The following is a 56,599-nucleotide window of genomic DNA, read 5'->3' on the forward strand; positions in this document are numbered from 1 at the left end:
TGATGACCGGCGTCAGCGCCTGGATGGCGGCATCGTCGTCCGCGGCGGAAAGCGAGTAGATCGTCGCCAGTGAGGACACCGCGACCTCGCGCGCGCCCATGCCCGGGATCAGCGCGATACAGATCTGCCAGTTGAAGCCCAGCGGCGCGAAGAACACCGCCATGGCGTGGCCGATGCGTCCGGCAAAACTGTAGTCGATGGCCGGTCCTACGGCATCAGCAGGCGCCGCCGGGAACGTCAGCAAGACCCACAGCAGGATCGTCAGCGCCAGGATGATGCCGCCGACGCGCTTGAGGAAGATCATGGCGCGCTCGTACAGCCCGATCAGCAGATCGCGCGGGTGCGGGATGCGATAGGACGGCAACTCCAGCAGCAGCGCATGCTCGCTCTTGTCGCGCCGCCACTTCTTCATCACCCAGGAGACCACCAGCGCACTGAAGATGCCCGCGGCGTACAGCCCGAACATCACCAGGCCCTGCTGATTGAAGATGCCCACCTTCTCGGCTGGGATGAACGCGGCAATCAGCAGCGTATAGACCGGCAGGCGCGCGGAGCACGTCATCAGTGGCGCGACCAGGATCGTGGCGATGCGGTCGCGCGGGTCCTGGATGCTGCGCGTCGCCATGATGCCGGGCACAGCGCAGGCGAAGCTCGACAGCAAGGGAATGAACGAGCGGCCCGACAGCCCCGCCCCACGCATCAGGCGATCCAGCAGGAAGGCGGCGCGCGGCAGGTATCCGCTCTCTTCCAGCGCCAGGATGAAGGCAAACAGGATCAGGATCTGCGGCAGGAACACGACCACCCCGCCCAAGCCCGCGATGATGCCATCCACCATCAGGCTGTTGAGCGGCCCTTCCGGCATCAGCCCTCCCACGACCTCGCCCAGCCACGCGGTGCCCGCTTCGATGGCATCCGCGAACGGCGTCGCCCACGCGAACACGGCCTGGAAGATCAGGAACATCACGACGATCAGGACGGCGAAGCCGAACACGGGCTGCAGCAGCCAGCGGTCCAGCGCATCATCGATCTTCGCCGTGCGTTCCGGCATGGTGACCGCGAGGGACAACAGGCGACGTGTTTCCGCATGCAGGTCGGCACCGTCGCCCAGACGCGTACGCGGCTCGTGCGGCTGTGCCGCCATGCGATCGATCTGCTCGACCAGCGCGCGCGCACCGCCATGCCGGACTGCGACGGTCTCGACCACCGGCACACCGAGTTCGCGCTCCAGCGCGGCGAGATCGATGGCGATGCCGCGACGCTGCGCGGCATCCATCATGTTGACCGCCAGGATCATCGGCTTGCCGAGTTCGCGCACTTCCAGCGCGAACCGCAGGTGCAGGCGCAGGTTGGTGGCGTCCACCACGCAGACCAGCACGTCGGGCGCCGCCTCGCCGGGATAGAAGCCGCGGCAGACGTCACGGGTGACGGCTTCGTCCAGACTTGCGGCGTGCAGGCTGTACGCCCCTGGCAGGTCCAGCACGGCGTAGCTGCGACCGGAGTCGCTCGAATGCAGTCGCCCTTCCTTGCGCTCGACGGTGACGCCGGCGTAGTTGGCGACCTTCTGCCGGCTGCCGGTCAGCTGGTTGAACAACGCGGTCTTGCCGCAGTTGGGATTGCCGACCAGCGCCAGCCGCAGCGTCGATGCGTCGGAAGCGCTCATGCCGCCGCTCCGGTGCGCAATCGCACGCGGGCTGCTTCCGAGCGGCGCAGCGCGAAGCGGGTGAAACCAACCTGCACCAGCAGCGGTTCGGCGCCCAGCGGACCCTTCGCCACGATTTCGACGTCCTCGCCGTTGACGAAGCCCAGTTCGCGCAGGCGACGGGCGATGTTGTCCTGCGGACCATGGTCCTCGACGGATTCGACGATGGCGGGCGTACGCCGGGGAAGGTCGGTCAGGATCACGCAGCAGCCTCAAATGCGAACTGTTCTCATTGTAGCATCGCCGCACTGCACGACGGCCGCAACGGACTGTGCCGCTATCATTCGGCGACTTTGCAGGGAATGGCACGCATGGCGGCATCACCGCAGGAACACCCCCTCGTACTGACCCGCGCCGGCGCCGTGGCGCGCATCCGGCTGGAGCGCCCCGCCCTGCACAACGCCTTCGATGCAGCCCTGATCGCGGCGCTGACGGAGACGCTGGTCCAGGCGGGTGCCGACCCCGCTGTCCGGGCCGTGGTACTGGAGGGCAGCGGCGCCTCGTTCTCCGCCGGTGCCGATCTGAACTGGATGCGCGGCATGGCGGCGGCCAGCGAAGGCGCGAACCGCGAGGACGCCCTCGCCCTCGCCCGCCTGATGCGCACGCTGGACGAACTGCCGAAGCCCACGATCGCCCGGGTCCATGGCGCGGCATTCGGCGGCGGCGTCGGCCTGGTCGCGTGCTGCGACATCGCCATCGGCGTCCCGGAGGCGAAGTTCGGCCTGACCGAAAGCAAGCTGGGCCTGCTGCCCGCGGTGATCTCGCCGTACGTCATCGCCGCCATCGGGCCACGCGAGGCGCGCCGCTGGTTCGCCACTGCGGAAATCTTCGACGCCGCCACCGCGCTTCGGATCGGGCTGTTGCACGACGTGGTCGCCACCGACGCACTGGACGCCGCCATCGAACGCCAGCTTGCGCTGCTGTTGAAGGCGGGCCCGCATGCCGCTGCGGGTGCGAAGCGTCTCGTCGCCCGCGTGGCGGATTGCTCCGACCGCGACCGGCTCGACACTGACAACGCCGACCTCATCGCCGGACTTCGCGTGTCGGCGGAGGGCCAGGAGGGGTTGTCTGCCTTCCTCGACAAGCGCGCGCCGGCGTGGACCCTCAGGGAGTGACCGCATGATCGATCACCTGGGCATCGAAGTCGCCGACTACGCACGCAGCCGTGCCTTCTACCAGGATGTGCTGGCCACGCTCGGCCATGGCGTCGTGATGGAGGTGACGCGCGAGATGACGGGCGGTTACGAAGGCTGCGGCTTCGGTCCGCCGGGCCGCCCGCATTTCTGGGTCGGCAAGGACAGCGGCGAGCCTGGCCGGGGCGCCCACATCGCGTTCACCGCACAGAACCGTGCACAGGTGGACGCCTTCCACGCTGCCGCACTCGCGGCCGGCGCGCGCGACAACGGCGCGCCCGGCCTGCGTCCGCACTACCACGCGAACTATTACGGCGCCTTCGCCATCGATCCTGACGGTCACAACATCGAAGCCGTCTGCCACCTGCCTGCGGAAGCACAGTCCTGATGTTCTCCAAGATCCTGATCGCCAACCGCGGCGAAATCGCCTGCCGCGTCATCCGCACCTGCCGCCGGCTCGGTATCCGCACCGTCGCCGTGTACTCCGAGGCCGACGCCGACGCCCAGCACGTGCGCCAGGCCGACGAAGCCCACCTCATCGGCGGCCCCCGCCCGGCGGACAGCTACCTGCGTGGCGACGCGATCATCGAGGTCGCGAAGAAAACCGGCGCGCAGGCCATCCATCCGGGCTACGGCTTCCTGTCCGAGAACGCGGACTTCGCCGATGCCGTTGCGGCCGCCGGTATGGTGTTCATCGGTCCGTCCGGCGCGTCCATGCGCAAGATGGGCAGCAAGGCCGGCGCCAAGGAGCTGATGGCGGCGGCCGGCGTACCGGTCGTCCCCGGCTACACAGGCGAGGACCAGTCGCCGAACACCCTGTCGCGCGAAGCGGCGCGCATCGGTTTCCCCCTGATGATCAAGGCCGCGCACGGCGGTGGCGGCAAGGGCATGCGCGTGGTGCACCGGCTGGAGGAGTTCATCGCCCAGCTGGAAAGCTGCCAGCGCGAAGCCGCGAATGCGTTCGGCCGCGACCGCGTGCTGCTGGAACGCTACGTACAGTCGCCACGCCATATCGAGATCCAGGTATTCGCCGACATGCATGGCCACACCCTGCATCTCAACGAGCGCGAATGCTCCGCCCAGCGCCGTTACCAGAAGGTGCTGGAAGAGTCGCCCTCGCCGTTCCTGACGCCCGCGTTGCGCACCGCGATGGGCGATGCGGCGGTGAAAGCCGCGCAGGCCATCGATTACGCCAACGCCGGCACGGTGGAATTCATCGTCGATCCCGACGGCCAGTTCTACTTCATGGAGATCAATACCCGCCTGCAGGTGGAGCATCCGGTCACCGAGATGGTCACCGGCCTGGACCTGGTGGAATGGCAGCTGCGCGTGGCCGCGGGCGAACCGCTGCCGCTGGTGCAGGACGCCATCGTGCAGCGCGGGCATGCCATCGAGGTTCGCCTGTACGCCGAAGATCCGGAGGCCGGCTTCCTGCCGGGATCCGGACGGCTGGAGTCGCTGGTCCTGCCCGCACCCTCGGCCCAGGTGCGCCTGGATGCCGGCGTCATCGAAGGCGACACGGTGACCATCTTCTACGACCCGATGATCGCCAAGCTGATCGTCTGGGGCGAGGATCGGCCCACCGCGCTGGCGCGGCTGCGCGCCGCGCTGGCCGAGTGCGACATCGTCGGACCCAAGTCGAACATCGGCTTCCTCGAGCAGCTCGCCCGGCATCCTGCCGTGGTGGAGGGGCGCATCGATACCGGGTATCTGGACCGGCACCTGGGCGAGTTCATGCCCGCACCGACACTGACGACCGACCTGCAGGTGGCCGCCGCCGTCGCCGTTCTGCTGGAACAGGAAGCGACCGCCCGCAGCGACGCCGCCGTGTCGGGCGATCCGGGCTCCCCATGGGCCATCGCCGATGGCTGGCGCCTAGGTCACGCCGGCCGCCGGCCACTGGCCCTCCAGCACCGCGACCAGCGCTGGGACGCGCTCGCACACGGCCATGGCGGTCGCTATGCCGTCGAGGTGGATGGCGCGACGCATCCGGTCGCCGGTGCCAGGCTGACCGCTGGGCTGCTCGAGTTGCGTATCCATGATCAGGCACGACGCTTCCGCGTCCACCGCCATGGCGCCCGCCTCACCCTGCACGACGGGGAACGGCGCGCCACGCTGGAGACGCTGCCGGCGTACCAGCGGACGGCAGGCGGGGACAGCGGCGGGGACGGCCGCATCATCGCGCCGATGCCGGGCCGGGTGGTGGTGGTCAAGGCGCAGGTCGGGGACAGCGTGGACGCAGGACAGGAGCTGCTGGTGATGGAAGCGATGAAGATGGAGCTGGCCGTCAAGGCACCGCGCGCCGGCGTGGTGGCGGAACTGCGCGCGGCGGCTGGCGATTTCGTCGACGCCGATACTGTGCTGGTGACGCTGGAGTGAGGTCCGTCCCGCCGTCATCGTGGCGCACGGCCGTCGCCCTGCTGGCGGCCTGCCTGCTGGGCGGCTGCGTGATGTTCGAGCAGCCGCCGGCACCGCTGGCCTGCGATCCGGCTCTCGTCGGCCGCTGGATTCCCTTGCCCGACAGCCCGCAGGACCGCGTCCCGCTGGGCAAGGACGATTACGCGGAGGTGGACGCCACCTGCCGCGTACGTCTGCACGATGCCGCGCGCGCCGATGCGCCGCAGTTCGACGCGCTCGGATTCGAACTCGACGGCGAACGCTACCTCGCCCTGGGCTTCAAGGAACTGGAAGGCCTGTTCGGCACCGGCAAGGCGGCCACGCCACCGATCCCGAAGGGCATGCCGGCCGGCGCGGTCACACTGCTGAAGTACCGCATCCGCAACGATACGCTGCAGATCGCGATGCTCGACACGGTGGACATCATGCAACGCGTGCAGCAGGGTTCGCTGAAGGCGCGCGAGGCCGACGCCAGCACCTACGTGTTCGAAGGCGGACCCGAGCAACTGCGCAGGTTGCTGCAGTCCGAGCCCACACTGTTCGACGCCTTCGACGGTCGCGACAAGACGCTGCGCATGCGCCGTGCCAAGGACGGGAAGCGCTCATGAGTGCCCTGCCCTCCAGCAGCGATTTCGTCCGCATCGTCGAGGTCGGCCCCCGCGATGGCCTGCAGAACGAGAAGACCCTGGTCGCCACCGTCGACAAGGTCGAACTGATCGACCGGCTGTCGCGCACCGGCCTGCTCAGCATCGAGGCCACCAGCTTCGTCAGCCCCAAATGGGTGCCGCAGCTGGCCGATGCCGCCGAGGTGTTCGCCGCCATCCAGCGGCGTCCCGGCACGGCCTATCCCGTGCTGGTCCCGAACGAGACCGGTTACGACCGCGCACGCGCCGTCGGCGTCGAGGAGGTGGCGGTCTTCACCGCGGCGTCCGAGGCGTTCAACCGCAAGAACATCAACGCTTCCATCGACGAATCCATCGAACGGTTCCGCCCGGTGCTCGAGCGCGCCGCCGCCGATGGCGTGAAGGTACGCGGCTACGTGTCCACCGTCCTCGGCTGTCCCTACCAGGGCGACGTACCGCTGGCCGATGTGGTGCGCGTGGCGCGCCAGTTGCATGCGATGGGCTGCTACGAAATCTCGCTGGGCGACACCATCGGCGTCGGCACGCCGCGCAAGGCGGCCGACATGCTGTCGGCGGTCGCCGCGGAGGTGCCGATGTCCGCTTTGGCCGTACATTTCCACGACACCTACGGGCAGGCGCTGGCGAACATCCTCGCGTGTCTCGACGTCGGCGTCCGCGTGGTCGACTCGGCCGTCTCCGGCGCAGGCGGTTGCCCTTACGCCAAGGGCGCCAGCGGCAACGTCGCCAGCGAGGACGTGGTCTACCTGCTGCATGGCCTCGGATTGCGCACCGGCGTGGACCTGGACCTGCTGGCGGACACCGGCCGCTGGCTGTCGGCCCGGCTGGGTCGCGAGACCGGCAGCCGCGTCGGCAAGGCCCTGGCGGCCGCATGAACCAAGGCCCGGCCAGCGACGTCGACGTGATGGCGCTGGCCGCCGCGCTCGAACGCGCGGTCGCGGCAGAGACCAACCCGTCCACTGCCCGCCTGCTCCAGGACGCGCGCGAGGCGCTGCTCGCCAAGCAGCACGAAGCGGATACCGAGCGCTCGCGTTACCGCAATCTGTTCGACGCGGTCCCCGACCCGGTCAGCATCATCGCCGAGGACGGCACCATCCTGGACCTCAACCAGGCAGGGACGACGGCATACAAGCGTCCGCGCGACGGGATCGTCGGGCGCAACATCAACGTGCTCAATCCCGACCTGCCGCGCGACCATCTGGTACCGGTGTGGGAAACGCTGAACCGCGGCGAGACCTACGTCATCGAAGTCACCAACATGCGCGGCGACGGCACCCGGTTCCCCGTCGAAGTGCACTCGGCCAACATCAACTTCGACGGCCGCAAGAGCATCGTCGCGGTCGCCCGCGACATCAGCAGCCGTCGGCTGGCGGAACTGCGCTACCGCGAGCTGATGGAGACCATCGACAAGGGCATCGTGGTGCACAACCGCGACCTGGAAGTGCAGTACTGCAACGGTGCCGCGATGCGCATCTTCGGCATCCGCGAGGACCAGCGCGCCGATCAGGAACTGGCGCTCGGTCGCTGGCACATCGTCGACGAGCACGGCCGCGAGATGGCGCGCCATGAGCTCCCTGCCCAGCGTGCGCTCGACACCGGCCAGATGGTCGAGAGCGTACTGCTCGGCCTGTATCACCGCGAAAAGAAGCAGTTGCTCTGGCTCACCGCCACCTCGGTGCCGCAGTTCGCGCCCGGCGCGAGCGTGCCCTCCCAGGTCAGCACGCTGTTCAGCGACGTCACCGAACTCAAGCGCGACAGCGCGCTGTTCGACCGCGCGCAATCGCTCGCCCACATCGGCGGTTGGGAATGGGATCTCGGTCGCGACCGCATGTACCTGACCGACGAGGCCCAGCGCATCCTCGGCGCGGCACGCCCGCTGGTCACGCTCAACGACATGCTGTCGTGTCTGCGCGAAACCGACCGTCGTCGCCTGCGCGGTGCGCTGGACCTGATCACCGCCGGTGGCCAGGGTTTCGACCTGGAACTGCAGGGCACCCAGGCCGATGGACACCCGTTCTGGATCCGCGTGATCGGCGATGCCGAACCGGGCGATCCCGGCGCCTCGCGCATCACCGGCACCATGCAGGACATCTCGCAGGACAAGCAGGCCGAGGAGATGCTGCGCATCCAGGCGCGCACCGATCCGCTGACCGGCCTGATGAACCGCGACGCCGTGCTGACCGAGCTTGGCGCGCGCCTCGCCGATCCCGAGCGCGCGCGCGTCGCGGTGCTCTACATCGACCTCGACCGGTTCAAGATGGTCAACGACGTGCTGGGCCACAACGCAGGCGACGAGCTGCTGGTGCAGGCATCGGACCGCATCCGCGGCGCGGTCGGCACCGAGGGGATGATCGCGCGCTTCGGCGGCGACGAGTTCCTGGTGATCTGCGACGCCGGTGAAGACCCCCACCAGCCGGAAGCGATGGCGCATGCGGTGCTGGGCGCGTTCGCCGATGCGTTCCGCTTCGGCAAGGACGAGTTCGCCATCACCGCCAGTATTGGTCTGGCGGTGGCACCGGGCGACGGCCTGCGGCCGCAGCAGCTGATCCAGAACGCCGACATCGCGATGTACGACAGCAAACATCGCGCGCGCAACGGCTGGCAGAGCTTCACCCAGGAACTGGCCCAGCGGCAGCAGGATCGCCTGCAGATCGAGACGCAGTTGCGCCGCGCGGTCGACAACGAGGAGTTCCGCCTCGTCTACCAGCCGCAGGTCGACCTGCGCAACGGCCGCATCATCGCCGGCGAAGCGCTGATCCGCTGGCAGAACCACCAGTTGGGCGAGTTGCGGCCTGACGTCTTCATCAGCCATGCCGAGACCACCGGCGACATCGTGCGCATCGGCAGCTGGGTGCTGCGCGAAGCCTGCCGGCAGGTGGCCGCCTGGCGCGACATGGGCCTGGGCATCGTGCGCGTGGCGGTCAACGTGTCGTACCGCCAGTTCGCTGGCGACGACCTGGCCGATCGCGTGCGCGCCATCCTGGCCGAGTTCGACCTGCCCGGCAGCGCACTGGAGCTGGAGTTCACCGAGCGCGTACTGATCGAGGACGCCCCTGCCACGCTGCGCACCTTCGCCGACCTGCGCCAATTGGGCGTGCTGCTGACCATCGACGATTTCGGCGAGGGCTACAGCGCACTGAACTACCTGCGCCGCCTGCCGATCCACGGCCTGAAGCTGAGTCCGCTGTTCACCGAGGGCGTACCGAACAACCGCTCCGACGTCGCGGTCTGCCAGGCCGTCTCCGCCATCGCACGCAGCCTGGGGCTGGGGCTGGTGGCCGAAGGGGTGGAATCCGAAGCCCAGCGCCAGTTCCTGCTGAACCTCGGCGTCCCGGTCGGCCAGGGCTTCCTGTTCGCTCCCGGCCTGTCCCCGGACGAGTTCGCGCGCCGTCTCGCCGACGCCCCGCTGGAGCGGGCGCTGCACGCCTGAGCGCCTCGTCGGGAGAGATTGGTGTGGGAGCGACGTCAGTCGCGATGAAGCTCTACAGGGAGGGCCTTATCGCGACTGACGCCGCTCCCACAGGCGTTACCCGGTCATGGGCTCCCCGCCCCTCCCCCGCCATCGCGTAAAATGCGGCCCTTTCCGCAGCAGGTTCACCGCATGCAGCTTTCCGATACCCGTGCCGTCATCACCGGCGGTGTCTCCGGCCTCGGCCTGTCCGTGGCCCGCCACCTGGTCGCCCACGGCGGCAAGGCGGCGCTGTTCGACGTCAACGACGACAAGGGCGCGGCCGCCGTCGCCGAACTCGGCGAAGCCAATGTCCGTTACTTCCGTACCGACGTGACCGATGAAGCCGGCGTGGCCGCGAACGTCGCTACGGCGAAGGACTTCCTCGGCGGCCTGAATGCGGCGATCAACTGCGCCGGCATCCTCGGCGCGGGCCGCGTGCTGGGCAAGGAAGCGCCCATGCCGCTGTCGACCTTCCAGGCCACCGTGATGGTCAACCTGGTCGGCAGCTTCAACGTGGCGAAGGCGGCCGCGGACCTGATGCAGCACAACACCCCGAACGCCGACGGCGAGCGCGGCATCATCGTCAACACCGCCAGCGTGGCGGCGTACGAAGGCCAGATCGGCCAGGCCGCCTACTCGGCCTCCAAGGGCGGTGTGGTCGGCATGACCCTGCCGATGGCCCGCGAACTCTCGCGCTTCGGCATCCGTGTGATGACCGTCGCCCCCGGCATCTTCTGGACGCCGATGGTCGATGGCATGCCGGAGGCCGTGCAGCAGTCGCTCAGCGCGTCGATCCCGTTCCCGTCGCGCCTCGGCAAGCCGGAGGAATTCGCCGACCTGGTCGCCTACATCCTCGGCAACCCCTACCTCAACGGCGAGACCATCCGCCTCGACGGCGCGGTACGCCTGGCGCCGAAGTAAGCGGGCCAGTGCCCTCCACTTTCCCATTCCCCAGATACGGTTGATCCATGAAGGCTTTCGACATCAAAAAGGGCAACGTCGTCGAACACAACGGCGGCGTGTACCAGATCCGCGACATCGAGCGCAGCTCGCCGCAGGGCCGCGGCGGCAACGTGCGCTTCCGTTTCATCATGTACAGCGTGCCGGGCGGCAACAAGCTGGATGCCAGCTTCGACGCCGACGACAACCTGAGCGAAGTGGAGCTGCTGCGCCGCCAGGCGACGTATTCCTACAAGGACGGCGACGCGTTCGTCTTCCTCGACGACGAGGACTACACGCCCTACACGCTGGACGCCAATGTCATCGGCGATGACGCCGGCTACATCACCGATGGCCTCGCGGGTTGCTACGTGCAGGTCATCGACGAGCTGCCGGTCGCGCTGCAGCTGCCGCAGCACGTGACGCTGGAAGTGGTCGAGACGCCGCCGGAGCTGAAGGGCGGCACCGCCACCAAGCGTCCGAAGCCGGCCAGGCTGAGCACCGGCATCGAGATCATGGTGCCGGAGTACATCACCAACGGTGAGCGCATCCTGGTCAACACGACCACGGGCGAGTTCGGCGGCCGCGCCGACTGAGGTCGGGTTACGACGCGCCTGCCGCATCCCCTGCGCGCAGGCGCGCGCCGATCGTCTCGAGGTTCGCCTCGATGCCCCGCAGCACCTCGCGCTGGTCGGCAGGCAGCCATCGCTCCAGTTCGGCGCGCAGCGCGCCATCCTGCTCGCGCAGGCGCGCCACGCGGATCCTCGCCTCCTCCGCCACGCGCGCGCGCTCATCGGCCTGCGGCAGCCCGTAGCCTTCGGGCACCAGTTCAGAAGGCCGACTGACGAAGCCGGTGTCGCCGAGCCACGCGCGCAACGCATCCAGTGCCCGTGCGATGTCGTCCGACGCGTCGCGCCCCAGGTACCGCCGCTTCAGTGCGTCGCGCAGCAGCAGTTGCTGGCGACGCTGCGCCGCGTTCTCCAGCACAAACAACGCCGCACTGGTGCGCAGGTCGGCCTGCGGCAACCAGACGGCACGCTCGCCCGGTGACAACGCCAGCCAGGCCTGCGCATCGCGCTGCGGCAGCGACAGTGCGTCGCGGGCGACCGCGAACAGCGCGTCGTACCGCGCGCTCATCGGCTCGAAGTAGTAGCCGAGCCGGCGTGCTTCGTCGGCATTTTCCAGCACATCGATATCCGCGATGCCACGACGCTCCAGCTTCCTGAGCAGCCCGGTCGGCGTGATGCTCGCCAGCGGCTCGTTGGCCAGACGTGGCACGCCGTCGTGCAACAGCTTCCAGGTCTCGACCGCGCAGTTGTTGCTGATGAAGTAGTAGCGCCCGTCGTAACTCCAGTGCAACTGGGCGGCGCGTTCCAGCAACGAGCCGATTTCGCTTGGGCCCAGTCGCAACGGAATGGACTGCAGGCCACGCAGCTCGACCCGGGTGTACTCCTCGATCACCTGGTCCAGCGGCAGAAGGAACAGCCGCGACGGGTACGAGCCGGTCAGGCCACGCCAGCCGGAGATCTGCACGTCGCCGACGAAGGCACGGAACGACAGCACGCGATGATGCGAGAGGTCGAAGCGGCAGTCGGGGCCGGGAGTGCGACCGGGCGCGCAGATCACCAGCCGCAACATGCTGTGGCCCCAGCGGCTCATCGCCTGGGTGTTGCCCTCGGCGAGCAGATAGTCGATCGCGTACACGCGTGCCGGGTCGAGGGACAACAACGAGGCATCGCCCGCTTCGGCGTCCGCATCGAGGAACGGCAGATCCGGCGTACAGGCACCCGTCGCCGCAGCCACGTTGAAGTGCGCCGCGAAATGGCGATGCAACGCCGGACGCCGGCATGCGTACGCCGGATCGAGGATGAAGCGCTCCAGGTTCACCGCCACGAATTCGGACGGGCGCTCCCGTTCGTAGGGGTCCGGCGTCCGCGCGACGAAGTCGTTGCGCGAACGGCGCCCTGCGAACGGGAACACGCTGCGCTGCCACCCGGCCAGATCGCGCAGGCGCGGATCACCAGACAGGACGTTGCGCTGCGCGCGGTCGTAACTGTGGGCCAGTTCGTGCACGAGCGCCTCGCGGACGGCACGCACGGAAGCATCGTCCGCCGACACCGTGTCGCGCACTTGCCATGCATCGAGCAGTTGGCGCGACAACAACACGCGACCGCCCACCCGTCGTCCCGCGACATGGTCTGGAAAATCATCGCGCCACTGCAGGACGAGGCCGGCAGGCAGGCCATTGCGCCATGTCCCGGGCAGGCGCGGCAGGACATCGTCGATGAGCGACTGCGTCGCGGTGACGTCGTCGGGTGTCAGCCCCGCGGAATCGATCTTGAGCGTAGTCGCCGCAGCGGCCGGCCCCAGCCATGCTCCCAGCAGGAGCACGGCGATGCGCCGGCCCCGGGGCCGACGCGGATGCATCAGCGGGCCAGGATCGCCTGCGCCAGCTGCATGTCGCTGGCCTTGCGCGCGGCTTCGTCCTTCTCGCGCAGGTGGCGCAGTGCGGCTTCGAGCTGGGCGCCGCGGATGCGGCCATCGCTGGCGACGAAACTGGCAGCGTCTTCGCGCGCCTGCACGACGATCTTGTCGTCGCCCGACGAGCTGTCGGACGACGCCGACGAACCGGCCGAGGAGGCACCCGCGGAAGAACCGGCGAAGCTGCCGGCGAGCGTCGGAACGGAGAACGCCAGCAGCACGCCGGCCAGGATCAATCGGGACATGGAATTTCCAAACGGGGGAACGCCGTGGCCGGCGCGGTGCGCAAAGACTACCCGCAATCGATGTGGCGAGGATGAATCCGCGACTATTGTCAGCTGTCGAAGAGCTTGCCCGGGTTCATCAGCCCATTCGGATCCAGCACCCGCTTGATGCCGCGCATCACTGCGATCTCTTCGGCACTGCGCGTGCTTTCCAGATAGCCTTTCTTTACCAGCCCGATGCCGTGCTCCGCCGAAATGCTGCCGTGGTGGCGTTTCAGCGACGCGGCCAGCAGCTTCGTCACCTGCTCGCACTGGGTGACGAAGTGCGCGTTCTCCATGCCATCGGGCTTCAGCACGTTGATGTGCAGATTGCCATCACCGATATGGCCGAACCACACCACGTCGAACTGCGGATAGGCCTCGCCCAGCAGCGACTGCGTTTCGGCCAGGAAGGCCGGCATCGCCGAGATACGCACCGATACGTCGTTCTTGTAGGGCACGTAGCGCGCCAGGGCTTCGGTGATGCCTTCGCGCAGGCGCCACAACTGGGCCGCCTGTGCGTCGGACTGGCTGATCACGCCGTCGCTGACCCAGCCCTGCTCCATGCAGGCTTCGAAGGCCGCCATGGCAGCCGCTTCCTTTGCCTCGTCGCCGATCGCGAATTCGGTGACCACGTAGTAAGGATGCACTTCATCGAAGGGCTTCTGCGCGCCATGAGCCAGCACGTGCTGCAGCGCGCGGTCGGTGAAGAACTCGAACGCTTCCAGTTGCAGCCGCTCGCGGAACGCGGCGAACACCTGCATCAGCACCTCGAACGACGGCAGCGCCAGCAGCATGACGTTGGTCGGCGGCGGCGGATCGGTCAGCCGCACCGTGGCCTCGACCACGATACCGAGCGTGCCTTCCGATCCGATCCACAAATGGCGCAGGTCGTAGCCGCTGGAGTTCTTGATCAGCGCCTTGTTGAGCTCCAGCACCTCGCCGGCGCCGGTGACCACCTTCAGGCCGGCGATCCATTCGCGGGTGTTGCCGTAGCGGATCACGCGGATGCCGCCGGCGTTGGTGGCGATGTTGCCGCCGATCGCGCAGGAACCGCGTGCGGCGAAATCCACCGGATAGACCAGGCCATGGTCGCGCGCCGCGTTGTGCACGGCTTCCAGCGGCATGCCGGCCTGCACGGTCAGCGTGCGGTCCACGGCATTGAAGTCCAGCGCCTGGTTCATACGCTCAAGGCTCAGCACAAGTTCGCCGTTCGCCGCCACAGCGCCACCCGACAGACCGGTGCGACCGCCCGACGGTACGATGGCAACGCGATGCTCGTTGGCCCAGCGCACCACGGCCTGCACCTCCTCGACCGTGGCCGGCAGCGCGATCGCCAGCGGCGTCGGCGTCCAGCGGCGGGTCCAGTCGCGACCGTAGTGTTCCAGGTCGGCAGGCTCGGTCTTCAGTCGCAGCGCCGGGACGGCATGCTGCAGGGCTTCCAGGCGCGGATCGCTCATTGCGGGGGCAGGACTTTCGGGGGCGCCCAGCGTGCCAGCGATGCCGTGTGGCGTCCAGCCGATACCACCCTTGGTTTCAGGGGCAACCAAGCGAAGAAACAACAACCGAGCTTTCCATGGCGCGCCGCACCATCGGCGTCTTCCATCTGGCATAGTGACGGCCCTTTCCCCTCAGCTGCGACCTTTCCGGCAATGTCGATCAAGAAGACCTCGTACCCGAAGCAGGACATCCGCGTGCTGTTGCTGGAAGGGGTCAGTCAGACGGCCGTCGAGACGTTCCGCGCGGCCGGCTATTCGCATATCGAATTCCACGAGAAGTCGCTGCCGGAAGACGAACTGAAGCGTCGCATCGCCGAGGCGCACATCGTCGGCATCCGTTCGCGCACCCATCTGAGCGAAGACGTACTGGCGCAGGCTCGCCGCCTGATCGCAGTGGGCTGCTTCTGCATCGGCACCAACCAGGTGGATCTGGACACGGCGGAACTGGCGGGCATCCCGGTCTTCAACGCGCCCTATTCCAATACCCGCAGCGTGGCCGAGCTGGTGATCGCGCAGGCCATCCTGCTGATGCGCGGCATTCCGCAGAAGAACGCCGAATGCCATCGCGGCGGCTGGAGCAAGTCGGCCGCCGGCAGCCACGAGGTACGCGGCAAGACGCTGGGCATCATCGGCTACGGCCATATCGGCACCCAGGTCGGCGTACTGGCCGAAGCCCTGGGCATGCAGGTGCTCTTCCACGACATCGAGACCAAGCTGTCGCTCGGCAATGCCCGCTCGGCCGTGAGCCTGGACGACCTGCTGGCGCAGAGCGACGTGGTGACGCTGCACGTGCCGGAGACGGCGGCGACCAAGGACATGTTCGGCACCGCACAGATCGCCAAGCTCAAGCACGGCGCGCACGTGATCAACGCCTCGCGCGGGACCGTCGTCGACATCGACGCGCTGGCCGATGCGCTGAAGTCGGGCAAAATCGGCGGTGCGGCGGTCGACGTGTTCCCGCTGGAGCCCAAGGGCAACGCGGAACTGTTCGAGTCGCCGCTGCGCGGCCTCGACAACGTCATCCTTACCCCGCACGTCGGCGGCAGCACGCTGGAGGCGCAGGACAACATCGGCATCGAGGTGGCGGCCAAGCTGGTGCGCTACAGCGACAACGGCAGCACGCTGTCGTCGGTGAACTTCCCCGAAGTCACCCTGCCCGGCCACGACGGCAGCCGCCGCATCCTGCACATCCACCGCAACGTGCCGGGTGTGCTGTCGCAGATCAACGACATCTTCCGCGACCGCGGCATCAACATCGATGGCCAGTTCCTGCGCACCGATCCCAAGGTCGGCTATGTCGTCATCGATGTCACCGCCGACGAGGAGCAGACCGCCAGCCTGCGCGATGCGATGGCGGCGATCGACGGCACGCTGAGGGTGCGCGTGCTGTACTGACGCACGGAGGACGGCGGGCCTGGGCCCGCCCTACGCGTCCCGCGCCAGCCATTTGCGGGCCATGCGGCTGATCGACACATCGGCATCGTCGATCATGGACGCGATGTCGCGCCAGGCCAGGTCCAGCGACTCCTCGCTGACCGCATAGTTCTCGCTGCCGGTGGCGCGGACCACGTAGCGCACGTCGTAGTGCCAGTGTCCGGGGACGTCCTTGCGCTCGGGAATCCAGTGGCGGTCCAAGTCGAAGATCGCGCCCTCGACGCAGAGATCGGCCAGGCCGGACTCCTCCTCCGCCTCCTTCAGGGCCACGCGCGCCATGTCGGTGTCGCCATCGGCGTGCCCGCCCAGTTGCAGCCAGCGGTCCAGCTTGCGGTGGTGGGTCATCAGGATGCGCCGGCCATCACCGCTGACCAGCCACACGCCGCCGGTCAGGTGCCCCTCCAGCCGCTCACGCACGAACGGATTGGCCGGATCGTCCAGCAGCGCCAGGAACTGCCCAGCCACCTCACGTTCGGCCGGCCAACGGCGGGCGTAATCGATGATATGACCCCGGAGATCGCTGTAAGCGGCTGACATGGCAGAGTTTTCTTCTGGTTCGACCGAACGTGACCCGGCATTATCGCTCGCGATGTTGCAGTCGCGCTTGTGAACAAGAGGCCGGTTTGGCAAGGTACGGCGGATCAATCCCCTGCCGCCAGGCAGGGCACAGCCGTTCAGACATGGGGACCACACGATGCTCTTTTGGCGCGTCAAGCCGCTCGACAAAATTCTTGAAACGGCTGAAAAGAAGGCGCTAAAACGCCAGCTGGGCGGCTTCCAACTGACGATGCTGGGCATCGGCGCCATCATCGGCACCGGCATTTTCGTCCTCACCGCCGAAGCGGGCCAGAAGGCCGGCCCCGGCATGATGATCGCGTTCGTGATCGCCGCCGTGGTCTGCGGCCTCGCGGCACTGGCCTACTCCGAACTGGCCTCGATGGTGCCGGTCTCCGGCTCGGCCTACACCTATACCTACGGCGTTCTGGGCGAAGCGATCGCCTGGACGGTCGGCTGGGCACTCGTCCTGGAGTATGCCGTCGCGGCCGGCGCGGTCTCGGTGGGCTGGTCAGGCTACGTCAACGGCCTGCTGAACAGCGCGGGGTGGGAGCTTCCACGGGCACTGCAGAGCGGCCCTATGGACGGCGGCAGCTTCAACCTGCTGGCTTTCTGCATCGCGCTCGCCGTGACCGGCCTGCTGGTGATCGGCACGTCGAAGTCGGCCAAGGTCAACGCCATCCTGGTGCTGATCAAGGTCGCTGCCTTGACCGTCTTCATCGCGATCGCGGTTCCCGCAGCGCAGGACACCAACTTCGAACCGTTCTTCCCGACCGGCTGGGGCAGCCCCATGGGCGGCATCGGCGTGCTGGGCGCGGCAGCCTCCATCTTCTTCGCCTACGTCGGCTTCGATGCGGTCTCCACCGCCGCCGAGGAAACCAAGAATCCGAACCGCAACATCCCGATCGGCCTGATCGGGTCGCTGGCGGTATGCACCGTGTTCTACATGCTGGTCAGCTACGGCGCGGTCGGTGCCAACGGCGCGCAGCCGATGTTCGATGCCAACGGCGTGGCCTTCCACCCGGGCACGCCCGAAATGGCCGCGGCCTGCGTCGGCAGCGACGCGCTGGTCTGCAGCAAGGAACCGCTGGCCCACGTGCTGAAGGTGATGGGCTTCGCCGGCATCGGCAACGCGATCGGCATGGCTGCCGCGCTGGCCCTGCCGTCGGTCATCCTGATGATGCTGTACGGCCAGACCCGCATCTTCTTCACCATGTCGCGCGACGGCCTGCTGCCGCCGGTCCTGTCGAAGGTGCACCCGAAGTTCCACACCCCGCACGTGGTGACGCTGATCACCGGCGCGTTCGTCGCGCTGTTCGCGGCGCTCTTCCCGGTCGGCATCCTGGCCGACATCTCCAACTCGGGCACGCTGTTCGCGTTCATGGCCGTGGCGGCTGCGGTGCTGATCCTGCGCAAGCGCGATCCGAAGCGCCACCGTCCGTTCCGCACGCCGATGGTGTGGCTGATCTGCCCGCTGGCGATCGCCGGCTGCCTGCTGCTGTTCCTGAACCTGTCGATGTACACCATCGGCCTGTTCTTCGGCTGGGCGATCCTGGGCCTGATCATCTACTGGGCGTACGGTTACCGCCACAGCGACCTGGGTCGCGGCGACAAGGGCCCCGATGGCGGCCCGCGCATCGATCCCGAGCCCCCGTTCCACGAAGGCCCCCAGGCCTGACCAAGGCTGAGGCACTCCCGGATGGCGCGGAAACGCGCCATCCTTCGTTTGGGCGTGGGGAAACCCGTTCCCGCCGTCCCCGTCTTCGACGACACCTGCATGTCCGACACCCAACCCCGCAAGATCGGCCCGGTCCTGGCGACCTTCTCGGTCGCCAACAACATGATCGGCTCCGGCTTCTTCCTGCTGCCCGCCACGCTGGCACGGTCCGGCGGCGTGACCGCGCTGAGCTGGCTGCTGGCCACCGTGCTGGCGGTGCTGTTGGGGGCCACGTTCGCACGCCTGGTGCGCGACTACCCGAAGCTGGACTGCCCGGACGACTACGTGCGCCCGGCGCTGGGCCGCGACATGGGCTTCCTGGCGGCCACGCTGTACTGGATCTCGTCGTGGATCGGCAACAACGCCATCGCGGTGGCCGCGTTCGGTTACCTCGCGCTGCTGCTGCCGGTCGGCGACGGCACGCTGACACGCGTGCTGGGCCAGATCGCACTGATCTGGCTGATGTTCGCGCTGAACCTGTTCGGCCCGCGTGCCATCGCGCGCTTCCAGTCGTTGTGCGTGGTGCTGGGCCTGCTGCCGGTCGCCGCGATCCTGATCTGGGGCTGGGGCAGCTTCGATGCCGGGATCTACCAGGCGGCTTGGAATGTCTCCGGCGAATCGGATGCGCACGTGGTGTTCGGCTCGCTGGCACCGATCTTCTGGGCTTTCGTCGGCCTGGAAACCGGTGCGATGGTGGCCGGCGTGGTGCGTGACGCGGCCCGCAACGTGCCCATCGCCACGATGGGCGGCATCGTCATCGCCGGCCTGGTCTACCTGGCATCGTCGGTGCTGATGATGGGCATCGTGCCCGCCGCCGAACTGGCCGATTCGGGCGCTCCGTTCGCGCTCGTGGCCGGGCGCATGTTCGGCGAATGGGCCATCCCGGTGATCGCCGCCGCGGCCGCCCTGAAGGCCACCGGCACGCTGGGCGGCTGGATGCTGGTAACGGGCGAATCCGGCGCACGCGCCGCGCAACGCGGCTTCCTGCCCGCCATCTTCGGTCGCCTGCGCGCGAACGGATCGGCGGGCTGGGGGCTGCTGATCATCACGCTGTCGATGACCGCGCTGGCGGTGTTGACGCTGTCGCCCACCGTCTCCGGCCAGTTCGAAACCATCATCAACATGGTGGTGACGCTGGTGGTGATGGCCTATGTCGCCGCCGCGCTCAGCCTGATGCTGGGCACGTCGGCACGCCCCGCGTCGCGTGGCGACCGCCTCGTCGGCATGGGCGCGCTGCTGGCCTGCGGCCTGCTGGTGTACTCGACACCGGTCAAGACGCTGGTCGGCGGCATCGTCATTGCCCTGCTGGCGCTGGCCGCATACCGGGGATTCGCACGACGTCCGGCGTCGCCGGGACCATGAGCCGGCGCAGGCGGTAAACTGGCGGGCATGAACGCCCTGCCCTACGACGCCGACCAGTTGCGCGACCGCGCGCAGTCCATCATCTCCAACGTGCGCGAACTGGCGCAACTGGGCTGGACGCCGGCCACGAGCAGCAATTTCTCGCAGCGGCTGGACGAGCAGCACGCGGCCATCACTGTCTCCGGCCGCGACAAGGGCCGGCTGGTGGAAGCGGACATCATGGTGGTGGACTTCGACGGCCTGGCGGTCGGCAGCGACCATCGTCCGTCGGCGGAAACGCTGCTGCATACGCAGCTGTACCGTCGCTACCCCGAGATCGGCTGCGTGCTGCACACCCATTCGCTGGTGCAGACCGTGGCGTCCCGCCTGTTTGCCGGCGCCGGCCATGTCCGCCTGGAAGGCTTCGAACTGCTGAAGGCCTTCCACGGCAACAGCACGCACGAGATGGCCATCGACGTACCCGTGTTCGCCAATACCCAGGACATGCCGACGCTGGCCGCCCAGGTGGACGCCCTGCTCGACCGCCAGCCGCTGTGGGGCTACCTGATCGACGGCCACGGCCTGTATGCGTGGGGCCGGACCATGGCCGAGGCACGCCGCCATCTGGAAGCGTTCGAGTTCCTGTTCGCCGCCGAACTGGAGCTGCGCAAGCTCGGCTGCCGGCGCTGATAACCGACGGTTATCGCTGCGTTCCGATTCTGCAACAGGACGCGGGGAGCGGGTTTGCTACCCTAACGTCCCCCTCGCCGCCTCACGCCATCGCCATGAGCCGCCTGCGCATCTTCAAGGAATCCGACCCGGCCACGCCGGAGTTCGCCAGTTACGACCCCGACTTCATCGCCACCGAACTGAAGAAGCTCGGCGTGACCTTCGAACGCTGGAAAGCGACCAAGGCGATCGCGCCCGGTGCGCCGGCGGAAGACGTGATCGATGCGTATCGTGCCGATATCGACCGGCTGGTCGCCGAGCGCGGCTTCAAGACCGTCGATGTGGTCAGTATCGCGCCGGACAATCCGCAGCGCGAGGCGATGCGCGCGAAATTCCTCGACGAACACTTCCACAAGGAGGACGAAGTGCGCTTCTTCGTCGCCGGATCGGGGCTGTTCACGCTGCACGTGGGCGACAAGGTCTACGAAGTCGAATGCGTGCAGGACGACCTGATCGGCGTGCCCGACAGCACGCTGCACTGGTTCGACATGGGGCCGGAACCGAGCTTCGTAGCCATCCGTTTCTTCACCGAGCCGGACGGCTGGGTGGGCCATTTCACCGGCACCACGCTGGCTCAGGAGTTCCCGCGCTACGAAGGCCTCACCGACGGGCACTGAGCCCGCGCACTCCTCCCCGAAGAATCCCGCGCAATGCCCGTTTCCGCCATCCTCACCGATATCGAAGGCACCACCAGCAGCATCTCGTTCGTGAAGGACGTGCTGTTTCCCTATGCACGCCGCGCCCTGCCCGGCTTCGTGCGCGAGCACGGCCAGGAGCCGGACGTGCGGCGCTGGCTGGATGCCGTCGCTACCGAGCACGGCAGCATCTGCAGCGACGATGTCATCGTCGAGACGCTGCAGGGCTGGATCGACCAGGACCGCAAGCACACCGCGCTGAAGGCGTTACAGGGCCTGATCTGGGAAGCCGGCTACCGCGACGCCGACTTCACCGCGCATATCTACCCCGATGCCGCGCCCGCGCTGCGCGAGTGGCATGCACAGGGCTACCCGCTCTACGTGTATTCGTCCGGCTCCGTGCCGGCGCAGAAGCTGTTCTTCGGCCACAGCGATGCGGGCGACTTGACACCGCTGTTCTCCGGCTGGTTCGACACCGAGATCGGCGGCAAGCGCGAAGCCGGCAGCTACCGCGCGATTGCGGACCGCATCGGCATCGCGCCGGAGGGCATCCTGTTCCTGTCCGACGTGGTCGAGGAACTGGACGCGGCGCGTGACGCGGGATTGCAGACCCGGCTGGTAGACAGGCTGGACGACTATGCGCAGCCGCGTACCGGCGACGCCGCGAGCGGCCATGTGCGGGTCGAGTCGTTCGCCGACATCACGCTGCCCGCCGCGTGAGCGATGCCGGCGCGCTGCGTCGTGCCACGCTGATCGGACTGGTCGCGATCCTGTTGTGGGCATCGCTGGCCCTGCTCACGACCGCCACCGGCAACCTGCCGCCGTTCCAGGTGCTGGCGATCGGCTTCGGTATCGCGGCCTTGCTGGGCCTGGTTCGCGCAACGTTGCGCGGTGCCGCGGGCTGGCGCGAACTCCGCCAACCGCTGCCGGCCCTCTCGCTGTCGACGCTCGCGCTGTTCGGCTACCACGCGCTGTACTTCATCGCGCTGAAGCGTGCGCCGGCGGTGGAAGCCAACCTGCTGAACTACATGTGGCCGCTGCTGATCGTCGTCTTCGCCGGCCTGTTCGGTGGCGTATCGGTGCGTCCCGGCCAGTGGCTAGGCACCGCGCTCGGATTGGTCGCTGCGGTCCTGCTGGTCACCCGTGGCCGCGGCCTGCAGGTCGAACCCGCACATGTTCCTGGCTATCTGGCGGCACTGGGCGCGGCGTTGATCTGGTCGCTGTATTCGGTGCTCAACCGGCGCTATGCCGACGTGCCCACTGCGGCCATCACCGTGGGCTGTGCGGGCGTCGCCGTGCTGGGCACGATCGCGCACCTGCTCAGCGAACAGACTGTCGTGCCGACCGCAGGCCAGTGGGTCGTACTGCTGCTGATGGGCATCGGGCCGGTGGGCGCGGCGTTCTGGCTGTGGGACCACGGCACCAAGCGCGGCGATATCGCGTTGCTGGGCAGCCTCTCCTACCTCGCCCCCCTGCTGTCCACCCTGCTGCTGGTGGCATCGGGCCGCGCGGAAGCGCATTGGATACAGGCGGTCGCAGTCGCCCTGCTGCTGGCCGGCGCGTGGCTGAGCGTCCGCGCCAGCCGCGCCCCTCGATGAGAGCGATTCGCGTTTCTACATGGCGCCGCGCGATTGCCTAGACTGCGCGCCACGTCGCAAGCCAGCCCTCCGCAAGCCAGCCACGTGAACCTCGCCCGCCAGCCTTCGCGCGCCCGCCAGGTCCCAGGACGCCTCCCATCGGGAGGCGTTTCCGTTTCTGCGGTTCAGTCGTGGATCTTCTCGCCCTTGGCGAGCATGGCGACCAGCTTTTCGACCCGTGCGTGCTTCGTTTCCGGCTTCACCGCGGTCTGCACGCGCCAGCACACTGCGTAGCGGTTGGTCTTGTCCAGCGTGTCGAAGAAGGCCTTCGCCTTGCGATGCTTGGCGAGCGCCAGCGCCTTCGCCAGTTCCGGTGGCACCTCCATCGACTTGGCGCCGTCATAGGCCGCGTCCCAGCGGCCGTCCGCCTTCGCCGCTTCGACTTCGCGCAGTCCCGCAGGGCGCATGCGCCCTGCCGCGACCAAGACATCGATCTTCGCCACGTTGATCTTCGACCAGGTGCTACGCGCACGCCGCGGGGTGAAGCGCTGCAGGAAGAACTGGGCGTCAAAGCCCTTCTTCTGTCCGTCGATCCAGCCATGGCACAGCGCGACGTCCAGTGCCTCGGCATAGCTCACCGAGGCGATGCCGGCCTCCTTCTTGGCGATCTTCAGCCATAGGCCAGCCGAAGTCGCATGGCGCTCCAGCCAACGTTCCCAGGCGGCGGCATCGGCAAAGTGTTCGATCGGAAGCTCGGGCGTGGCCATGCTCAGGGTTCCGCAGTCTGCAAACGATAGGCGGTGTGCGCCGCGACCTCACCGCGCCAACGATCAAAGGCCCGGACCTCCACCCGGTGCTCGCCTTCCGCAAGATCGGTGGGCAGCGCGGCGCGCCACAGGTGGTGGGAGGGTTCGGCCTCCGGCGAACGGTCGTAGCCCCGCAATGCATCGGCCACATCGTCGCGCATGTTCTCGACCAGCAGCGCGGGATCCGGCTGCTCGACACGCTTCATCGGCTTCCACTCGCCATCATCGACGCGGAACTCGACCCGGGTATCCGCCTCACCCATGTAGACGTTGGCGTAGACGCCCCAAGCGGGATAGGCGCCTTTTCGCAGGACCTTCGGAGCATGCAGGCCGATGCCGTTGTCGTCCTTGGCGCGCGCCGGGTGCCAGGACAGCGCGTACTCGCCGCCGGCCTGGACGCGCAGCCGCGCATAGCCGTTGGGCGTACCGTCGGCCATTGTCGAAGCGGGAATCCCCTGCGCATCCTTGACGCCCGACCAGTAGGCGCCACAAGCCGCACCGACGTTGTACTCGTGCAGCGGCCGCAGGCCATGCCAGCCGGTGGAATCGTCGTGATACCAGTGCCGTTGCGTGTGGGTATGTCCGCTCAGCAGCAGCACATGCGGAAAATCCTTCAGCAGTGCGAACAGGCGTTCCCGATCCGCGACACGGAACCCACGGGCACCTTCCTCGAAGAGCGGGATATGCACCCCGATCACCAGCAACCGGTCCTTGCGGACCATCGGCAGGTAGCCCTGCAGGAAGGCGAACTGGTCCTCGCGCAGGCCGCCGAAGTACGACGGCGACTTGCCCGGCTGATAGATCACGTCGTCCAGTCCGATGAAGGTGACCGCCTCTTCTTCCCACGCGAACGTGTCCGGGCCGAGGTGATGGCGGAACGTGCGTAACGAATCCGCGTCATTCGCAGCGTCAAAATCCAGGTCGTGATTGCCCGGGATGAACAGCCAGGGCACCTGCAGACTCATCGTCGTGCGCAGCATCTCCGGATACAGCGCGAGATCGTCGTTGACGACGTCGCCCAGCGTCAGGCCCAGCGAAGCCACGTGCTTGCCGACCAGTGGCTGCACGATATCGCGCCAGTAGTAGTCCACGTCCTGCACCGAAGCAGTCTGGCTGTCGGCGAACAGCAATGCCTCGAACGCACCGTCGCCCGCGGGTGCGTCGCGCGGACGCAGCGCGAAGTGCCTGCAACCGGGCTGGCGTTGCGGAACGCCGCCGTACTTCAGCGCCGGTCCCTTGTGGTACTGCCGGTTGTGCCAGAAATCCGGCATCCCGTCCGGCCGTACCGCCAGGTCGTAACCGGCGGGCTTGATGACGAACAGCGTGCGTCCGTCTTCGTAGGGGACGTCGTACTCGCCCATCGTTCCGGTGGTGGCGAGCTGCACGCCGTCGGACACCTTGACGCCCGGAATGCCGGGCTCACCGGCATCGCGCACACCGTTCCCGTTGCGATCCTCGAAGACGACGCCGCTGCTGCAGGGCGGCGGCAACGCATGGGCAGGAACGGCCAGACAGGCCAGCAACAGAGCGGTCAGCGAGGCGCGCACGGGAACTCCAGCGGGGACGACCGGCGGATTATGGCGCAGCCGCGCTTCCTCTGTAGGAGCGACGCAAGTCGCGACCGTTACCCGGGCTCAAACGTGGATGCCCATCGCGCGCTGAGCGTACTCGCGGCATCTCAGTCGTGCGGTCGCAACTTACGTCGCTCCTACAGCAACCAAGGCTGCGTCACGGAGATGCGTGGCGCGCGCGCAGGACCTCGATGGCATCGGCCAACGACAACCCGCGCGCTCGCAGCAGCACGGTCAGGTGATACAGCAGGTCGGCGCTCTCACCGAGCAGTGCGGCCTCGTCCTGCGCCACGGCTGCCAGGGCGGCTTCCACGCCCTCCTCGCCGACTTTCTGCGCGATACGACGGACACCGGACTCGAACAGGCGCGTGGTGTAGCTGTCGGCGGGCCGCTCGCGCTCGCGCTGTGCGACCAGCGCGTCCAAGTCGGTCAGGAACGCCGAAGGCGCAGACGGGAAACAACTGGCGCGCTGCAGATGGCAGGTTGGTCCTTGCGGGTGCGCGAGCACAAGCAGCGTGTCGCTATCGCAGTCGACATCGACCGACACCAGTTCCAGCACATGGCCCGAGCTTTCGCCCTTGGTCCACAGGCGCTGCTTGCTGCGGCTGAAGAAGGTCACACGGCGGCTCGCCAGCGTGGCGTCCAGCGCCTCGCGATCCATATAGCCCAGCATCAGCACACGCAGGTTCGACGCGTCCTGCACGACCACCGGCAGCAGACCATCACCCTTGGTCCAGTCGAGCGTCGCCGGATCGACCTCTCCTTGCACGTCCTCAGTTGCCACGTCGCACCTCGATGCCTTGTCCGGCCAATACATCCTTCAACGCAGGGATCGCGATATGGCCACTGTGGAAAACGCTGGCGGCCAATGCACCGTCGACATCGGCCTGTTCGAACACGTCGATGAAATGCGCCACGTCGCCTGCGCCGCCGGACGCGATCAAGGGTACGTCGCACACAGCACGCACTTCCGCGAGCTGCACCAGATCGTATCCGCGTCGCACGCCGTCCTGATCCATGCAGTTCAGCACGATCTCGCCGGCACCCAATCGCTGCGCCTGCACCACCCAGTCCAGGGTGCGAAGGCCCGCACCCTGCATCTTCGTCGGGTCACCGGTATAGCGGCGAACCCGCCACTCGCCGTCCGTCTCGAGGATCGAGTCCACGCCTACGACCACGCATTGCACACCGAAGGCCTCGGCCAGCTCGCCGATGAGCGCGGGGCGTTCCAGCGCCGGCGTGTTGACCGACACCTTGTCGGCGCCGCTGTAGAGCACGCGCCGGGCGGTCTCGACATCGCGGATGCCACCGGCCACGCAGAACGGGATGTCGAGCAGGCGCGACACCCGTTCGATCCATGCGTAGTCGACCGACCGGCCCTCCGGGCTGGCGCTGATGTCGTAGAACACCAGCTCGTCGGCGCCCTGGTCGCGGTAGCGCAGCGCCAGGTCGGCGATGTCGCCCATGTCGACATGGTCCCGGAACTTCACGCCCTTCACGACGCGGCCTTCGCGCACGTCCAGGCATGGAATGATGCGCCGGCTCAGCACGCCAGGGCCTCCGGCAGCGTGAAGCGGCCTTCCAGCAACGCACGCCCGAGCACGATCCCCATGCAGCCCGCGTCGCGTGCTCCATTGACATCGGCGAGCGCACTGACGCCGCCCGATGCTTGCACGGCAAGCGTCGGGACGGTTGCCCGCAGGTGGGCGTACAGATCCAGATTGGGACCGGTCAGCATCCCGTCGCGCGCGATGTCCGTGCACAGCAGGTGGCGCAGGCCGGCGGCGGCGTAGCGTGTCGCGAGCTCGTCGAGCGTTTCGGACGCCGTCTCGGTCCAGCCATGCACCGGCAGGCGCCAGACCCCCGCGTCGTCGCGGCGCGTGTCCAGCGCAACGGTGATGCGATCACTACCGAACTCGGCCAGCCACTCCAGTACGGTCTCGGGCTCACGCACGGACAGCGAGCCAATGACCACGCGATCCGCACCGGCATCGAAAATACGCGCCACATCATCACGCTTCCGCACGCCGCCACCGGTCTGCACTTTCAGCGGCGTGTGGTGCGCGATGTCAGCCAACAGCGCTGCCAGTGTGTAGCCACCGGCGCGTGCGGCATCCAGATCGACGAGGTGAAGCCATTCGGCGCCCTGCACGGCGTAACGCAGTGCCACGTCCAACGGCTCGCCCTCGTAGCGCGTTTCGCGGGCATAGTCGCCCTGCGCCAGGCGAACGACGCGGCCTTCGCGCACGTCGATGGCGGGATAAACGGTGAAACCGGTCATTGCAATCCGTACTCGATGAAATTCTTCAGCAGGCGCGCGCCCACGGCGCCAGAGCGCTCGGGATGGAACTGCGCACCCGCGACATTGCCCCGCTGCACGACGGCGGCGAAGCGCTGGCCATGTTCACTGCTGCACAGGCAGTCGTCGTCGACCGGCGCCGCGTAGCTGTGGACGAAGTAGGCATGGTCGCCATCCGCGATGCCTTCCAGCAACGACGCCTCGCGGCGGCGGCGCAGCGTGTTCCAGCCCATGTGCGGCACGCGGATACCGGGCGCTGTGGCCAGCTTGCGGACGCGCCCGGGGAGCAGACCGAGGCATGCGGTATCGTCCTCTTCGGAATGAGCGAACAGCAGTTGAACGCCGACACACACGCCGAGCAGCGGCTTGTCCAGGGTACGCAGCACCTCGACGAGGTCGAGATCCTTCAACCGTGCCATGCAGACCGCCGCGGCACCCACGCCGGGCAGGATGACCCTGTCCGCCGCACGGATGGTGTCGGCGTCACCGGTCAGTTCCGCCTCGACGCCCAGGCGCTGCAGCGCATAGCGCACCGATCCGATGTTGGAACCACCGGCGTCGACCAGGACCACCCTCATCACAACGCGCCCTTGGTCGACGGCAGTTCCGCACCTTCGCGCTTCACGGCTTGGCGCAATGCGCGTGCCAGCGCCTTGAAGCTGGCCTCGACCTTGTGGTGGTCGTTGTCGCCTTCGACCTTCAGGTTGAGGTTCAGGCCTGACGCATCGCAGAGGGATCGGAAGAAGTGCGGCACCAGTTCGGTCGGCAGGTCACCGACGCGCTCGCGCTTGAACTCGCCATTGAAGACGAAGTAAGGCCGCCCGCTGAAGTCGAGTGCCGCGCTGGCCAGCGTCTCGTCCATCGGCAGGGTGAAGCCATAACGACCGATGCCGCGCTTGTCGCCCAGCGCTTCCTTCAGCGCCTGGCCCAGCGCGAGGCCGGTATCCTCGACGGTATGGTGTTCATCGATGTGCAGGTCGCCGTCGGCGCGCACGTCCAGTGCGAAACCGCCGTGCTTGCCGATCTGTTCGAGCATGTGATCGAAGAACGGCAGGCCCGTCTTCGCGACCGGTTCGGCAACGCGATCGAGGTCCACTTCGACGCGGATCTTCGTTTCCTTGGTGTTGCGCTGGACGATGGCGCGACGCGGCGCATCCGCCAATTCATGCGCGATGCCGGCCCAGTCCCATTCGCCACCGAATTGCGCGGTCCTCAGCTGGAAACCGCGGATCTTCAGGTTGTCGGCGAACTGGATATCGGTCGGACGGTCGCCGACCATGCCCGAACGCGCCCAGTCGATGCTGCGGTCCTGCAGGTACGGCACCATCAGGCCGATGCCGGGCTTACGCGTGGGCTTGTTCTCGTGCGGCCAGCTTTCGTCGATCAGCACGTCGCGGAAGCGGATGCCCTGGCTTTCGAACACTTGCATCATCAGCGCCTGCGGCCCGTCGAAGCTGGCGCGCGGGTACTGCTCGCTGCCCAGGCCGTCCTGGTTGCTGACGATGACGAACTGGTAGCCGGCATCGCGCAACTTGAGCAGCGCCGGGATCACACCGGCCACAAAGCGCACCTTCTCGTACGCATCGATCTGGAAGTCCTCGGGCTCCTCGATCAGGGTGCCGTCACGGTCGATGAAGAGGATGGGCGTCACGCGGCCTGCTCCTGGGCGTTGAGGGCCGCGATGACGCGGTCGTTCTGGGCCGGCGACCCGATGGTGATACGCAGGGCATCGCCCAGCTGCGGCGCGGCGCGCTGGTCGCGCACTACCACACCTGCCGCCAAAAGTGCGCGGAAAGCGCCTTCGGCATCATCGAAGCGCGCCAGTAAGTAGTTGCCCTGCGAGGCGTAAACACGCCGGACACCGGCGGCCGTCTCGAGTGCGATGCGCAGGCGCTCGCGCTCGCTACGCACCAGCGCGACGCGCTCGCTGGTCAGCGCCAGTGCGACATCCGACAGCCCCTCCAACGCGAGGTCGGCGCACGGGGTCGGCACCGGATACGGTGCCTGGCAGCGTTGCAGCACCGCGATCAGATCGGCGTCGCCGATCACGACGCCGATACGCGCAGCTGCCAGAGCATGCGCCTTGGACAGCGTGCGCAGCACCGCAACATTGGCATGCATTGCCAGCAGCGTGGTCGCGGAGGCACTGTCGGCGAACTCGGCATAAGCCTCGTCCACGACGACCAGCGCCTCGCCTTCCAGCGCCTGGGCCAGCGCAGCGATGGCGTCGAGCGGAATCGCGGAGCCGGCAGGGTTGGACGGCGAGCACAGGAACACCAGCTTCGCGCCCTGCCCCAGTGCCGCTTCGCGGATGGCATCGAGGTCAGCGACCAGGCCCGTGTCGCCGTCCAGCAGCGGCACTTCGATGATCGGCGCTCCCTGCAGGCGCGCGCAGACCGCATACATGCCGAACACCGGCGGCGTGACCACGATGGCGTCCTGCCCCGGCACGCACAACGCACGTACCAGCAGGTCGATTGCTTCGTCGCTGCCGCGGCCGACCAGCAGCTGCTCCGGCGAAACGCCATAGATCTGCGCCAGCCGCGCACGCAACGCCGGCGGCTGCGGATCGGGATAGCGACGGCTACGGCCCTGCCCGTCCGCAGGATTCGCCCACGCAGACTCGTTGGCGTTCAACCAGACATCGCCCCGCAGCGCCTCGCTGCGCGCGGACTTGTAACCGGCGAAGCCGCGCAGGTCAGGACGGACCAGAGACAGTACATCGCTCATGCGGCCGCCTTGCGCAGGCGCAGCGCAACCGCGTTGGCGTGCGCGTCCAAGCCTTCGGCACGCGCCAGCGTCAGTGCGCAGTCGCCGATGGCCGTGATGCCTGCACGGCTGGCCGACTGTACGCTGACGAAATTCTGGAAACTGGCCACGCTGACTCCGCTGTAGGCACGCGCCGCGCCGCTGGTGGGCAGCACGTGATTGGTGCCACTGCAGTAATCACCCAATGCTTCCGGCGTGTAGTCGCCGAGGAAGACCGAACCGGCCGCTTCCACCTTGTCGAGCCAGGCACGCGGCTCGCGCAGCGCCACGATCAGGTGCTCCGGCGCATAGCGGTTGCTGATGGCGAAGGCGTCATCCAGCGAAGCGACCTTGACCAGCCGCGACGCCGACAGCGCCTGTCGCGCGATCTCCGCACGGTCCAGCGTGGCGAGTTGCTTGATGAGTTCGGCCTGCACCCGTTCGATCAGGCCGGCGTCGTCGGACAGCAGCAACACCTGCGAATCCGGACCGTGTTCGGCCTGCGACAGCAGGTCTGCGGCAACGAACGCCGCATCCGCGCCGGCATCGGCGATCACCAGCACTTCGGAAGGACCGGCAGGCATGTCGATGGCCGCCGCGCCTGCCTGCGCGACCTGCTGCTTGGCTTCGGTCACGTAGCTGTTGCCTGGGCCGAACAGCTTGTCGCAGGCCGGCACGCTGTCGGTGCCGAAGGCCATCGCGGCGATCGCCTGCGCACCGCCCAGCTTGAACACGCGGCGCACACCCGTCAGCTGCGCGGCGACCAGTACCGCCGGATCCGCCGTGCCGTCTTTGCGTGGCGGCGTGCATAGCACGACCTCGCGGCAACCCGCCAGGCGCGACGGAACACCCAGCATCAGCGCGGTCGACGGCAACGGTGCGCTGCCGGCTGGGACGTACAGGCCCACGCGGGGAATCGGCCGGATCATCCGCTCGCAGATCACGCCAGGCGCCGTTTCCACGACATACGGTTGCGCCATGCCGGCACGGTGGAACGCTTCGATGCGGTCCGCGGCCTCTTGCATCGCCTGGCGCAGCTCGGCGGGCACGGCGGTGTGTGCGGCAGCGAACTCTTCTTCGCTGACTTCGAACGTGGCGAGCTCCACGCCATCGAAGCGCGCGGTGACCTCGCGCAACGCCGCATCGCCGCGTGCCTGCACATCGGCCAGCAGGCCTGCCACGGCCTCGCGCGTGCGCTGCGCCACGGTCTGCACCGGGCGCGCCAGCAGCGCCGTACGTGCCGCGTCGTCCAGCGCATTCCAGTCGTAGACGGGCGCGGGAGAAACGCTCATGCCAGCGACCTCTCGACCGATAGCACCATCAGGCCCTGGGCACCGGCGCGCTGCAGTTCCTCCAGCCGTTGCCAGGTGACCGTGCCGTGGCACATCGCCTGCAGCGACAGCGGACCTTCGTCGCCGCCCGGCAGGGTAATCAGGCCGTCGCTGTCGCCCAGCAGGCGCGACAGCGCTGGCACGGTGTCGCGCTCGGCGCGGAACATCAGCAGCTTGCTGTCCTTCAACTTCAACACGCCGTCCAGGCGACGCAGCAGCATGTCGGCCAAGCCGGCACGGGCATCGTCGAATTCGCGCGCCGGTCCGGCCAGCACGGCTTCACTGTCCAGCAGCGTCTCCACCGGCTTCAGCTGGTTGGCGGCCAGCGTGGCGCCGCTGGAGACCAGATCGCAGATGAGGTCCGCGGTACCCAGCTTCGGCGCGATCTCCACCGAGCCGGACAGTTCGACCACCGCGGCGTCGATACCGCGCGCCTGCAGCCACTGGCGCAGGATCGACGGATAGCTGGTGGCGATGCGCAGGCCCTGCAGTTGCTGCGGGCCCGTCCACTCCCAGCTGTCGGGCACCGCCAGCATCAGCCGGCAGCTGCCGAAGCCCAGTGGACGCAGTTCGCGGTAGGCCTGCGGCAGACCGTTGAGGGCGCGCTCGCCCGCCTGCTCGTCCAGCTCGTTGCGGCCGACGATGCCGAAGTCGCAGACGCCGTCGGCAATCAGGCCGGGGATGTCGTCGTCGCGGACCAGCAGCAGGTCCACGGGCAGGGATTCGCCGTAGCAGAACAACTTGTCGCGGCTTTCGCGCCAGCTCAGGCCGCAGGCGGCCAACAGCGTGCGCGCCGGCTCGGCCAGCCGCCCACTCTTCTGGATGGCGATACGCAGGCGCTCGCGCGTCGCGGGGGTCGGGGAGGGACTCATGGGAGAACTCAGTGGGAAGCGGAGGCTGTCGCGGCCTGCTGGCGCTGGACGGCGGCGGCATAGCCACCGGCCCCCCGCTCCAGCGTGCGGGCGACGCGGCCGATGGTGGTCACGCTGACCTGGGTCAGGTCGTGGATCTCGCGGTAGGGCACGCCCTTCAGCAGCAGAGGCACCACCCGCCAGCGGTCGGACATGGCTTCCAGTTCGGCCGGCGTACACAGGTCTTCCAGGAAGGCCCGCACCTCGCCCGCCTGCTCCAGCGCGGCCAGCGCCTCGGCCAGCGCCTGCAGCGGGCCGGAGGCGGACGCGATGTCTTCGTTGGCGGAACGGCGTTTCATGGACCGGGGGCTCGTTTCAATGTATTAATGCGCTAGTACATTAATTGGATTGTTGCAGAGCGTCAACCCGCCTGTTGTCTGGATACACGCGTCGATTGCGTTGTCTTGGGCAGGACAGGACGGGGACCCGCGATGGACTGGAGCGGACACGGACGATGAGTACACTGCCAAGGACGCCTGAACGCCGGACCGGGAATACCGACCGCCTGCCGGGCACCCCGGGGGGGACGGGTATGCCGCCATCACGCAACTCGCGATTCGCGCGCCACGGGCTGGCAGGCTGGTTCCTGCTGCTTGTCCTCGCGCCGCTGCTGGTGGCCGCCGAGACCCCGGCGCGCATCACCCGCGACACCACCTACCTGCCCCTCGCGCCGCAGACGACCTACCTGCACGACACCGGCGGCGCGGCGACGCTGGACCAGGCGCACCGCCTGCTCGACGACGGCCGCTTCGACCCGCTACCCAATGGCGATGCCTCCTTCGGATTCCAGACCGGCGCGTTCTGGTTCCACGTCCGCGTGACCAACGAGAACCCGCGTGAGCAACGCTGGCTGCTGGTCCAGCAGTACGCGCTGAGCGACCACATCGACGTGTATGCCCGCTATTCGGACGGGCGCATCGTGCACCACGCTGGCGGCGACGCTTTCCCGTTCGAACAGCGCAGCATCCGCTACCGCCACCCCAATTTCTGGCTCGACCTGCCGACCGGCGAAGAAGTCGACCTGCTGGTGCGCGTGCAGAGCCAGAGTTCGATGCAGGTGCCGCTGTTCCTGTACACGCCCGCCGCCTTTGCGGAGCTGTCGCGCGACGGCCAGCTGGGCATCGGCATCTACTACGGCATCCTGCTGGCGCTGTTCTTCTACAACCTGGTGCTGTGGCTGGTGCTGCGCGACGGCAGCTACTTCTGGTACCTGTTCCACATCAGCGCCTTCGGGCTGGTGCTGTTCACCCTCAACGGCCTGGGCTTCGAGTACCTGTGGCCGCATTCCACCTGGCTGGCGGACAAGTCGGTGCCGCTCTCGGTCTGCCTGGCGCAGATCGGCATGCAGCAGTTCTCGCGCACCTTCCTCGACCTCAACACGCGATGGCGGCTGGGCGACCGCATCAGCAAGGGGATCATCGCGTTCTTCGTGCTGCTGGGCATCGCCGCCACGCAGCTGCCGTACCACGTGGCCACGCCGATCGCCTCGGCGGCAGTGTTCCCCAGTATCGTGTGGATCGCCGTCATCACGCTGATGGTGGTGCGTACCGGCTACCGGCCCGCCAAGGTGTTCCTGCTGGCGTGGGCGATGTTCCTGCTGGGCACCGGCATCTTCGTGGCACTGGCGTTCGGCCTGCTGCCGAAGACCTTCATCACCGAGTACGGCGTGCAGATCGGTTCGGCGCTGGAGATGCTGCTGCTATCGGTGGCGCTGGGCTACCGCTACGCCGCCCTGCGCAACGAGAACGAACGCATCGTGCGCGACGCGAAAAACTCGCTGGAGGCGCAGGTCATCGAGCGGACCGGCGAACTGCGCCAGGCGATGTCGGAACTGGAGAGCGCGCATCACCGGCTGCGCGAGTCCAGCCGCCTCGATGGCCTGACCGACCTCTACAACCGCACGCATTTCCGCGAGGCCTTCGAGCACCTGCTGTCGCAGTCGCGCAACTCGCAGCGACCGATCTCGCTGCTGATGATCGACCTGGACCACTTCAAGCGCATCAACGACACCTACGGCCACCTCGTGGGCGACGACTGCCTGCGCTGCACCTCGAATACGCTGGCCGAGACGCTACGACCGCATGGCGCGCTGCTGGCGCGATTCGGTGGCGAGGAGTTCATCGCCGCCCTGCCCGGCATGAGCCTGGGCGAGGCCAGCGTGGTAGCCGAGGAACTGCGCCAGGCGCTGCGTGCGCAACCGTGCCGCAGCGGCGATCTCGAGATCGCCGTGTCCGCCAGCATCGGCGTGCACTGCGTCGATCTGGAAGCCCGCGACAGCCTGGAGTCGGCGCTGCAGGTGGCCGACCAGGCGCTGTATGCCGCCAAGGCCGAAGGGCGGGATTGCGTGCGGACTTTGTAGAACTCGGGATGTTGGGTGTGGGAGCGACGTAAGTCGCGATAGCTTTAGAAGCTCGCGACTTACGTCGCTCCCACACCTACTTTCCCCTGCGGATCAGCGATTGCGGACCGCGGCAAGGATCTCGCCCGATTCCACCAGACGCACCGCGGTGGCGACTTCGCCATCCAGCGCACGATCGCGGTCGAGGAACGGGATCTTCGCGCGGATCGCCGCATGTGCAGCCGCGACGGCGTGGCCGGGATGGAACGCTTCACTGGATGCCAACGCCGCACGCAGCGCCTCGACTTCGTGCAGGAATTCCTCGCGCCCCTCCGCACCCACCTGCGGGCCACCCGCCACCTTCACGGCCAGGCCTTCGGCATCGGTGCGGTCCGACAGGGCGCGGGCCGCGTTGATCATGTCGCGGCGCAGGTCCAGCGCCTGCGCGGCGGTATAAAGCTCCAGTGCCAGCACCTTGCCCAGGTCCTGCACCATCGCGAGCACGTGGCGCGCCTCGTTGGCGCCCATCGACACATGGTCTTCCGCATTCGCACTGGTCGGCACCGAGAACACGCTGGCCGGATGCGCGCGACTGGCCAGGTCGTTGACGATGGCCGCCGCGGAGTACTGCACGATCATGTGGCCCGACTCGGTGCCGTCCTCGTTGCCGATCAGGAACGCCGGCAGGCCGTCGTTGGTCGACGGATCGACGAGTTTATTGAGGCGGCGCTCGGAGATCGACGCCAGCGTCGGGATGGCCGCCTTCACGTAGCTCATCGCCAGCGCCAGCGGCATGCCGTGGAAGTGGCCGGCCGAGATCACCTGTTCTTCGACGTGCTCGGCCTGCTTGTCCGGGAACACCAGCGGATTGTCGGTGACCGCGTTGAGCTCGATCTCCAGCACGCGTCGGGCCTGCTCGACCGCATCGCGCACGGCGCCGTGCACCTGCGGGATGCAGCGCAGCGAATAGCTGTCCTGCGGCTGGTGCTTCTTGCCGCCGCGGAACGGCATGAAACGCAGGTAGAACTTCTCGCGGCCGTGGCGCTGGTCGGTCGGCACCCAGTCCCAGCCGATGTCGAAGCGCAACGCCTGTGCTTCGGCGGTATCCCAGCTGCGTGGCAGCCACGGGCGGAACCTAGGCACCAGGTGATACGGGATGTCGGCCAGCGTCGAGCCGTCGAGCAGCTCGCGCAGGCGGCCGGCGACATGCACCTGGCCCGGATGCGGGCGCAGTGCATGCACTTCCTCGGCGAAGGCGCCCAGGCGGCCAGCGAACGCATCGATGGTCATCGCGGCGGCGAGATCGGCGGTATCCAGCAGCTGGTCCAGCCGGTAGGTCGCCAGCACGCCCATCGCCAGCATCTGCGCGGTGCCGTTGTTGAGCGCCAGGCCTTCCTTGTACGACAGGCTGACCGGCGACAGGCCCGCGCGCTTCAGCGCGTCGGCACCGGCGATGCGCTCGCCTTCGTAGAACGCTTCGCCGCCGCCCAGCAGCACGATGGCCAGGTGCGACAGCGGTGCCAGGTCGCCCGAGGCGCCGACCGAACCCAGCGACGGCACCACCGGCACGATGCCGGCATTGAGCATCGCCGCCAGCGCCTGCAGCGTTTCTACGCGGATACCGGAGTGGCCCTTCAGCAGCGTATTGATGCGGATGCCGAGCATGGCACGGACAATCTCCGGCGCCATCGGCTCGCCGACGCACACGGCGTGCGTGACGATCAGGTTGTACTGCAGTTCCTCGTGCAGCGAACGTCCCGACTTCACCGCGCCCGGCAGTTCGTCGCGCAGCGGATGCGCGCCGAGCAGCTTGTCGGCATTGCTGCCGAAGCCGGTGGAGACGCCGTAGATCGGCTCTTCGCGACGGACCTGTTCCGCCAGGAAGTCGGCGGCGCGCGCGACCGCCTTCAGCGCGCCCTTGTCCAGCTCGACGCTGGCACCGAACGCGATCTCGACCAGCTTGTCGCGGGTCAGCGATTTGCCATCCAGCAGGATCGGCTTCATGTCAGCGCCCCGCCAGTGCGCGCGCCTGTTCCAGCTCGACCTTCAGGCTGCTGGCCAGTTCCTCGCGCGTCACTTCGAACTGCTGTTCGCGCTGCAGGTCCTTGACCGTCACCACGCCGCGGGCGAGTTCGTCTTCGCCCGCCAGCACCACGAAGCGGATGCCGGCACGCGAGGCGTACTGGAACTGCTTGGCCAGCTTGCGGCTCTCCATCTGCACTTCGGTATTGATGCCCGCCGCGCGCAGACGACGCGCGATGTCGAGCGAGCCGGCCAGCTGCCCGTCATCCATCAGGGCCACCATGGCCTGCACGCTGCTCTCGTCGCTGCCGGCGATCAGGCCGGCCTCGCGCAGCTGCCAGAACAGGCGGGTCAGACCGATCGAGATGCCCACGCCGGGCAGCTTGGACTTGGTGTAGTGGCTGGCGAGGTCTTCGTAACGGCCGCCGGAACAGATCGAGCCGATCTGCGGGTAGCCGTCCAGCTGGGTCTCGTAGACGGTGCCGGTGTAGTAGTCCAGGCCGCGAGCGATGGAGAAATTCAGGCAGTACGCATCCTCGGACACGCCCAGCGCCTTGACCAGCTCCAGCACTTCGCGCAGCTCCGCGATGCCCTGGTTGAAGGTGTCGCTGCCCTGCCCCAGCGCGTCGAGCTTGGCCAGCGCATCGGCATGGCCGTTGCTGCGCACGGCGACAAAATCGAGGATGCGGTCGACGCCCTCGGCCGACATGCCGAAGCCTTCGCCGGTCAGCGTCTCGCGCACGTAATCGGCGCCGCGCTTGTCCAGCTTGTCGACTTCGCGCAATACCAGTGCCTGCTGCTCGCCGTCGGTTACGCCCTGTGCTTCGAAGAAGCCGCGCATCAGCTTGCGGTTGTTCAGCTGGATGGTGAAGGCGCCGATGCCCAGTTCACTGAAGACCGCGTGGATCACCGCCAGGATCTCGGCGTCGAAGCGCACGCTCAGCGCGTCCTTGCCGATAACGTCGATGTCGCACTGGTAGAACTCACGGAAGCGGCCGCGCTGGGCGCGCTCGCCGCGGTAGACGCGCTGGATCTGGTAGCGGCGGAACGGGAAGGTCAGTTCGTGTTCGTGCTCGGCCACGTAGCGGGCCAGCGGCACGGTCAGGTCGAAGCGCAGGGCCAGTTCGGGCAGGCCTTCGCCTTCCTTGGCCAGGGCGCCGGTGGACTGGACGAAGTAGACCTGCCGTTCGGTCTCGCCGCCGGACTTGGTCAGCAGGGTCTCGGACAGTTCGAAGACCGGGGTCTCCACGGGCAGGAAGCCGAAGCGCTCGTAGTTCCGGCGGATGGTGTCCAGCATGCGCTGGAACGCGATCTGCTCGCGCGGGAGCAGCTCCATGACGCCAGGCGGGGTACGGGGCTTGATCAAGGGGAACTCCGGCTTTCGTGAACGGCGCATTTTACTTTCGTTGGCGTATCCGCCGCAGCCTTTCGCAGCCCGTCCGCCCAACTTTCGTCAGAGGATCTTTCCGGGGGCTTGCCCGGGCCGGTTCACCCCCCTATAATTTCGCGCTCAGTCGGGGTGTAGCTCAGTCTGGTAGAGCGCTACGTTCGGGACGTAGAGGTCGCAGGTTCGAATCCTGTCTCCCCGACCAACTGATCAAAGCCGGCCTTGTGCCGGCTTTTTTCATGCGTGGACGCGGGGCTTCGACGGCGTCAGTCGTGGATCCCGTGCTCGCGCAACAGCGCGGAGATGTCGAACCGCCACAGGTTCCGCGAGCCATTCAAGGCCGCATCCAAATGACGGTTCAGCGCAGCGAGGTCGTTGTCCTCACGCGGGAAGTGCGACGGCGCCGGACGCATGCTGGTCACGTAGATCTCGCCGAAGGCGCGGCCCAACGACGGCGCATTTTCAAGGAAACGGCTGTTCACCTCGCCGGGCAAGCGGATCGGTACGTCCCAGCCACCGGCGGCACTGCGGAAGACGATGTAGATGTCGGCGGCGCCGGCCGAGTCGCCTTCGTCGCCGGCGAACAGCATGAAGCGCTCGCGCGGATCGATTGCCGGATCCATATGATTGGCCTGCACGCCCTTGCCCAGCGCCACCTGCACCGGTGCCGACCAGCCCTCGCCCTCCGGCGTCACCTTGTAGACCTGGAAGCCCGCACCCGCATCCTCGCGATGCGCCGAGAAGTAGAGGTTCCCGTTCGCCGCCACCGACGGGTTGTAGACCATCGGCACGCGCGCGATCTCGCCGCCGATATGCACCGGCTCGCCCCAGCCATCTCCTTTGCGCTCGACATACCAGAGGTTGGCGCCAGGGAAGGCCATGCGCCCACGCTTCGCAACCAGACTCTCGCCGCCGGGGTGCACCGGCCGGTTGGAGACGAAGTACAAGCGCCGGCCATCAGGCGACACGTGCGGCTCGGAGTCGTTCCAGGTGCCGGAGAACGGCGCCAGCCGCACGTCACCGTAGCTTCCGTCGTCCTTGCGCCGGGCGGACAGGATGGCATTCCTGCTGGACACTAGATCCCCGCGCATGAAGTACATTTCGCGCCCATCGGGCGAGAACGTCGCACTTGTCTCGTTGTAGGCCGTGGATATGACGCCGGGTGCGAACGGTTGCGCATCGCCTGCGGACGCGGGGACCCACGCACCGACAGTCGACAGCAGGACGGCGAAAGAGAGCATGCGCATGATCGATTCCGCGGAAGGCAGGTCCGCGGAGCGTAGGCAGTCCGGTGCAGGCGCGCGATGCCGGATGCCTTGGCATGCGGCCAGTCGAGGGCTTGACGCGCTAGGCCGAGCGCAGCACGTCCGGATGCCGCACCTGCCCCTCCCCACGCACCACGAACCGTTCCACCGTCAGCGCCTCCAACCCCATCGGTCCGTACGAATGGAGTCGCGTGGTGGAAATGCCGATTTCCGCACCCAGCCCCAACTCGCCGCCATCCGAGAACCGCGATGAGGCGTTGACCATCACCACGGCTGACCGCAGTGCGTTAAGAAATTTCTCCGCATGGACGGGATCGCGAGTGACGATCACCTCGGTGTGGTCGGACGTATAACGGCGGATGTGGGTGATAGCGGCATCCAGGTCGTCCACCACGCCGACCGCGATCACCAGGTCGAGGAACTCGGCGGCGAAATCCTCGTCCGTTGCGACGACCGCACCCGGCATCAGCGCTTTGGCCGCCGTATCCGCCCGGACCTCGACGCCGCGCGCACGCAGCGCCTCGGCCGCACGCGGCAGGAAGGTCGGCGCGATATCCCGATGGACCAACAGCGTCTCCAGCGAGTTGCAGGCCGAAGGACGCGACACCTTGCCGTCCAGCAGCAGGGCCAGCGCCAGGTCCTCGTCCGCGCCCGCATCCACGTACTGGTGGCAGACACCCTTGTAGTGCTTGATGACCGGCACGCGGGCGTGTTCGGCGACGAAGCGGATCAGTCCCTCACCACCGCGCGGAATCACCAGGTCAACGATGTCGCTGAGCTGGATCAGTTCCAGGATGGTCTCGCGGCGCAGGTCCTCGACCAGCGTCAGCACCGCCTCAGGCAACCCGGCCTCGCGCAGGGCCCGCTTCAACGACGCTGCGATGGCGGTGTTGGAATGGATCGCTTCCGACCCGCCGCGAAGGATCACCGCGTTGCCCGCCTTCAGGCACAGCGCCGCCGCGTCCGCGGTGACGTTCGGGCGCGCCTCGTAGATCATCGCGATCACGCCCAGCGGCACCCGCACGCGTTCGACGTGGATACCATTCGGACGGTCGTAGGCACGGGTCACCTGCCCGACCGGATCCGGCAGTTCCGCCACTTCGCGCACGGCAGCGGCGATACCTTGCAGCCGGGCGCTGTCCAGGCGCAAGCGATCCAGCATGGCGCTACCGATGCCTTTGGCCGCGGCCGCCTCGATGTCCTTCGCGTTGGCTGTCAGGATCTCCGCCTCGTCGGCCAGCAATGCATCCGCCATCGCCCGCAGCAGCGCATTCTTCGCCTCGGTGGGCAAGGACGCGATGGCATGGGCCGCGTCGCGGCATTGCAGGGCTTGCTGGGTGATCTGGCCGGTCATGGGGTTCCCGTCTGCGTGCTCACACCAGGACCAGGTCGTCGCGATGGACGACGTTCTCGCCGTAGGTGTAACCGAGGATGCCTTCGATGTCGCGCGAGTGGCGGCGCGCGATGCGGCGGATGTCGACCGCCGAGTACTGGCTGACACCACGCGCGATGCGGCGGTCGCCGCCTTCGTCGCGCAGCACCAGCTCGATCATGTCGCCACGGCGGAAATCGCCTTCCGCCGTGGTCACGCCACCGGGCAGCAGCGACGCGCCCTTCTGGCCCATCGCACTCGCCGCACCGGCATCGACCACGATGGCCCCGGATTCGACGGGCACGTTGCGAAGCCAGTACTTGCGCGCGGCCAGCCGGTTCTGCGCGGGCCGGAAGCGCGTACCGAGCAGCGCGCCGCGCGCCAGCGTGGAGACGGTCGCCGCCTGCGTGCCGTTGAACAGGAAGGTCTCGATGCCGGCTGCCGCCGCCTTGGCCGCCGCTTCCAGCTTGGTATGCATGCCGCCGGTACCGACGCCGCTGCCGGCGCCGCCCGCCATCGCGAAGAATTCCGGCGTCAGCGCCTCGACATCCAGGATCGGGCGCGCATCGGCATGCGTGCGCGGATTGGCGGTGTAGAAGCCGTCGATGTCAGTGGCGATGAACAGCGCATCGGCGTCTATCAGGGCCGCAACGACCGCGGCGAGGTTGTCGTTGTCGCCGAGCTTGAGTTCATCGACGGACACGGTGTCGTTCTCGTTGACCACCGGCAGCGCACCCAGCGCCAGCAGTTCCTGCAGTGTCGCGCGCGCGTTGAGGTAGCGACGACGGTTGCGCAGATCGTCGTGGGTCAGCAGTACCTGCGCCACGGGACGATCGAAGAACCGCTGCCATAGCGCGATCAGCTGCGCCTGCCCAAGTGCCGCCAACGCCTGCCGCTCCGCCATCGCCACACCGGCCTGCGGCTTGCGATGCAGCAGCCCGCGCCCGGCCGCGACCGCACCGGACGACACGATCACCACCTCGCGCCCGGCGGCGGTGCTGGACGACACGAACTGCGCCAGGTTCAGCGCGTGGCGCGGGCTGAGCCCCTCGCCATCGGCCGCCAGCAGGCTGCTGCCGACCTTGAGCACGGCGCGACGCCAGGCCGGCAACGGTTGTTCGGAGAACGGCAGCGGCGCGGCGTGGGTCATGGGGTCAGCTCAGCGTGTGTTCCATTCGTAGACGGTGAGGTCGGACGTTCCGGTCAGCGCGAGGGGATCGCGCGCCGCGATCGCCCGCGCTTCCTCCAGCGATGCCACGTTGACCAGCACGTAGGCGCCGCCACTCTTGTCGCTGAAGCCGCCGGTCATCTCCAGCTGTCCGGTGGCGCGCAACTCGTCAAGGAACGCGAGATGCGGGGCGATGACGGCGTCATCGAACGACGGCCGACGCATTGCCATGACGAGGTAGCGCGTCACAGGGCGTCCCAGCGGGCGAGCAGTTCGTCCAGACGCAGATCGGCCGCCGCGCCGGGCGAGACGCGCGCGGCAAGGCTGCCTTCCGGCGTACGTCCCAGCCCTGCGCTGTCGGCCGACGCGGCCGCGGCCTTGTAGGCTTCGCGGAATGGCACGCCCGTGACCGCCGCTTCGACCGCGACGTCGGTGGCGTACATGCCGGAATCGATCGCGGCCCGCAGTTTTTCTTCGCGCCAGCCCAGGTTCGCCAGCAGCGCCGGCAGCAGTTCCAGCGCCGGCAGGCCGCGGCCGAAGCCGTGGAAGATCGCGCCCTTGCTGGCCTGCAGGTCGCGGTGGTAACCCGACGGCAGCGACAGCAGCTGCTCGATCTCGCTGCGTGAGGCGGACACGCTGGCGTGGGTCGCGCGCATCAGCTCGATGACATCGGGATTGCGCTTGTTCGGCATGATCGAACTGCCGGTGGTGTACTGCGCCGGCAACGAGACAAAGCCGAACTCGGCGCTGGTGAACAGCGACAGGTCCCACGCGATACGCCGCAGGTCCAGCGTGGCGGCGCCGAGGGCTTCCAGTGCGGCCAGCTCGAACTTGCCGCGCGACAGCTGCGCGTAGATGGGGCTGACCTGCATGCGCGCGAAGCCGAGCGCGGCCGTGGTGTGCTCGCGGTCCAGTTTGAGGTTGACGCCATAACCGGCGGCGGTACCCAGCGGATTGGTGTCGACCAGCCGCAACGTGTCGCGGGCGCGTGTGGTGTTGTCGATGAAGGCTTCGGCCCAGCCCGCCCACCACATGCCGGCCGACGACACCACCGCCCGCTGGATGTGCGTGTAGCCGGGGATCGGCAGGTCGCGTTCGGCCTGCGCACGGTCAAGCGCGACCTTGGCGATCTCGCGCGACAGCACGGCCACGCGCGCCAGCTTTTCCTTCAGCCACAGGCGCGTGGCGACCAGGATCTGGTCGTTGCGGCTGCGCCCGGTGTGGATCTTGCGGCCGGCATCGCCGAGGCGCTCGGTCAGACGTGCCTCGATGGCGGAGTGGCCGTCCTCGAAGCGTTCGTCGAGCACGAAGTCGCCGCGGCGGAAATCCTCTGCCAGCACCGCCAGTTCGCGCTTCAGGCCGGCGAGTTCGTCGCCCGACAGGATGCCGCTGCGCTGCAGGCCTTCGGCATGCGCAGCGCTGGCCTGGATGTCGTGCAGGAAGAACTCGCGGTCCAGCACCACGTCGTCGCCGGCCAGGAAGCGCTGGATCTCCGCGTCCACCGCCACGCCGGGCTTCTGCCACAACAGGTCGCTCATGCCGTCGTCTCCTGCGGAATGCTCTCCAGCTCGTCGAAGCCGAAAGCGAGATTGAGGTTCTGCATCGCCTGCGTCGCCGCGCCCTTGAGCAGGTTGTCCAGCGTGGCGACCACGACCAGCCGCTTGCCACCCGGTGCCAGCGTGAAGCCACCGATCTCGACGCCGTGCTCGCCGGCGATCCGACTGACCCACGGCGCTTCGTCGAGGACGCGGATCAGCGGCTCGGCCGCGTAGCGTTCGCGGTACAGCGCACGGACGTCGTCGATCTTCATGGCCTGCTGCAGCCAGAGATTGACCGTCATCGTGATGCCGCGGAAATGCGGCGCGACATGCGGCATGAACTCGACCGGCACGCCGAGCTGCCGGCTGACTTCACGCTCGTGCATGTGGTCGGTCAGCGCGTACGGCATCAGGTTGTCGCGCAGAAGTTCGGTGTTGTTCTTGTCCGACGGCGACGTGCCCGCACCGGAATAGCCCGACACGCCGAAGCACTGCGGCGGCCCGGCCAGGCGATCGAGCAGCGGCGCGATGGCCAGCTGCATCGCGGTGGCGTAGCAGCCGGGATTGCTGATGCGCTTCTGGCCCGCGTACTTCCTGCGGGTCAGTTCCGGCAGGCCGTAGTACCAGTGCTCGTCGAAACGAAAATCCGCCGACAGATCGACGACGACGGTATCGGGCGCCTGCGCATCGATGGCCGCCACCAGTTCGGCCGCCTTGCCATTCGGCAGTGCCAGGATGATCGCGTCTGCGCCCTTGCCGCCGACCTGATCATGGCTCAGGGTCTCATAGCGCAGTTCGCCCTCGAAGCCCGAGATATGGTCGCTGACCTTCTGCCCGACGAGCTCGCGCGAAGACACGAAGGCCAGCTCCAGCTGCGGATGGCGGGCGATCAGGCGGATCAGTTCCGCGCCGGTATGGCCGCGGGCACCGACGATGCCGACGGTCTTTTTGCTGCTCATGGGGATTCCTGTTCGTGCTGCGCCAGCCGGGCCTGCAGGTTGCGTTTCACCGCGGGCCATTCGCTGTCGATGATGGAAAAGACGACGGTATCGCGCGGCGACCCGTCGGCGTGGCGCTTGTGGTTGCGCAACACGCCGTCCTGCTTGGCGCCCAGGCGGGCGATGGCCGCGCGCGAGCGATGGTTGAACCAGCTGGTCTCGAACACCACGCTGATGCAGCCCAGCGTTTCGAAGGCGTGCGCCAACAGCAACAGCTTGGTTTCGGTATTGACGCCGGTCCGCTGGACGTCCGGTGCATACCAGGTGTAGCCGATGCTGAGCTTGGGCACGTCCGCTTCCAGCCCGTAGTAGCGTGTGCTGCCGACGACGCGGCCATCGGCATCCAGCACCACGAACGGCAGCACGCGGCCGTCGGTCTGCGCCGCCAGCACTGCGTCGACGTAGCTCGCCGCCTCGTCGGCCTTCGGTACGCTGGTGAACCACAAGGCAGCCAGCGTGTCGCCCGCCAGTGCCGCACGCAAGCCTTCGGCGTGGTCGCGCGACATCGGTTCCAGGCGCGCATGGCGACCCGCCAGGACGGGGACCTGCTGCCAAGCAGCGGGAAGCGAGGCGGTCGCCATGTCAGTCCTTCAGCGTCGGCAGCCGCGTGCGGCAATGGGCCACGCAACGCTCGATATCACCAAAATCCTCGATGCCGTACCAGAATACCTTCCACTTCTCCTGCTTGTAGCAGCCGTCCGACTCGGCGTAGTAGAAGATGTTGACCTGGTTGTTGTGGCGCGAACGCCAGAACAGCTGCGGGTTCTCTTCACGCATCACGTGCCAGACCGCGCGACCCAGGCCTTCGCCCTGCGCGTCGTCGAGCACCGCGAACTTGTCGAGGTAGGCGAAGCCCTCTTCCTGCGTCAGGATCAGCGCGGTGCGGTAGTTCTCGCTGATGTAGATGCGGTAGGGCGTGGTGCGCTCGAAGTAGTCCGGCAGCAGCGTGCGGCCGAAGCTGGATTCGATCAGCGTCTTCAGACGCGGCAAATCAACGCCCTCCCAGCCGTTCTGGAAACGCAGCACGCGCTCACCGCGACGCACCAGTGTGCCGGAACCGCGATGGGTGAACAGTTCCTTGGCCAGTTCGGCCGGCTTGGTGATCGACACCGACGAGGTCAGCGGCAGGCGATCGAGCAGATCCTTGATCTGCTCGATCTTCACCCGCATGCCGCCGTTGATCCACGGCTGCGACATCAGCTCGTCGTACTCGGTCGACAGGTTGATCGAGTCGATCACGCGTCCTTCCGCGTCCAGCAGGCCACCGGTGCCGGTCAGGAAGATGATCTTGTACGGCTGCAGCACCTGCACCAGTTCGTTGGCGGCGAAATCGGCGTTGATGTTGAGGATCTGTCCGCCGACGGTCTCGCCCATGCTGGCGATCACCGGGATGGAGCCCGCTTTCAGGCTGGCCTCGATCGGCGACTGGTTGATGCGGGTGACGTCGCCGACCAGCCCGTAGGTGGCCTGGTCCTTGTACTCGGCCTCGAACACGCCCGACACGATGGAGGTGGCGCGCGCACCCAGTTGCTGCAGCGCCTCGACCAGCGCCAGGTTCTGTTGCAGGAACACCTTGCGCACGATCGCCAGCACCTCGGGCGTGGTCACCCGCAGGCCGTTGACGGTCTGCTTGGTGATGCCGGCGGCCGTCATCTCTTCATCCAGTTGCGGACCGGCGCCGTGTACCACGATCGGGGTCAGGCCGACTTCCTGCAGGAAGGTCAGCGAGGACGTCAGCGCTTCCAGATCGTCGCGCAGCACCGCGCCGCCGACCTTGACCACGGCGAAGCGCTTGGCGTCCAGCTGCGAGAAGCGCTTGACGTACTGCGAAATTTCCTTCGCGCTGCCCATGCTGGACAGAAGCCTGATGATGGTCTGACGGGTTTGCTTGTTCGATTCCATGTCTTCTTGCTTGGTAGGGCGGGCCTTGGCCCACCGTCGTCATCGTTGCGCATGGCGGGCCTGGGGCCACCCTGCGTCGTTACTCCAGAATCCGGACCACGCTGTCGGCGTACCGCTGCAACTGCTCCAGCGACACCCATTCGTCGGCCGTATGCGCCTGCGCGATGTCGCCCGGGCCGTAGACGAAGGCGGTGAGGCCGGCGGCCGAGAACAGCGAGGCCTCGGTCCAGAAGTCCACCGCATTGCCGATCGGCAGCCCGAGTTCGTCCGCGAGGTCTCGCGCTGCCAGGCGGCGCTCTTCCGCACGGGCGATGTCGCCGGACGGCAACGACGGACCGCGGAAGGTCTCTTCGTACTCGGCCAGCGCATCGGCATTGGCGAAGCTGCGGAAGGTGGCGTGCAACTGATCCATGTCCTGCGACGGCAGCGGACGGAAGCCGAAACGGACTTCCGCGCTGGGCGCAATCATGTTGGCCTTGATCCCGCCTTCGACCCGGCCGATGTTGAAGCGCAGCCCGGTCAGTCCGCCGAAACGCAGATGATGCTGGTCCTGCACGAAATCCAGCGCGGTCGTGCCCCAGCGCATCGCGTTGTGCAGCGCGCTCAGCGACAGCGCGTTCTCGGCCGAGGCATGGCCCGCCTGTCCCTTGAACGCCATGCGTACGGCACTGATGCCGCGGTGCGCGAGCACCGCTTCGCAGCGGCTCGGCTCGGCAATGATCGCCTCGCCGAAGCCATGGTCGCGTGCCAGGAAGGCGGCGATGCAGCGTGCGTCGTTGGCTTCCTCGTCGGTGGTGAACAGGAACGCGGCATCGCCCTGCGTGACCTGCGCGGCCGCGACCAATGCCGCCGCTGCACCCTTGATGTCGCAGGCGCCCAGGCCGATCGCGCGATCGGCCTCGATCCGCAGCGCATGCGGGCTGGCGCTCCACGCCGGCGACGACGGCACCGTGTCCAGGTGCACGTTGAACACCCGCTTCGGCTGGCCGCGCACGGCGAAGAACGACACCGCGCCCGCACCGTGGTCGGTCACCTCGATGCGGAAATCCGGCAGCTGCGCGCGCAGGTAGTCGAAGATCCCGTCTGTGCCGATGTCACGCGGCGGATTGCGGGTGTCGAACGACACCAGCGCGTCGAGATGGCGCAGGGTGCTGGCAAGCAGGTCAGTCATGTAGGGCGTCCATCCGTATCGCCGGCATCAGCCGCGGTTGATCTCGGCCCACAGGGTCGAGCTCATGCCGAACAGCTTGATGAAGCCTTCCGCCTCCTCCACGCCCCAGTCGGCGGACTGCGCGTACGTCGCACCCTTGGCGTTGAGGATGTGCGGCGACTTCACCGCCACCGCGTCGACGCGGCCACCGCGGGTCTCCAGCACCACCTCGCCGTTGACGATGGACTGCGACGACTGCAGGAAGGCTTCCAGGTCGGCCTTCAGCGGATCGTGGTAGAAGCCTTCGTACACCAGCTCCACCCACTTGCGTGCGACCTCGGGCTTGAAGCGGTTCTGCTGCTTGGTCAGCACGGTTTCTTCCAGCGCGCGGTGCGCGGCCAGCAGCGAGACCAGGCCCGGCGCCTCGAACACGATGCGGCCCTTCAGGCCGATCACGGTGTCGCCGGTATACACGCCACGGCCCACGCCGTACGGCGCGAACAGAGCGTTCAACTTCGCCAGCAGCGCGGCGCCGGCGACGGGCTGGCCGTCCAGGCTGACGGCTTCGCCGTGCTTGAAGCCGATCGTCACCCGCAGCGGCGCTTCGGGCCACTCGGCGCGCGGCGCGCACCAGCCACGCGCGCCTTCGCCGGGCGCTTCCCACTTGTCGATCTCGCCACCGGACATGGTCAGGCCCAGCAGGTTCTCGTTGATCGTGTAGCTCTTCTGCTTGGCGCGCACGCCGAAGCCGCGCTCTTCCAGATACGCCTGTTCGTAAGCGCGGGTCTGCGTGTGTTCCTTCTGGATTTCGCGGATCGGCGCCACGATGCGGTAGTCGCCACTGGCCTTGACGGCCAGGTCGAAGCGGACTTGGTCGTTGCCCATGCCGGTGCAGCCGTGCGCGATGGCATTGGTGCCCAACTCGGCGGCACGCTTCAGCGCGGCGTCGACGATCAGGTAGCGGTCGGACACGAGCAGCGGGTACTGGCCCTGGTAGCCCTCGCCCGCCCACACGAACGGCTTGACGAAGCCGTCCCAGATCGCAGGACCACCGTCGACGGTGACGTGGCTGGCCACGCCCAATTCGGCGGCACGCTGCTCGATGAAGGTGCGCTCTTCGGCATCCACACCACCGGTGTCGGCGAACACGGTGTGGACGTTCCAGCCGCGTTCCTTCAGGTAGGGCACGCAGAAGCTGGTGTCGAGGCCGCCGGAGAAGGCGAGGACGATGTCTTTGGAGTCGTGGGGGGTGGTCATCTTGAAGCTCTCGTAGGGTGGGCCCTGGCCCACCGTGATGGTGTGGTGTCGGTGTCGAAGCGGCGGGCCTGGGCCCGCCCTATTTGATCAATGCCGCCATGATGGCCTTCTGCACGTGCAGTCGGTTCTCGGCTTCGTCGATGGCGATGCACTGCGGCGAATCCATGACGCCATCGGTCGCCTTGACGTTGCGGCGCAACGGCAGGCAGTGACTGAAGACGCCGTTGTTGGTCAGCGCCATCTTCCGCTCGTCGACGATGAAGTGCTTGTACTGGTCGCGGATCGGCTTCTCGGGCTCCCAGTTGCCGAAGAACGGCAGCGCGCCCCAGCTCTTGGCGTAGACGACGTCCGCGCCGGCATAGGCGCTGTCGATGTCGTGGCTGACCTGCAGCGAACCACCGCTCTCGGCGACGTTCTGCTCGGCCCAGCCCATGTAGCGCTCATCCAGCACGTAGTCCGGCGTCGGGCACAGCAGGGTCACGTCCATGCCCATGCGCGTGGCGATGGTCAGTGCCGAATTGGCCACGGCGGTGTTCAGCGGCTTCGGGTGGTAGGTCCAGGTGAGCACGTACTTCTTGCCGCGCAGGTCGGACGTACCGAAGTGCTCCTGCAGTGCCAGGGCATGCGCCAGCTCCTGGCAGGGATGGGTGATGGTCTCCATGTTGATCACCGGCACCGGCGAGTACTTGGCGAACGACTTCAGCACGATGTCCTCGCGGTCGTAGGCCCAGTCGACGAACTTCGGGAACGCGCGCACACCGATCAGGTCGACGTAACGGCCCAGCACCTTCGCCACCTCGGCGATGTGCTCTTCGGTGTCGCCATCCATCACCGTACCCAGGTTGAACTCGATCGGCCACGCATCCTTGCCCGGCTGCAGCACCACCGCATGCCCGCCCAGCTGGAACGCGCCCAGCTCGAAGCTGGTGCGGGTGCGCATGGACGGGTTGAAGAACACCAGCGCGATGGACTTGCCCTTCAGCGCGTCGCCCAGCTTGTTCTGCTTGTAGAGGGCAGCCTGCGTCAGCAGCGCGTCGAGGTCGCTGCGGCTCCAGTCCTGCGTGTTCAAGAAGTGCTTCATTACGGCATCCTGGTTTCGGGAATGTGGCAAAACGGGCTTCAGAAACGAAAAAACCCAGCCTCTGGCTGGGTTCCGGTGAACAAACGACGACGTCCGGGGTACCCAGCTAGATGCAGGATTCCGGTCGACGCGCACGCGACGTCATGCTCGAGGCCTGAGAGGCCGCGCTGTCAGCATGGGCGTGTGCGTTCATCTTCATGGGCGCGAATGCTCGCATGTGCTGCGGCGCAGCGCAAGGACGGATTCGGTTGCGTGTGCAACCGTGCACGAATCAGGGACCGCTGGCGGTCGGCTGGACGGGCGCCACGTAGGGCACCACGGAAATGCGGATGCGCAGGCGGTTGCCGGGATCCTCGGCCAGCCGCGAGCGGTACTTCACGCCCTTGTAGATGTAGTCCACGTCGTAGGCGATGGGACGCTGGAACTCGCGCTCGATGGGCACGACGCGGCAATTGACCTTGACCGCGGGCAGCGTCACCGGAGGCGTCTGCGCCGGCTCGTCATCGCCGCCGAACCAGCCCCGCACCGAACTGACCATCCGGCTCCAGCGCCCCTCGTCCTTTGCTTCCGGTGCAGCGGCTTCAGTCTTGGATGCGGGCACTTCATCGCAACGCTGCTCGGTGCGGGTCGCCCGCAGGGTCTGGTACACCGGCTCCACGCCCAGCACCTGCGCATAGTCCAGACGAACGTTCTCCGTCGGGATCACCCGTTCCTGCGCAACGACCGGGGCGGCGAGCAGGCAACAGGACAGGAGAAGGGCGGTACGGAGGCGGGGCATGTGGCCTGCAAGCGGTATCCAGGGGCCCCAGTGTAAGAATCACGCCTTGAGTGAGGCTGAACATCGGCCGCCCGGGACCTCGCAAGACCCTCGCGCACGGCGCAGGCGGTAGAATTCCACGGCTCTCCCCTGCCCTGTCCCCATGACCCTGCGCCTGCACAACAACCTCACCCGCCGGGTCGAGGACTTCGCACCCCTTGGCCCGATCCCCACGATGTACGTCTGCGGGCCCACCGTCTACAACTACGTCCACATCGGCAACGCGCGCGGCCCGGTCGTGTTCGGCGTGCTGGCGGCCCTGCTGCGCCGGCGCTTCGGCCAGTTGCGCTACGCCCGCAACATCACCGACGTGGACGACAAGATCAATGCGGCGGCCAAGGAACTGGGCGTGGCCATCTCGGCCATCACCGACCGCTACGCCGCCGCCTACCGCGAGGACATGGCGGGCCTGGGCGTGACCGGCGAGTTTGCCCCGGACATCGAGCCGGCCGCCACCGACCATATCGGCCAGATCGTCGCGATGATCGAGCAGTTGATCGCCGGCGGGCATGCGTATGCGGCCGAAGGCCATGTGCTGTTCTCCGTCGGCAGCTTCGCCGAATACGGCAAGCTGTCGCGTCGCGACCCCGAGGAAATGCTGGCCGGCGCCCGTGTCGAAGTCGCCCCGTACAAGCGCGACCCGGGCGATTTCGTGCTGTGGAAGCCGTCCACGCCGGACCTGCCGGGCTGGGAGTCGCCCTGGGGCATCGGTCGTCCGGGCTGGCATATCGAATGCTCGGCGATGGCCGCGGCCCATCTGGGCGAGACCATCGACATCCATGCCGGCGGCGTGGACCTGCAGTTCCCGCACCACGAGAACGAAGTGGCGCAGAGCGAATGCGCGCACAAGCACGCCGACGGCTCGCACAAGACGTTCGCCCGCTTCTGGGTGCACAACGGCATGCTCAACTTCGGCGGCGCCAAGATGAGCAAGTCGCTGGGCAATATCGAGAAGGTCCACGACCTGCTGCAGCAGCATCCGCCGGAAGCGCTGCGCTACGCCCTGCTCTCGGCCCACTACCGGCAGCCGCTGGACTGGTCCGAAGCACTGGTGGAGCAGTCGAAGAACACGCTGGACCGGCTGTACGGCACGCTGCGCGATCTGGGCGACATCGATGCCGCCGCCGTCACGCCGCAGGTCATCGAAGACACGCTGGACGACGACCTCAACACGCCGCAAGCACTGGCCGAAGTCGCCCGTATCGCCGCCGAGGCCCGCAAGGCCTCGAACGACGCGGACAAGCAACGGCTCAAGAGCGAACTGATCGGCGCCGGCCGCGTGTTGGGCCTGCTGCAGCAGGATCCGGCCGAGTGGTTCGGTCGCGGCACCTCGTCCGACGACGATACCCGTATCCAGACGCTGATCGACGAGCGCACAGCGGCGAAGAAGTCCCGCGACTTCGCCCGCTCCGACGCCATCCGCGACCAGCTGGCGGCCGAGGGCATCCTGCTGGAAGACACGCCCCAGGGCGTACGCTGGAAGCGGGCGTGACGCCCTCCCTTCCCTTCTCCCCCCGGGAGAAGGTGGCGCGAAGCGCCGGATGAGGGTTCGGCGAAGTCTGGATGCCGGTGCTGAATGGACCTCGCCGCACCCTCTCCCCAACCCCTCTCCCGACGGGAGAGGGGCTTCAGAGAATGATAGAAAGCCCCATGACCGACACGATCTTCCCGCTAGAACCAACCGCCGCCGATGCGCAGGCGGCCATCAAGGACGAGTTCGCCTTCTTCAGCGACTGGTCCGAACGCTATCAGTACCTGATCGACCTGGGCCGCAAGCTGCCCGCCTTCCCCGATGAGTGGAAGCGCGAGGAGCACCGCCTGCTCGGTTGCCAGTCGATGGTCTGGATCGTCCCCGAGGGCGATGCGTCCAAGCTCGATTTCCATGCCGTCAGTGACTCGGCCATCGTGTCCGGGCTGATCTTCCTGGCCCTGCGCGTGTACGCCGGTCGCCCGGCGGCCGAGATCCTCGCCACATCGCCGGACTACATCGCCGACATCGGCCTGGCCAAGCACCTCTCGCCCACCCGCAGCAACGGCCTGGCCTCCCTGCTGGCCTTCATCCGCGAGACGGCCGCGAACGCGACGTGAGCGCAAGCGGTACGACCTCTGCGTTCTCGCTGCTCCGCAACCGCGGCTATGCGGCGGTGCTGGCATACCGCATCTGCGCCCTGCTGTCGTACCAGATCGTCGCGGTCACGGTCGGCTGGCATATCTACGAACTGACCCGTGACACGTTCTCGCTGGGGCTGGTCGGCCTGGCGGAAGTGCTGCCGTTCTTCTGCGTCGCGCCGTTCGCCGGCTACCTGGTCGATCACCTGCCGCGGCGTCGCGTCGGCATCGTGGCCTGTACTGCGCTGGCGACCACCGCCGTGATCCTGGTGGCGGTCTCCGCGGGCTGGCTACCGTTCCACGGGACGTGGCCGATCTACGCCGCCATCGCGCTGACCGGCATGGCGCGCTCCTTCCTCAGTCCGGTCTACAACGCGTTGTTCGCAAAAGTATTGCCGCGCGAAGACTTCGTGCGTGCGGCAGGCCTGGGCAGCGTGATCTTCCAGGCCGCACTGGTCACCGGGCCGGCACTGGGTGGTCTGTTGGTCGGCTTCGGCGGCAAAACACTGTCGTACGCGATGGCAGTGGTCTTCGCGCTGCTGGCGGCTACCGTGCTGGCGCGCCTGCGCGTGGAAGAGCCAGGACCGCCGGCAGTAAGCCTGCCCGTGTTCGCCAGCATCGCGCAGGGCGCGCGTTTCGTGTTGAACAACCAGATCATGCTCGGCGCAATGGCGCTGGACATGTTTTCCGTCCTGCTGGGCGGCGTGGTGGCGATGCTGCCGGCCTTCATCCACGACATCCTGCATTACGGACCGGAAGGCCTCGGCATCCTGCGCGCGGCACCGGCGGCCGGGTCGGTCTGCGTCGGCCTGTGGCTGGCACGTCATCCGCTGCAGAAGAATGCAGGCCGTGTGCTGCTGTTCGCGGTGGCCGGCTTCGGCCTGGCGGTCATCGCGTTCGGCCTGTCGCGCAGCTTCTGGCTGTCGGCCGTCATCCTGCTGTTCTACGGCATGTGCGACGGCGTGTCGGTGGTGGTGCGTTCGACCATCCTGCAGCTGTCCACGCCGGACGAAATGCGCGGGCGCGTCTCCTCGATCAACGGCATCTTCGTCAGTTCGTCGAACGAACTGGGCGCGTTCTACGCCGGCACGATGGCCAAGCTGCTGGGGCTGGTGCCGACGGTGATCCTGGGCGGCTTCGCGATCCTCTCGGTCGCCGGCGTGACCGCGTGGAAGGCCCCGCGCCTGCGCCGGCTGGACCTGCGCGAGCTGCAGTGAGGGTGTCGCTGCGCGGCGTCAGCGCCGCGCGGCCCATTCGTCGTACAGGCCCTGCTCGCCTTCGGGTCTGAGCGCACCGAGCCGCAGCGTCAAATGCTCCGCCGGTGCCCGTGCCATCTCGCGATACACCTCGGCGGTGGACAAGCCGTAGGGCTCGCCGTCCTCGTTGCCATAGGCGTACCAGGCCTGCGAGATGCCGCACAGGTGCATCGCGGCCAGGCACATCGGACACGGATGGCCGCTGGCGTAGACCACGCACCCTTCCAGCCGCGGGGCGCCGAGCCGGTGCGCCGCATCGCGGATCGCCAGCAACTCCGCGTGCGCGGTCGGGTCGTGGTCACGATGGATGCCGTTGGCCGCGCGGGCAACCACCTCGCCTCCTCTGACCACGACTGCACCGAACGGACGGCCGCCTTCGGCGATGTTGGTTCGGGCCAGCGCCACGGCCTGGCGCATGAAGTCTTCGTGCTGCATATGCGCTCCTGTGCAACAGACTCCAGAGACACAAAACCCCGCCGGAGCGGGGTTTTGCGATGCGCGTCGGCGGCTCAGTCGCCCTGCTGCTTCTGCAGGTGCTCCCAACGCTCCTGCGCGTCGATGGTGCGCTCGGCGGTCAGGCGCGCTTCCAGGCGGTCCAGGCCGATCTCTTCACCGGTGTCGACGCAGTAACCGTAGTCACCACCCTCCAGGCGCTTGAGCGTGCTGTCGATCTTGCCGATCAGCTTGCGGTAGCGGTCGCGGGTACGCAGTTCCAGCGAGTTCTCGGTTTCGCGGGTCGCGCGCTCGGCTTCGTCGCCGATGTCGCGGACTTCGTCCTTGAGGTTCTCGATGGTCTGCTTGGATTCCTCGACCAGGTCGGCACGCCAGTTGAGCAGGCGCTGGCGGAAGTACTCGAGCTGCAGGGGGCTCATGTACTCCTCGTCGGACGAGGGCTTGTAGCCGGTCGGCACGATCGGACGGCCGGTGGCTTCATCGGTCTTGTAAGGCACTTCTTTCACCTTGCCGCGCACGACCGGCGCCGCAGGGCGGGCGGCCACGGCGACCGCGACCTTGCCCACGGGGCGGGCAACGGCGGGACGGGGGCTCACGGGCGCTTCGACGGCGGTGGAGGCTTTGGCGTTCTTGGTATTCGGTTTCGGGGCTGGCACAGGCTTCGGGGGGGACGGAACCTTGGCGGCGGGCGCCGGAGCCTGGGCAGCCGCCTTGGGGGCGGGTGCAGGCACTGGAGTCTTGGTCGCAGCCGCGGTGGGGGCGGACTTTGCCGGAGCCTGCTTGGCAGCAGGCTTCGGTGCGGAGGTGGGAGCGGGCTTCGCGGCCTTGGCCGGTGCCTTCACCGGCGCCGCCTTGGTGGCCGGCGCGGGCGCGGGTTTCTTGGCGACTGCGGGCTTGGTCGCCTTGGCGACCGCCTTCTTGACCGGTGCCGCCTGCTTCGCCGCGGGCTTGGCCGCCGGCTTCTTCGCCGGGGCTGCCTTCTTGGCCGGTGCGGCCTTCTTGGCGGCCGCTTTCTTGGCGACAGGCTTGGGGGCCGCTTTCTTCGCTACCGGCTTGGGGGCCGGTTTCTTGGCGACAGCCTTCTTCGCGACAGGCTTCTTGGCGACGGTCTGAGCGGGTTTCTTGGCGGCCTTGGCGGCCTTCTTCGCAGGTTTCTTTGCAGCCACGAACAGCGCTTCCTTGTTCTTCCCGAGCATCGGGAAAGCGCGCTTTTATAGCCTACCCGGGAGGCAGCGGCAACCCGACGCGGTATCATCGGGCCATGCTCGCCCGCCTGCTCATCCTGCTGCTGAAGGGCTACAAGCGCTTCATCAGCCCGCTGCTGGGACCGCGCTGCCGCTTCGTGCCGTCGTGCTCGGAGTACGCCATGGAGGCGATCGGCCGGTTCGGCCCGCTGAAGGGCGGCTGGCTGGCGGCCCGCCGGATCGGCCGCTGCCATCCCCTGCACCCCGGCGGATACGATCCTGTACCGTCGTGCGACCACGAGCGCCCTTCCTCCCCCTGCCCCTCCAGGAACCCCTGATGCCCGCTACCGTCATCGTCAACGCCCGTCTGGTCAATGAAGGCCGCGTCACCGAGGGTGACCTGCGCATCGAGAACGGGCGCATCGCCCGGATCGCCGCCGAGATCCGTCCGCAGGGTGACGACGCCGTCATCGACGCCGCAGGGCGCTGGCTGCTGCCGGGGATGATCGACGACCAGGTCCACTTCCGCGAACCGGGCATGCCGCACAAGGGCGACATGGCCACGGAGTCCGCCGCCGCCGTGGCCGGCGGCCTGACCACGTTCATGGACATGCCCAACACCAGCCCGCCGACGCTCGACGCCGCCGCGCTGGAGGACAAGTACCAGCGCGCCAAGGGACGCGCCTGGGGCAACTACGGCTTCTACATGGGGGCCAGCAACGACAACCTCGAGGCGATCCGCACACTGGACCCGAAGACGGCGCCGGGCATCAAGGTGTTCATGGGCGCATCGACCGGCAACATGCTGGTCGACAACCCGGAAACGCTGGATGCGATCTTCCGCGAAGCGCCCACGCCCATCATCACCCACTGCGAAGACACGCCGACCATCGACGCCAACCTGGCCGCCTTCCAGGCCAAGTACGGCGATGCGTTGAGCGCGGAACACCATCCCGACATCCGCAGCCGCGAGGCCTGCATCAAGTCGACGCGCCTGGCGATGTCGCTGGCGCGCAAGCACGGTACCCGCCTGCACGTACTGCACATCTCCACCGCCGACGAGCTGGCGCTGTTCACGCCCGGCCCGCTGATCGCCGCCGACGGCACGCGCAAGAAGATCACCGCGGAGACCTGCATCCACTTCC

The 56,599-nt window shown here is 67.6% G+C and carries 54 protein-coding genes and 1 tRNA gene (2 of these 55 only partly in view); 22 read left to right on the top strand and 33 right to left on the bottom strand.

Annotated features, from left to right (window positions below; all coding sequences use genetic code 11):
- Nucleotides 1-1,660, bottom strand: the 5' portion of a protein-coding gene (gene feoB, locus IB230_RS03075; RefSeq protein WP_192268622.1) for a ferrous iron transport protein B. 203 nt of this gene lie to the left of the window's left edge; only the first 1,660 of its 1,863 coding nucleotides appear in the window; it begins with the start codon at nt 1,658-1,660; the stop codon falls past the left edge of the window.
- Nucleotides 1,657-1,902: a FeoA domain-containing protein gene (locus IB230_RS03080; RefSeq protein ID WP_192268624.1), complete on the bottom strand. Its 246-nt coding sequence runs from the start codon at nt 1,900-1,902 to the stop codon at nt 1,657-1,659. Before IB230_RS03080 ends, feoB begins: the two co-directional genes overlap by 4 nt.
- Before the next feature lie 108 nt (nt 1,903-2,010).
- On the opposite strand from IB230_RS03080, the gene IB230_RS03085 reads away from it, so the two are divergent.
- From IB230_RS03085 to yeiP, 8 genes are all read left to right on the top strand, one after another.
- Complete coding sequence (locus tag IB230_RS03085) at nt 2,011-2,814, top strand: enoyl-CoA hydratase-related protein (protein ID WP_192268626.1); 804 nt, start codon at nt 2,011-2,013, stop codon at nt 2,812-2,814.
- A gap of 4 nt (nt 2,815-2,818) precedes the next feature.
- Nucleotides 2,819-3,220 carry a VOC family protein gene (locus tag IB230_RS03090; protein WP_192268628.1) on the top strand — a complete coding sequence of 134 codons (402 nt, stop codon included), beginning with the start codon at nt 2,819-2,821 and terminating at the stop codon, nt 3,218-3,220.
- Nucleotides 3,220-5,211 carry an acetyl/propionyl/methylcrotonyl-CoA carboxylase subunit alpha gene (locus tag IB230_RS03095; protein ID WP_192268630.1) on the top strand — a complete coding sequence of 664 codons (1,992 nt, stop codon included), beginning with the start codon at nt 3,220-3,222 and terminating at the stop codon, nt 5,209-5,211. Before IB230_RS03090 ends, IB230_RS03095 begins: the two co-directional genes overlap by 1 nt.
- Entirely contained in the window at nt 5,208-5,837 is a 630-nt protein-coding gene (locus IB230_RS03100; protein WP_192268632.1) for a hypothetical protein, read from the top strand. Before IB230_RS03095 ends, IB230_RS03100 begins: the two co-directional genes overlap by 4 nt.
- A complete protein-coding gene (locus tag IB230_RS03105; RefSeq protein ID WP_192268633.1) occupies nt 5,834-6,745 on the top strand; it encodes a hydroxymethylglutaryl-CoA lyase in 912 nt (303 codons plus the stop codon). The genes IB230_RS03100 and IB230_RS03105 overlap by 4 nt, the downstream gene beginning before the upstream one ends.
- Nucleotides 6,742-9,300 carry an EAL domain-containing protein gene (locus IB230_RS03110; RefSeq protein WP_192268635.1) on the top strand — a complete coding sequence of 853 codons (2,559 nt, stop codon included), beginning with the start codon at nt 6,742-6,744 and terminating at the stop codon, nt 9,298-9,300. The genes IB230_RS03105 and IB230_RS03110 overlap by 4 nt, the downstream gene beginning before the upstream one ends.
- 171 nt (nt 9,301-9,471) lie before the next feature.
- Nucleotides 9,472-10,242: an SDR family NAD(P)-dependent oxidoreductase gene (locus tag IB230_RS03115; RefSeq protein ID WP_192268637.1), complete on the top strand. Its 771-nt coding sequence runs from the start codon at nt 9,472-9,474 to the stop codon at nt 10,240-10,242.
- Between the two features lie 47 nt (nt 10,243-10,289).
- Complete coding sequence (yeiP, locus tag IB230_RS03120) at nt 10,290-10,856, top strand: elongation factor P-like protein YeiP (protein ID WP_192268639.1); 567 nt, start codon at nt 10,290-10,292, stop codon at nt 10,854-10,856.
- Between the two features lie 7 nt (nt 10,857-10,863).
- On the opposite strand, the gene IB230_RS03125 is transcribed toward yeiP, so the two are convergent.
- The 3 genes from IB230_RS03125 to IB230_RS03135 all read right to left on the bottom strand — a co-directional run bounded on the left by IB230_RS03125 (nt 10,864) and on the right by IB230_RS03135 (nt 14,464).
- The gene (locus IB230_RS03125; protein WP_192268641.1) at nt 10,864-12,687 is read right to left on the bottom strand and encodes a DUF4105 domain-containing protein; all 1,824 of its coding nucleotides are present in this window, start codon (nt 12,685-12,687) and stop codon (nt 10,864-10,866) included.
- Entirely contained in the window at nt 12,687-12,986 is a 300-nt protein-coding gene (locus IB230_RS03130) for a DUF2388 domain-containing protein (RefSeq protein WP_192268643.1), read from the bottom strand. The genes IB230_RS03125 and IB230_RS03130 overlap by 1 nt, the downstream gene beginning before the upstream one ends.
- An 89-nt stretch (nt 12,987-13,075) precedes the next feature.
- Nucleotides 13,076-14,464, bottom strand: coding sequence for an FAD-binding oxidoreductase (locus IB230_RS03135; protein ID WP_192268645.1), 1,389 nt, complete (start codon nt 14,462-14,464; stop codon nt 13,076-13,078).
- A 192-nt stretch (nt 14,465-14,656) separates the two neighbouring features.
- On the opposite strand from IB230_RS03135, the gene serA reads away from it, so the two are divergent.
- The gene (serA, locus tag IB230_RS03140; protein WP_192268647.1) at nt 14,657-15,898 is read left to right on the top strand and encodes a phosphoglycerate dehydrogenase; all 1,242 of its coding nucleotides are present in this window, start codon (nt 14,657-14,659) and stop codon (nt 15,896-15,898) included.
- Between the two features lie 30 nt (nt 15,899-15,928).
- On the opposite strand, the gene IB230_RS03145 is transcribed toward serA, so the two are convergent.
- Nucleotides 15,929-16,474: an NUDIX hydrolase gene (locus IB230_RS03145; RefSeq protein ID WP_192268649.1), complete on the bottom strand. Its 546-nt coding sequence runs from the start codon at nt 16,472-16,474 to the stop codon at nt 15,929-15,931.
- A gap of 157 nt (nt 16,475-16,631) precedes the next feature.
- On the opposite strand from IB230_RS03145, the gene IB230_RS03150 reads away from it, so the two are divergent.
- The 6 genes from IB230_RS03150 to IB230_RS03175 all read left to right on the top strand — a co-directional run bounded on the left by IB230_RS03150 (nt 16,632) and on the right by IB230_RS03175 (nt 22,512).
- Complete coding sequence (locus IB230_RS03150; protein WP_192268651.1) at nt 16,632-18,170, top strand: amino acid permease; 1,539 nt, start codon at nt 16,632-16,634, stop codon at nt 18,168-18,170.
- Between the two features lie 99 nt (nt 18,171-18,269).
- Nucleotides 18,270-19,571 carry an amino acid permease gene (locus IB230_RS03155; RefSeq protein ID WP_192268653.1) on the top strand — a complete coding sequence of 434 codons (1,302 nt, stop codon included), beginning with the start codon at nt 18,270-18,272 and terminating at the stop codon, nt 19,569-19,571.
- Between the two features lie 27 nt (nt 19,572-19,598).
- A complete protein-coding gene (locus tag IB230_RS03160) occupies nt 19,599-20,240 on the top strand; it encodes a methylthioribulose 1-phosphate dehydratase (RefSeq protein WP_192268655.1) in 642 nt (213 codons plus the stop codon).
- Between the two features lie 95 nt (nt 20,241-20,335).
- Nucleotides 20,336-20,896 (top strand): acireductone dioxygenase, encoded by a 561-nt coding sequence (locus IB230_RS03165; RefSeq protein ID WP_192268657.1) that lies wholly within the window; start codon nt 20,336-20,338, stop codon nt 20,894-20,896.
- Nucleotides 20,897-20,929: 33 nt separating this feature from the next.
- A complete protein-coding gene (gene mtnC / locus IB230_RS03170; protein WP_192268659.1) occupies nt 20,930-21,634 on the top strand; it encodes an acireductone synthase in 705 nt (234 codons plus the stop codon).
- Nucleotides 21,631-22,512 carry an EamA family transporter gene (locus IB230_RS03175; protein WP_192268661.1) on the top strand — a complete coding sequence of 294 codons (882 nt, stop codon included), beginning with the start codon at nt 21,631-21,633 and terminating at the stop codon, nt 22,510-22,512. Before mtnC ends, IB230_RS03175 begins: the two co-directional genes overlap by 4 nt.
- A 164-nt stretch (nt 22,513-22,676) precedes the next feature.
- Here IB230_RS03175 and IB230_RS03180 read toward each other — a convergent pair whose 3' ends face one another.
- The 11 genes from IB230_RS03180 to IB230_RS03230 all read right to left on the bottom strand — a co-directional run bounded on the left by IB230_RS03180 (nt 22,677) and on the right by IB230_RS03230 (nt 32,456).
- Nucleotides 22,677-23,258 (bottom strand): YdeI/OmpD-associated family protein, encoded by a 582-nt coding sequence (locus IB230_RS03180; RefSeq protein WP_192268663.1) that lies wholly within the window; start codon nt 23,256-23,258, stop codon nt 22,677-22,679.
- Nucleotides 23,259-23,260: 2 nt separating this feature from the next.
- Entirely contained in the window at nt 23,261-24,823 is a 1,563-nt protein-coding gene (locus IB230_RS03185) for a calcineurin-like phosphoesterase C-terminal domain-containing protein (RefSeq protein ID WP_192271237.1), read from the bottom strand.
- 202 nt (nt 24,824-25,025) lie between these two features.
- A complete protein-coding gene (hisIE, locus tag IB230_RS03190; protein WP_343227245.1) occupies nt 25,026-25,652 on the bottom strand; it encodes a bifunctional phosphoribosyl-AMP cyclohydrolase/phosphoribosyl-ATP diphosphatase HisIE in 627 nt (208 codons plus the stop codon).
- Nucleotides 25,642-26,418 (bottom strand): imidazole glycerol phosphate synthase subunit HisF, encoded by a 777-nt coding sequence (hisF, locus tag IB230_RS03195; RefSeq protein ID WP_192268667.1) that lies wholly within the window; start codon nt 26,416-26,418, stop codon nt 25,642-25,644. The genes hisIE and hisF overlap by 11 nt, the downstream gene beginning before the upstream one ends.
- A complete protein-coding gene (gene hisA / locus IB230_RS03200; protein WP_192268669.1) occupies nt 26,412-27,149 on the bottom strand; it encodes a 1-(5-phosphoribosyl)-5-[(5-phosphoribosylamino)methylideneamino]imidazole-4-carboxamide isomerase in 738 nt (245 codons plus the stop codon). Before hisA ends, hisF begins: the two co-directional genes overlap by 7 nt.
- Nucleotides 27,146-27,745, bottom strand: coding sequence for an imidazole glycerol phosphate synthase subunit HisH (gene hisH, locus IB230_RS03205; protein WP_192268671.1), 600 nt, complete (start codon nt 27,743-27,745; stop codon nt 27,146-27,148). The genes hisA and hisH overlap by 4 nt, the downstream gene beginning before the upstream one ends.
- On the bottom strand, nt 27,745-28,818 hold the full coding sequence (gene hisB, locus IB230_RS03210; protein ID WP_192268673.1) for a bifunctional histidinol-phosphatase/imidazoleglycerol-phosphate dehydratase HisB: 1,074 nt from the start codon (nt 28,816-28,818) through the stop codon (nt 27,745-27,747). Before hisB ends, hisH begins: the two co-directional genes overlap by 1 nt.
- The gene (gene hisC / locus IB230_RS03215; protein WP_192268675.1) at nt 28,815-29,897 is read right to left on the bottom strand and encodes a histidinol-phosphate transaminase; all 1,083 of its coding nucleotides are present in this window, start codon (nt 29,895-29,897) and stop codon (nt 28,815-28,817) included. Before hisC ends, hisB begins: the two co-directional genes overlap by 4 nt.
- The gene (gene hisD / locus IB230_RS03220) at nt 29,894-31,207 is read right to left on the bottom strand and encodes a histidinol dehydrogenase (RefSeq protein ID WP_192268677.1); all 1,314 of its coding nucleotides are present in this window, start codon (nt 31,205-31,207) and stop codon (nt 29,894-29,896) included. The genes hisC and hisD overlap by 4 nt, the downstream gene beginning before the upstream one ends.
- Nucleotides 31,204-32,118 carry an ATP phosphoribosyltransferase gene (gene hisG / locus IB230_RS03225; protein ID WP_192268679.1) on the bottom strand — a complete coding sequence of 305 codons (915 nt, stop codon included), beginning with the start codon at nt 32,116-32,118 and terminating at the stop codon, nt 31,204-31,206. The genes hisD and hisG overlap by 4 nt, the downstream gene beginning before the upstream one ends.
- Nucleotides 32,119-32,126: 8 nt before the next feature.
- Complete coding sequence (locus IB230_RS03230) at nt 32,127-32,456, bottom strand: YerC/YecD family TrpR-related protein (RefSeq protein ID WP_192268681.1); 330 nt, start codon at nt 32,454-32,456, stop codon at nt 32,127-32,129.
- Nucleotides 32,457-32,689: 233 nt separating this feature from the next.
- On the opposite strand from IB230_RS03230, the gene IB230_RS03235 reads away from it, so the two are divergent.
- On the top strand, nt 32,690-34,516 hold the full coding sequence (locus IB230_RS03235) for a diguanylate cyclase (protein ID WP_192268683.1): 1,827 nt from the start codon (nt 32,690-32,692) through the stop codon (nt 34,514-34,516).
- Nucleotides 34,517-34,609: 93 nt separating this feature from the next.
- Here IB230_RS03235 and IB230_RS03240 read toward each other — a convergent pair whose 3' ends face one another.
- Together IB230_RS03240 and hisS are read right to left on the bottom strand one after the other, a co-directional pair.
- The gene (locus IB230_RS03240; RefSeq protein ID WP_192268685.1) at nt 34,610-36,499 is read right to left on the bottom strand and encodes an aromatic amino acid ammonia-lyase; all 1,890 of its coding nucleotides are present in this window, start codon (nt 36,497-36,499) and stop codon (nt 34,610-34,612) included.
- Nucleotide 36,500: 1 nt separating this feature from the next.
- Entirely contained in the window at nt 36,501-37,883 is a 1,383-nt protein-coding gene (gene hisS / locus IB230_RS03245; RefSeq protein ID WP_192268687.1) for a histidine--tRNA ligase, read from the bottom strand.
- Nucleotides 37,884-38,032: 149 nt separating this feature from the next.
- On the opposite strand from hisS, the gene IB230_RS03250 reads away from it, so the two are divergent.
- Nucleotides 38,033-38,109 (top strand) — tRNA-Pro (locus IB230_RS03250).
- 61 nt (nt 38,110-38,170) lie between these two features.
- Here IB230_RS03250 and IB230_RS03255 read toward each other — a convergent pair.
- From IB230_RS03255 to IB230_RS03310, 12 genes are all read right to left on the bottom strand, one after another.
- Entirely contained in the window at nt 38,171-39,151 is a 981-nt protein-coding gene (locus IB230_RS03255) for a PD40 domain-containing protein (RefSeq protein ID WP_192268689.1), read from the bottom strand.
- Nucleotides 39,152-39,251: 100 nt separating this feature from the next.
- A complete protein-coding gene (locus tag IB230_RS03260; RefSeq protein ID WP_192268691.1) occupies nt 39,252-40,523 on the bottom strand; it encodes a glutamate-5-semialdehyde dehydrogenase in 1,272 nt (423 codons plus the stop codon).
- A gap of 19 nt (nt 40,524-40,542) precedes the next feature.
- A complete protein-coding gene (gene proB, locus IB230_RS03265; protein ID WP_192268693.1) occupies nt 40,543-41,691 on the bottom strand; it encodes a glutamate 5-kinase in 1,149 nt (382 codons plus the stop codon).
- Nucleotides 41,692-41,700: 9 nt separating this feature from the next.
- Entirely contained in the window at nt 41,701-41,940 is a 240-nt protein-coding gene (locus tag IB230_RS03270; protein WP_192268695.1) for a YciI family protein, read from the bottom strand.
- 14 nt (nt 41,941-41,954) lie between these two features.
- Nucleotides 41,955-43,247, bottom strand: a complete 1,293-nt coding sequence (gene argH, locus IB230_RS03275; RefSeq protein WP_192268697.1) for an argininosuccinate lyase — start codon at nt 43,245-43,247, stop codon at nt 41,955-41,957.
- Nucleotides 43,244-44,206 carry an N-acetyl-gamma-glutamyl-phosphate reductase gene (gene argC, locus IB230_RS03280; protein ID WP_192268699.1) on the bottom strand — a complete coding sequence of 321 codons (963 nt, stop codon included), beginning with the start codon at nt 44,204-44,206 and terminating at the stop codon, nt 43,244-43,246. Before argC ends, argH begins: the two co-directional genes overlap by 4 nt.
- Complete coding sequence (locus tag IB230_RS03285) at nt 44,203-44,826, bottom strand: GNAT family protein (protein ID WP_192268701.1); 624 nt, start codon at nt 44,824-44,826, stop codon at nt 44,203-44,205. The genes argC and IB230_RS03285 overlap by 4 nt, the downstream gene beginning before the upstream one ends.
- Before the next feature lies 1 nt (nt 44,827).
- Entirely contained in the window at nt 44,828-46,147 is a 1,320-nt protein-coding gene (locus tag IB230_RS03290) for an acetylglutamate kinase (protein WP_192268703.1), read from the bottom strand.
- A 79-nt stretch (nt 46,148-46,226) separates the two neighbouring features.
- Nucleotides 46,227-47,318: an acetylornithine deacetylase gene (locus tag IB230_RS03295; RefSeq protein ID WP_192268705.1), complete on the bottom strand. Its 1,092-nt coding sequence runs from the start codon at nt 47,316-47,318 to the stop codon at nt 46,227-46,229.
- Nucleotides 47,319-47,345: 27 nt separating this feature from the next.
- Nucleotides 47,346-48,554, bottom strand: coding sequence for an argininosuccinate synthase (locus IB230_RS03300; RefSeq protein WP_192268707.1), 1,209 nt, complete (start codon nt 48,552-48,554; stop codon nt 47,346-47,348).
- 79 nt (nt 48,555-48,633) lie between these two features.
- Entirely contained in the window at nt 48,634-49,635 is a 1,002-nt protein-coding gene (locus IB230_RS03305) for an N-acetylornithine carbamoyltransferase (protein ID WP_192268709.1), read from the bottom strand.
- 271 nt (nt 49,636-49,906) lie between these two features.
- A complete protein-coding gene (locus tag IB230_RS03310) occupies nt 49,907-50,413 on the bottom strand; it encodes a hypothetical protein (protein ID WP_192268711.1) in 507 nt (168 codons plus the stop codon).
- Nucleotides 50,414-50,555: 142 nt separating this feature from the next.
- On the opposite strand from IB230_RS03310, the gene cysS reads away from it, so the two are divergent.
- From cysS to IB230_RS03325, 3 genes are all read left to right on the top strand, one after another.
- Entirely contained in the window at nt 50,556-51,944 is a 1,389-nt protein-coding gene (cysS, locus tag IB230_RS03315; RefSeq protein ID WP_192268713.1) for a cysteine--tRNA ligase, read from the top strand.
- A gap of 158 nt (nt 51,945-52,102) precedes the next feature.
- On the top strand, nt 52,103-52,540 hold the full coding sequence (locus tag IB230_RS03320) for a SufE family protein (RefSeq protein WP_192268715.1): 438 nt from the start codon (nt 52,103-52,105) through the stop codon (nt 52,538-52,540).
- Nucleotides 52,537-53,778, top strand: coding sequence for an MFS transporter (locus IB230_RS03325; RefSeq protein WP_192268717.1), 1,242 nt, complete (start codon nt 52,537-52,539; stop codon nt 53,776-53,778). Before IB230_RS03320 ends, IB230_RS03325 begins: the two co-directional genes overlap by 4 nt.
- An 18-nt stretch (nt 53,779-53,796) precedes the next feature.
- On the opposite strand, the gene IB230_RS03330 is transcribed toward IB230_RS03325, so the two are convergent.
- Complete coding sequence (locus tag IB230_RS03330; RefSeq protein WP_192268719.1) at nt 53,797-54,252, bottom strand: nucleoside deaminase; 456 nt, start codon at nt 54,250-54,252, stop codon at nt 53,797-53,799.
- A gap of 74 nt (nt 54,253-54,326) precedes the next feature.
- On the bottom strand, nt 54,327-55,436 hold the full coding sequence (dksA, locus tag IB230_RS03335) for an RNA polymerase-binding protein DksA (RefSeq protein WP_192271244.1): 1,110 nt from the start codon (nt 55,434-55,436) through the stop codon (nt 54,327-54,329).
- A gap of 95 nt (nt 55,437-55,531) precedes the next feature.
- Between dksA and yidD the strand changes: the two genes are divergently transcribed.
- Together yidD and IB230_RS03345 are read left to right on the top strand one after the other, a co-directional pair.
- Nucleotides 55,532-55,792, top strand: a complete 261-nt coding sequence (gene yidD, locus IB230_RS03340) for a membrane protein insertion efficiency factor YidD (protein WP_192268721.1) — start codon at nt 55,532-55,534, stop codon at nt 55,790-55,792.
- Nucleotides 55,792-56,599, top strand: partial view of a dihydroorotase gene (locus IB230_RS03345; protein WP_192268723.1) — the 5' portion only. It continues 539 nt past the right edge of the window; only the first 808 of its 1,347 coding nucleotides appear in the window; its start codon is at nt 55,792-55,794; the stop codon falls past the right edge of the window. The genes yidD and IB230_RS03345 overlap by 1 nt, the downstream gene beginning before the upstream one ends.

It is taken from the genome of Pseudoxanthomonas sp. PXM01 (assembly GCF_014851815.1).
Classification (GTDB): Bacteria; Pseudomonadota; Gammaproteobacteria; order Xanthomonadales; family Xanthomonadaceae; genus Pseudoxanthomonas_A.

What these genes read in the sequence shown, in the direction of transcription:
- IB230_RS03085 (WP_192268626.1), top strand. Translation starts at nt 2,011, where the DNA reads ATGGCGGCATCACCGCAGGAACACCCCCTCGTACTGACCCGCGCCGGC.
- IB230_RS03090 (WP_192268628.1), top strand. Translation starts at nt 2,819, where the DNA reads ATGATCGATCACCTGGGCATCGAAGTCGCCGACTACGCACGCAGCCGT.
- IB230_RS03095 (WP_192268630.1), top strand. Translation starts at nt 3,220, where the DNA reads ATGTTCTCCAAGATCCTGATCGCCAACCGCGGCGAAATCGCCTGCCGC.
- IB230_RS03105 (WP_192268633.1), top strand. Translation starts at nt 5,834, where the DNA reads ATGAGTGCCCTGCCCTCCAGCAGCGATTTCGTCCGCATCGTCGAGGTC.
- IB230_RS03110 (WP_192268635.1), top strand. Translation starts at nt 6,742, where the DNA reads ATGAACCAAGGCCCGGCCAGCGACGTCGACGTGATGGCGCTGGCCGCC.
- IB230_RS03115 (WP_192268637.1), top strand. Translation starts at nt 9,472, where the DNA reads ATGCAGCTTTCCGATACCCGTGCCGTCATCACCGGCGGTGTCTCCGGC.
- yeiP (WP_192268639.1), top strand. Translation starts at nt 10,290, where the DNA reads ATGAAGGCTTTCGACATCAAAAAGGGCAACGTCGTCGAACACAACGGC.
- IB230_RS03125 (WP_192268641.1), bottom strand. Translation starts at nt 12,687, where the DNA reads ATGCATCCGCGTCGGCCCCGGGGCCGGCGCATCGCCGTGCTCCTGCTG.
- IB230_RS03130 (WP_192268643.1), bottom strand. Translation starts at nt 12,986, where the DNA reads ATGTCCCGATTGATCCTGGCCGGCGTGCTGCTGGCGTTCTCCGTTCCG.
- IB230_RS03135 (WP_192268645.1), bottom strand. Translation starts at nt 14,464, where the DNA reads ATGAGCGATCCGCGCCTGGAAGCCCTGCAGCATGCCGTCCCGGCGCTG.
- serA (WP_192268647.1), top strand. Translation starts at nt 14,657, where the DNA reads ATGTCGATCAAGAAGACCTCGTACCCGAAGCAGGACATCCGCGTGCTG.
- IB230_RS03145 (WP_192268649.1), bottom strand. Translation starts at nt 16,474, where the DNA reads ATGTCAGCCGCTTACAGCGATCTCCGGGGTCATATCATCGATTACGCC.
- IB230_RS03150 (WP_192268651.1), top strand. Translation starts at nt 16,632, where the DNA reads ATGCTCTTTTGGCGCGTCAAGCCGCTCGACAAAATTCTTGAAACGGCT.
- IB230_RS03155 (WP_192268653.1), top strand. Translation starts at nt 18,270, where the DNA reads ATGTCCGACACCCAACCCCGCAAGATCGGCCCGGTCCTGGCGACCTTC.
- IB230_RS03160 (WP_192268655.1), top strand. Translation starts at nt 19,599, where the DNA reads ATGAACGCCCTGCCCTACGACGCCGACCAGTTGCGCGACCGCGCGCAG.
- IB230_RS03165 (WP_192268657.1), top strand. Translation starts at nt 20,336, where the DNA reads ATGAGCCGCCTGCGCATCTTCAAGGAATCCGACCCGGCCACGCCGGAG.
- mtnC (WP_192268659.1), top strand. Translation starts at nt 20,930, where the DNA reads ATGCCCGTTTCCGCCATCCTCACCGATATCGAAGGCACCACCAGCAGC.
- IB230_RS03180 (WP_192268663.1), bottom strand. Translation starts at nt 23,258, where the DNA reads ATGGCCACGCCCGAGCTTCCGATCGAACACTTTGCCGATGCCGCCGCC.
- hisA (WP_192268669.1), bottom strand. Translation starts at nt 27,149, where the DNA reads ATGACCGGTTTCACCGTTTATCCCGCCATCGACGTGCGCGAAGGCCGC.
- hisH (WP_192268671.1), bottom strand. Translation starts at nt 27,745, where the DNA reads ATGAGGGTGGTCCTGGTCGACGCCGGTGGTTCCAACATCGGATCGGTG.
- hisC (WP_192268675.1), bottom strand. Translation starts at nt 29,897, where the DNA reads ATGAGCGATGTACTGTCTCTGGTCCGTCCTGACCTGCGCGGCTTCGCC.
- hisD (WP_192268677.1), bottom strand. Translation starts at nt 31,207, where the DNA reads ATGAGCGTTTCTCCCGCGCCCGTCTACGACTGGAATGCGCTGGACGAC.
- hisG (WP_192268679.1), bottom strand. Translation starts at nt 32,118, where the DNA reads ATGAGTCCCTCCCCGACCCCCGCGACGCGCGAGCGCCTGCGTATCGCC.
- IB230_RS03230 (WP_192268681.1), bottom strand. Translation starts at nt 32,456, where the DNA reads ATGAAACGCCGTTCCGCCAACGAAGACATCGCGTCCGCCTCCGGCCCG.
- IB230_RS03235 (WP_192268683.1), top strand. Translation starts at nt 32,690, where the DNA reads ATGCCGCCATCACGCAACTCGCGATTCGCGCGCCACGGGCTGGCAGGC.
- IB230_RS03240 (WP_192268685.1), bottom strand. Translation starts at nt 36,499, where the DNA reads ATGAAGCCGATCCTGCTGGATGGCAAATCGCTGACCCGCGACAAGCTG.
- IB230_RS03255 (WP_192268689.1), bottom strand. Translation starts at nt 39,151, where the DNA reads ATGCGCATGCTCTCTTTCGCCGTCCTGCTGTCGACTGTCGGTGCGTGG.
- IB230_RS03260 (WP_192268691.1), bottom strand. Translation starts at nt 40,523, where the DNA reads ATGACCGGCCAGATCACCCAGCAAGCCCTGCAATGCCGCGACGCGGCC.
- proB (WP_192268693.1), bottom strand. Translation starts at nt 41,691, where the DNA reads ATGACCCACGCCGCGCCGCTGCCGTTCTCCGAACAACCGTTGCCGGCC.
- IB230_RS03270 (WP_192268695.1), bottom strand. Translation starts at nt 41,940, where the DNA reads ATGGCAATGCGTCGGCCGTCGTTCGATGACGCCGTCATCGCCCCGCAT.
- argH (WP_192268697.1), bottom strand. Translation starts at nt 43,247, where the DNA reads ATGAGCGACCTGTTGTGGCAGAAGCCCGGCGTGGCGGTGGACGCGGAG.
- argC (WP_192268699.1), bottom strand. Translation starts at nt 44,206, where the DNA reads ATGAGCAGCAAAAAGACCGTCGGCATCGTCGGTGCCCGCGGCCATACC.
- IB230_RS03285 (WP_192268701.1), bottom strand. Translation starts at nt 44,826, where the DNA reads ATGGCGACCGCCTCGCTTCCCGCTGCTTGGCAGCAGGTCCCCGTCCTG.
- IB230_RS03290 (WP_192268703.1), bottom strand. Translation starts at nt 46,147, where the DNA reads ATGGAATCGAACAAGCAAACCCGTCAGACCATCATCAGGCTTCTGTCC.
- IB230_RS03295 (WP_192268705.1), bottom strand. Translation starts at nt 47,318, where the DNA reads ATGACTGACCTGCTTGCCAGCACCCTGCGCCATCTCGACGCGCTGGTG.
- IB230_RS03300 (WP_192268707.1), bottom strand. Translation starts at nt 48,554, where the DNA reads ATGACCACCCCCCACGACTCCAAAGACATCGTCCTCGCCTTCTCCGGC.
- IB230_RS03305 (WP_192268709.1), bottom strand. Translation starts at nt 49,635, where the DNA reads ATGAAGCACTTCTTGAACACGCAGGACTGGAGCCGCAGCGACCTCGAC.
- IB230_RS03310 (WP_192268711.1), bottom strand. Translation starts at nt 50,413, where the DNA reads ATGCCCCGCCTCCGTACCGCCCTTCTCCTGTCCTGTTGCCTGCTCGCC.
- cysS (WP_192268713.1), top strand. Translation starts at nt 50,556, where the DNA reads ATGACCCTGCGCCTGCACAACAACCTCACCCGCCGGGTCGAGGACTTC.
- IB230_RS03320 (WP_192268715.1), top strand. Translation starts at nt 52,103, where the DNA reads ATGACCGACACGATCTTCCCGCTAGAACCAACCGCCGCCGATGCGCAG.
- IB230_RS03330 (WP_192268719.1), bottom strand. Translation starts at nt 54,252, where the DNA reads ATGCAGCACGAAGACTTCATGCGCCAGGCCGTGGCGCTGGCCCGAACC.
- yidD (WP_192268721.1), top strand. Translation starts at nt 55,532, where the DNA reads ATGCTCGCCCGCCTGCTCATCCTGCTGCTGAAGGGCTACAAGCGCTTC.